Here is a 56,256-nt window from a genome sequence, read left to right as displayed (position 1 = left end):
CCAGCGCCATCCCGATCATGACAGTCGCCGGCATCAACCAATCGGCGCCGCGCATCACCCCGACGGCGACTGCGATCGGAACATGGAGCCAAAGCACGACGAGCAAGGTCTTGCTGGTGGTCTCACGCAAGGTTGCGAGATCATCGCCCTTGATGCTCATTCCCGTATCCCCCAATGTCAGCAAAAAACTAGTTCGATTTCGAAATGCAGGCAGCGACCGCCTGCGGGTCCATGATCAGCCAAACGCCCGCCTGGCGCAGTCGTCGCAACCCGTCCTTCTCGCTTGGGCGCACGACAAGAAGCGACGGAATTGCCGTGATCCTGACGATCAAGGCCTCAGCCGAAGTGGCGGCGGCGAGGGCCTGTTGCGTGCCCCACCATGGCGGGAAGGCGGCTGCGACCACGTCTCCCCCCGGCCGGACCTGGAGTGACAGCGCCGCAACAGCAATCCAGCTGGCCACCAGCAGCGCAATTGCCTTCAGCCAAGCGCTGCGATGCTGGGAGGCATTTCCCTGTTCCATGCCTTGTCCACAAAAGTAGGCTAGCCAGCGCCGGTCAACCGCTTCAACCAACCCTTTTCGCGAGCACCTACTTCCACGGAAGACGTTGCCGGACCACCAACTACCGTCGCGAACGACGCAAAGAACTCGCCGGCGAGCTTCTTTGCGGTGGAATCGATCAGGCGCGCACCGAGCTGGGCGAGCTTGCCGCCGATCTGGGCGTCGACCTCGTAGTGCAGCACCGTGACATCGGTGCTCTCGGATTCCAGCCGTACCACGGCGCCGCCCTTGGCAAAGCCGGCGACGCCGCCGGAGCCCTCGCCCGAGATGCGATAGGAATTGGGCGGATCGAGATCGGACAGGGTCACCTTGCCGCTGAATGTCGCCTTCACCGGGCCGACCTTGAACACCACTGTGGCGGTCATCTCGTTCGGCGCCGTGACGTCGAGCGACTGGCAGCCGGGGATGCATTGCTTCAACACAGCGGGATCGTTCAGCGCCGCCCACACCTGTTCGCGTGACGCGGGGATATGCTGGCTGTCGTTCATCTGCATGATCGGTCACTCTCTGCTGGCTGTTTGACTAACGGCGCGCTGGCCGCGGCGCCGTTCCCTGGTGATCTCGGCAAGGATCGACATCGCGATCTCCTCCGGCGTGATGGCGCCGAGATCGAGCCCCGCCGGCGCCTTGAAATCATCGATCGCAGCCGCGCTCGCGCCTTCTGCAAGGAACCTTGCGCGCAGCGAAGCCATCTTGCGGCGGCTGCCGACAAAGGCGCGATAGTCGGCCTTGGTTGCAATTGCTGCGCGCAGAGCGGCCTCGTCGCCCTTGCCTTGCGTCGAGACCACGACGAAGCGCTTGGCGTCGTGGAGCTCGCCGAGCTGATAGCCGTCGATGATCGTGTCGGCATCCGGCGGCGCCGCCAGCTCGGCCGCCGGGGCAGCGAGCGTGACGTGGTAGCCGAGCACGCGCGCCTGCGCCGCAAGTGACAGCGCGACCGGGCTCGAGCCGAGAATGACCAGCGAAGGGTGCGGCAGCACAGGCTCGACAAAAACGTCCATCGTGCCCTTGCTAGGGCACATGTTGCTGGCAAAGCGGATGCCGTCGCGGCTCTCGCCGGCGCTGACGCCAAGCTCGGCCAGCAGGTTCTCCGGCTGTACCGAGACCATGCGCGGCTCGCCGTCGGCAAGCGCCTCGCGCGCCGCCTTCAACACCGCGCCCTTGGCGCAGCCACCGCCGATCCAACCCGCGACGATGGTGCCGTCGGCCGCGATGATCGCCTTGGCGCCAGCCTTCGCCGCAGTCACCGATACCGTCCGCACCACCGTCGCGAGCACGAAGGCCCGCTCGGCGGCCTTCATTTGCGCCACCAGATCCAACACCTCGACATGAGTGGTCATCAGCGCCTCCCCTAAAGCTTCGCCAGATAGGGCTCGAGCGCGCGCAGGCTCTGCAGCGAATTCGCGGGCGCATAGAGATCGACATGCGGCAATGCGGCCTTGATGCCGCGCGCCTCGGGCGCATAGCCCTCCCACGCCATCATCGGGTTGAGCCAGACGATGCGGCGGCAGCGGCGATGCAGTGCCGCCATTTCGCGGCCGAGCAACGCGGCATCGCCGGTCTCGTAACCGTCAGACACGATCATCACACAGCTGCGCGAATGGATCACGCGCGCGGCGTGCCAGCGATTGAAGGTCTGAAGACTTTCGCCGATTTTCGTACCGCCGCCCGCACCTTGTGCCATGATCGAGAGCCGGTCGAGCGCGCGGCCGGCGTCCTTTTCCTTCATCGCATCGGAGACATACGCAAGACGCGTGTGGAACAGGAATGCTTCGGCCTCGCGGAACTGGTCGAGCACGCCGTGGATGAAGCGCAGGAAGACGCTGGTGTACATGCTCATCGAACCGGAGGCGTCGAGCAGCACGATCAGCCGCAGCGGCTTGTTCTTGCGCTGGCGCTTCACCAAGCTGATCGGCACGCCGCCATGGCTGATGTTGCGATGGATGGTCCGCCTGAGATCGAGCCGGTAGCCGCGCCGGCGCGCGAGATCGCGCCGCGTCAAGCGCGTACGCATCGCCTTGGCGAGCTGTGCCGCAGCCTCATGGGCCTGCGCGACCTGGTCGGGATCGCTGAGCTTTCGGAAATCGACCTCAGCGAGATTGTCCGCACGCGAGGCGCCTTCCATGCGGCCCTCGCCGGCGCGGCCTTCCGGCGCATCGTCGGATGACGGAAGCTGGTCGGTGACGGATTGGCCGCTACCCTGCTCCGCTGACTGTTCTTGCAAGCTCTTCAGTGACGGATTGCTGGGGCTTGGCGTCGACCCAATTGTGCGGGAGCGCGATCGCACACGCTTGCCGAGCCAAAACGCGTCGAATAGCCCGTCGAACTTGTCCCAGTCGGACTTGCGCGCTGAGAACAGGTGCTTGAACGCCGCGCGCAGCAGACCGGGCCGGGCCGCATAGCCCGCCGACATCAGCGTCGCCGCATCCTGTCCCTCAGCGAGCCCGACGCGAAAGCCGGCATCGCGCAAGGTGCGCAGGAAGGCGGCAAGCTTGGCGGACACGAAGCGGGAGACCTCGTTGAGATCGTCATATCCGGGGCTGGAGCCGCAGCAGCTCATGCGACCTTCCCCAGCAGGCGCTGCGTTACTTCAGAGGTAACGCGCGCGCGGTCCTCATGGGTTTTCAACAAGCAGATCAAAGTCTCATGCACCGTCTCGGGCGCATCGTGGAGGTCGCGGATGTCGAGGCCGACCAGCGCGGCCGCCCAGTCCAACGTCTCGGCGACGCCAGGCACCTTGCGCAGCTCCTCCTTCCGCACGCCCTCGACCATGCGCGCGATCTGGAGCGAGAGCGACGGGCTGGCGCCTGCGACGCGCGCCAGGATGATGCGGGTCTCGCGGTCGACATCGGGATAGTCGACATAGTGATAGAGGCAGCGCCGGCGCAGCGCGTCGGAGAGTTCGCGTGTGCCGTTCGAGGTCAGCACCACATGCGGGATGGTGACGGCGGGAATGGTGCCGAGCTCGGGGATCGAGACCTGGAAGTCGGACAGCAGCTCCAGCAGGAACGCCTCGAACTCGTCGTCGGCGCGGTCGATCTCGTCGATCAGCAACACCGGCGCCTGCGGCCGGCGGATCGCGGCGAGCAAAGGACGTTCCAGCAGGTACTTTTCCGAGAACACCTGGTCCTCGATACTGTCGGTGCCGCGATGAGCCTGGATCGCCAGCAGCTGGCGCTGGTAGTTCCACTCATAGAGTGCGGAGGACTGGTCGAGCCCTTCGTAACACTGCAGCCGGATCAGCTCGGTCGCGTGCACCTTTGCCAGCGCCTTCGCCACTTCGGTCTTGCCGACGCCCGCCTCGCCTTCCAGCAACAGCGGACGCCGCAGCAATTGCATCAGCGAGATCGCGGTCGCGAGGTCCGCATCGGCGATGTAACCCGATGCAGCCAGCGCTTGCGCTATCTCGTCACGGTTCTTCATGCGCTCATTCTCTCCTCGTCATTGCGAGGAGCGAAGCGACGAAGCAATCCAGACTGCATCCGCGGTGGGATTCTGGATTGCTTCGCTTCGCTCGCAATGACGGCCAGACTACGCCACCGCTCCCAGTTCCTTCGCCGCTTTCCAATTGCGCCAGAAATCGTGCGGCATCTGGATGTGCGTGCTCCCTAAGAACGAGAACGCGTCGTTGACTGCGTTAGAGAAGGCCGGCACGCCGCCGACATTCGGGCTTTCGCCGACACCCTTGGCACCGATCGGGTGATGCGGCGACGGGGTGACGGTGAAGTCGGTCTCCCAATGCGGCGTCTCCACCGCAGTCGGCATGAAGAAGTCCATGAACGAGCCGGTGACGACGTTGCCGACGTCGTCGTAGCGGATCTCCTGGCCCATCGCGATGGCGAAGGCCTCGGTCAGGCCGCCATGCACCTGACCCTCGATGATCATCGGATTGATGCGGGTGCCGCAATCGTCGAGCGCGTAGAAGCGCCGGACCTTGTACACGCCCGTATCGACGTCGATGTCCATCACGCAGAGATAGGCACCGAACGGATAGGTCATGTTGGGCGGATCGTAGTAGCTGACCGCTTCCAGCCCCGGCTCCATGCCAGGGGGCACCGAGTTGTAGGCCGCCCAGCAGATATCCTTCATCGACATGAATTTCTCCGGCAGCCCCTTCACCCGGAAGCCGTCGATGTCGAATTCGAGATCGTCCTCGTGAACCTCGAGCTTGTAGGCCGCGATCATCTGCGCCTTGGCCTTGATCTTTCGCGCGGCCATCGCGATCGCAGCACCCGCCACCGGCGTCGAGCGCGAACCGTAGGTGCCGAGGCCGTAAGGCGCGGTGTCGGTGTTGCCCTCCTCCACCATGATGTTGTCGGCGGGAATGCCGATCTCAGTCGCGATGATCTGGGCCCAGGTGGTCTCGTGGCCCTGGCCCTGGCTCTTGGTGCCCATGCGCGCGATGCCCGCACCGGTCGGATGCATGCGGATCTCGCAGGAATCGAACATCGCGATGCCCAAGATGTCGCAATTCTTCGACGGGCCGGCGCCGACGATCTCGGTGAAGAAGGAGACGCCGAGGCCCATGATCTCGCGGGTCTCCCCGCGTTTGAAGGCTGCACGCTTCTCTTCCTGCTCCTTGCGAAGCGCGGCGTAACCCGTCGTCTCCATCATCTTGCGCATGGCGGTGTGGTAGTCGCCGGAATCGTATTCCCAGCCCAGCGCCGAGTGATACGGGAACTGCTCCGGCTTGATGAAATTCTTCAGGCGCAGCTCGGCGGGATCCATCTTGAGCTTCTGCGCCAAAATATCCATGCCGCGCTCGATGCAGTAGGCGGCCTCCGTGACGCGGAACGAGCAGCGATAGGCGACGCCGCCGGGCGCCTTGTTGGTGTAGACCCCGTCGACAGCCAGGTGCGCGGTCGGGAAGTCGTAGGACCCCGTGACGATATTGAAGAAGCCAGCCGGCCATTTCGACGGGTCGGCGCAGGCGTCGAACGCACCGTGATCGGCGAGCACGTGGACGCGAAGCCCGGTGACCTTGCCGTCCTTCGTCGCCGCGATCTCAGTGGTCATGTGATAGTCGCGCGCAAACGAGGTCGCGGTCAGGTTCTCGATGCGGTCCTCGACCCATTTCACCGGCTTGCCGGTGACGATGGAGGCCACCGCCGCACAGATGTAGCCGGGATAGGCACCGACCTTGTTGCCGAAACCGCCACCGATATCGGGCGCGATCACATGGATCTTCTGCTCGGGCAGCTTCGCGATCAGCGCCACCACGGTGCGGATCACATGCGGAGCCTGGAACGTGCCGTAGATCGTCAGCTCGCCCTTGATCTTGTCGAAGGAGCAGACGCACTGGCAGGTCTCCAGCGGCGACGGATGGGTGCGGTGATAGGAGATCATCTCCTTGATCGTGACTTCGGCCTTATTGAAGGCCGCGTCGGTCAGCTCCTTGTCGCCGACGGTCCACTCGAAAATGTGGTTGTCATGCTTGCGCGGGCCATGCGCGCCGGACATCTTGCCGACGAGGTCCTCGCGCAGCACCGGCGCATCCTTGTCCATCGACTTGAAGGGATCGACCAGCGGCGGCAACGGTTCGTACTCGACGATCACCTTGTTGATGCCGTCATCGGCCGCATAGCGATCGGTCGCGACGACGAAGGCAACCTCCTGGTTCTGGAACAGCACCTTGCCGTCGGCCAGAACCATCTGCACGTCGCCGGCGAGCGTCGGCATCCAGGCGAGGTTGACGGTCTTCAGCGTCTCGGCGGTGATGACCGCGAGCACGCCCGGCACCTTCAATGCCTCGCTGTCGTCGATCTTTTGGACGCGTGCATGCGGATGCGGCGAGCGGACGAAGTCGCCGTGCAGCATGCCCGGCAGCTTGACGTCGTCGACGTAATTGCCCTTGCCTTGCGTGAAGCGGATGTCCTCGACGCGCTTGCGCTTGCAGCCCATGCCTTCGAGTGCGGCTTCGCGTTGTTCCCGCGTGGGAGTCATGTCGTTCATTCTGCGGCCTCCCGGAATTCCACGCCGTTGATCTTGGCGCTCGCGTATTGAATGGCTTTGACGATGTTCTGGTAACCGGTGCAGCGGCAGATGTTGCCGGAGATGCCCATCCGGATCTCCTGCTCGCTCGGCGACGGATTCTCCTGCAACAGCCGATGCGCGCGCATGATCATGCCGGGCGTGCAGAAGCCGCATTGCAGGCCGTGCATCATGCGGAAACCTTCCTGCAGCGCGGAGAGCGTGCCGTCGGCATTGGCCATGCCTTCGACGGTCGTAATGTCGCTGCCTTGCGCCTGCACCGCGAACATCGTGCAGGACTTCACCGACATGCCGTCGATGTCGACGGTGCAGGCGCCGCAATGCGTGGTCTCGCAGCCGATATGGGTGCCGGTCATCTGCAGATTTTCGCGGATGAAATGCACCAGCAGCGTGCGCGGCTCGACGAGGCCTTCGACCTCGGCGCCGTTCACCTTCATGGTGACGTGTGTTTTGGTCATCAGTCCCTCCCTTACTTCGCTCGGCTGGCTGCGCGCTGCAGCGCCCGCGTCACCATGATGCCGCCGACATGTTTTCGGTATTCGACGGGCCCGCGGGCATCCGCGGCCGGCGCCATGATCGCTTCGGCCGCCGCGGCCGCTTTCTTCAGCGTCGCCGCATCGAGGCCGGTCCCGATCACGGCCTTGGCGGCATCAGCGGCGAGCAGCGGCGTCTCGTGAACATTGGTCAGGCCGATCGTACAGGTCGCGACCTTGCCCCCGGACATCGTCAGCACGACGGCGGCAGCCGCCGTCGCGTAGTCGCCGACCTTGCGCTTGAGCTTTTCATAGGCGTAGCCATGGCCGGCCGCCGGCACCGGGACCGAGACGGACGTGAGAATCTCGCCCGGCTCGAGCGCGGTGAAATAGGCGCCCTGATAGAAGTCGGCGGCCGGAACGTCACGGGCGCCACTGGCGCCTTCGAGGCGGTAGGTCGCGCCCAGCGTCATCATCAGCGCCGGCATGTCGTTGCCGGGATCACCATTGGCGACATTGCCGCCGATCGTGCCGCGGTAGCGCACCTGCGGATCGGCTATCAGCAGCGCCGCCTCGTGCAGGATCGGCATCGATTTGGCGACGTCGTCGGAGGCCAGCAGCTCGTGCTGGGTGGTCATGGCGCCGATGACGAGATTGTTGCCATTGCGGCTGATGCCCTTCAACGCGGCGATGCCGTGCAGATCGATCAGATGGGCGGGGGTGGCGAGCCGAAGCTTCATCATCGGCACCAGGCTGTGCCCGCCGGCCAGCGGCCGCGCATCCTCGCCGAGGTCGGATAAAAGCTTGACGGCGTCAGCGACACTCGCCGGCCGGTGATAGCTGAATGGTCCCGGGATCATCGTCTCCTCCCACAATCGTCCTTGGCGCTTGAGGGCGCGGACGTTGGAGGGGACGGTCTCTCCGGACCGGGCAAGTCGCAATCGTTCGGGCACAAAGATGGGCTTTTTGCACGAATTGCGGGTGGAGACGCACGAATTGCGTCAGGGGCGGAGACCATTCACCTCGCCCCGCTTGCGGGGAGAGGTCGGATTGCATCGCGAGATGCAATCCGGATGAGGGGGTACAGGTGTCTCGACAGTCGTATGCGAGGAGAGAGGCCCCTCACCCCACCCTCTCCCGGCGAAGATGTTCAGACCGGGGCGAGGGAGTGAAAGAGCGGAGTTCTGTAACTAAGCCTGCCGCCGGCTCGCCAGCCCCAGCCGGGCCTTCACCTCGGCGATCTTGGCGCGGCTCACCGGCACCCGGTGCGGCGACGGGCCGTCGAGCTCAAGCACAGCGCCGTCGCCCTCTTTCCGGACCAGCGCGACATGGGGGATCGCGACGATGTGGCTGCGGTGCACCCGGAGGAACAGCGAGGGATCGAGCTGCGCCTCGGCCTCCGAGATCGACCACGGACACATCCGCTCGCGGGTGCCGTCGTGGACGCGGGTGTAGTGCGCATCGGCCCGGACGCTGCGGACATTGGCGGTGTCGATGAAATGCGTCCCGTCGGCGCTTTCGACCGGCAATCGGGGGACCGGCGCACGGGGCGGCTGGCCGAGGCCCCCGAGCGGCGCAACCGGGCGCGGCGATATGGCAGGCGCGGCAATCGGTTCAGCCGGCGCGACGGACGGGGCAACCGGATCGGCGGCCACGCTGGCCGGAGCCTGCCGGCGTTGATCCGGGACGAGCGACAGCAAGAATCCGGCGGCAATGACGAAGCACAGCACTGCCACGACGATCGACAGGATTTGTTGCGACGCGGCGAGGCCGCCGCCGGCATGGTGATGCGCCTCGCCCGTCAGTGGCTCGAAATGCATGCCGAGCATCGCGGTGTAATGCATGCCGGAGACGGCCATGCCGAAAACAATCGAACTGACGATCAGCCGAACGCCTTCCTGCTGCGCCAGGAAGGCGCGCAGGCCGCCATAGGCCGTGACGATCGCAACGAGAACCGACAGCAGCACCATCGTCTTGTCATGCGTGATGGCAAAGGACCCGGCGAGCCCGTGGATCCCGACATAATGCATGCTGGCGATACCGACGCCGAGCAGCACGGCCGACGACGCCACCCGCTTCAAACTGGGCTCGCCGATCGAGACAAAGAACAACGAGATGCCGACCACCAGTGCGCAGATCAGGAACGAGATGATGGTGGGCAGCACCAGATAGACGGTGTCGGGCGGCAGCGGCGCGGCCAGCATGCCGACGAAATGCATGGTCCAGATACCGACGGCGAGAAACGCAGCCGCACCCGCGAGCAGCAGCCGGTTACTGACGCCGGGCGTGTTGCGGATGCGAGCCGCAAGCGCAAAGCCGGTATAGCCACCCAGGCTCGCGACCGCCACAGAGAGCGCGACGAGATAGGGATCGTGTCCTTCGAACATGATCTTGCCGACCGCCCGTCTCCACGGCACGGCCTCCTCCCGCCGCCGACTTTATAGGGACGGCGGCGGGATTGACAATCAGCGGCGTGTGAAGAGCTGTTTCATCCGTCATCCTGATCAGGATGAGGAGTGAGAGCCCTACTTCCTCACACAATTCCCGCCGCGACCTGGCCGCGCAGGCGCTCCAGGCCGAGCAATGTCTCTGCACAGGCTGCCGCGACCTCGACGCCCTTGATCGCAAAGTGCCTGCGGAAGAAATCGTAGTGCACCTCGGTCTCGTGGAATTGCTGCGGCGTCAGCACCGCCGAGAACACCGGCACCTCGGTGCGGAGCTGCACGTCCATCAACGCCTTGATCACGGTGTCGGCGACGAACTCGTGGCGATAGATGCCACCGTCAACGACAAGTCCGGCCGCGACGATCGCCGTGTAGCGCCGCGTCTTGGCGAGAACCTGCGCATGCAGCGGGATCTCGAACGAGCCCGGCACCTCGAACACGTCGACATGGGTGAGGTGGCGCGCCTCGGCCTCCTTCATGAAGGCGATGCGGGCCTCCGCGACGACGTCGCGGTGCCAGCTGGCCTGCACGAAGGCCACCCGCTGCGGCTTTGCGAAGCGCGGATGCTCCTTCACCGGATCCTGTGGAACCGGTGGCTGGCTTTGGGGCGTTTCGGCTTTGGAAGTTTGAACTTGGGGATCTTGCAACATCTGATTCATGGCTTTCCTTCAAAGGACCAGAATCAGGGCACACGGAACGACCAACAGCCGCACCTTGCGATGCGTCTGCCACCGACCGTTCTCTTTCATCCGGACTTTAACCGTCGGCTTCGGAGTCGCACCGAATCTGCTGACCCTTTCCCGTCAGGAAAAATCCTTGGGGAAGGCGCTCGCGGGCTTAGGCCTTTCGGCCCTTACCGCCGGTGGGGACTTTCACCCCGCCCTGAGAACATCGGCCGCCCGGGATGAGCGACCTGCCGTAAATATGACGCCGGTCCGGGGTCGCAAGCAAGCGTGTTCCGCAGCAAAAGCCGCATGGACCCATGCCGCCATGGCGATGCAGCCCCGGGCGACGGAATTAACGATTGAACCCGGCGACTCAATCCGATTCCGATTTGTTCTCAAATTAATAATTGTGTCCGAGATGAGCTGTGGACGAACGAGTCCTGGCTTGTGGACGGACTCGGGACCCAGTTGCGCAGATTCCGCAAATCACATCAGTTGATCCGCGACAGGCCGCGCCGGTTCCGGGGAGATCGCGAAAGCAAATCCCGAGATCGACGACGTTAGGGAGCGCGCGCCGGACCCAACCGCGTGCGTATCAAAGACAACAAGAAGGCAAGAGGTCGAGACGGCATGTCCCTGCTCGAAGGCGCTATCGATTCCAGAAGCCATCCGCTCGCGGTGGTCGAGGATATCGCTGCCAGCAACAACTGGCCGTTCGAACGCTCCGGCGAAGACGAACTGACCATTGTCTCGAAGGGACAATGGACGGACTACCAGATCTCCTTCACCTGGATGGGCGAGATCGAGGCGCTGCATCTGGCCTGCGCGTTCGACATGAAGATTCCGGTCGCGCGCCGCGGCGAAGTGCAGCGGCTGGTTGCCGCAATCAACGAGCAGTTGTGGGTCGGCCATTTCGACCTGTGGACCAACACCGGCATGATCATGCATCGTCAGGCGCTGGTGCTGCCGGGCGGCCTCACCGCCTCGACCGCACAATGCGAAGCCATGCTCGCCGGCGCCATCCACGCCTGCGAGCGTTACTTCCCGGCCTTCCAGTTCGTGGTGTGGGCAGGCAAGACTACCGCGCAGGCCATGGACGCCGCGATGTTCGATACGGTGGGCGAGGCGTAGGGTCCGCTGTGTGAGGAGTGCAAAGCTAGTTCCGCATCGTCGTCCTGGCGAAAGCCAGGACCCATACCGCGAGCTCTCTCACTCACCCGCGATGCTTGTTGCTCTGCCCTCCATCCACTAGAACCAGTCGGGGTAATGGGTCCTGGCTTTCGCCAGGACGACGGGATTTGGTGACCACAGTGGCAAGCAGCACTCTCCAAGACATCACCGGCACCATCCTGCTCGCCGGCGCCGGCAAGATGGGCGGTGCGATGTTGACCGGATGGCTTGCGAGTGGGCTCGATCCGCGCCGCCTCGCGGTGGTCGATCCGCATCTCTCGCCCGAGATCACCGCATTGGCCGCCAAGGGCGTCGCGCTCAATCCCGACGTGAAAGCGGCAGGCCCTGTCGAGACGATGGTCGTCGCGGTGAAGCCGCAGATGTTCCGCGAGGCTGGCGGCAGGCTGAAGTCGTTCGTGTCGGAGAAGACGTCCGTGGTCTCGATCATGGCGGGGACCACGATCGCATCGCTCGAGGAGATCTGTGGCGGCGCCGTGGTGCGCGCGATGCCGAACACACCGGCCGCGATCGGCCGCGGCATCACCGTCGCAGTCGCGGCAAAGAACGTGAGTGCCGCGCAGCGCGCGGTGGCCGATGCTTTGCTGCGCGCCACCGGCTCGGTCGAATGGGTGGACGATGAACACCTGATGGACGCGGTCACCGCCGTCTCCGGCTCCGGCCCGGCCTATGTGTTCCTGCTGGCCGAAGAGCTCGCGCGGGCCGGTGTCGAAGCCGGATTGCCCGAAGCGCTGGCGACGAAGCTTGCGCGCGAGACGGTCGCGGGCTCCGGTGAGTTGCTGCACCAGTCGGATCTTCCCTCCAGCACGTTGCGCCAGAACGTCACCTCGCCTGGCGGCACCACGGCGGCGGCGCTCGGCGTGCTGATGGGCGAGCCGGGCTTGCACGACCTGATGGTCCGCGCGATTGCCGCGGCGACGAAGCGGTCGAAGGAATTGGCGAAGTAGCGGCTACGCGCCCAACCGCTTGTTGAACATCGCGACATTCACGAGCCCGCGCGCATGGCGGCCTTCGCCAAGCTTGCGCGTACCCTCGAAGGCCTCGACCTCGAAGCGGATCACGCGGCGCTCGACCGCGATCACCTTCGCGGTGGTCCGCACCATCGCGCCGACGAGCGCTGCGGCGAGATGGCGGATGTCGACCTCGGTGCCGACGGTGACCCAGCCCGGCTGCAGCACTGAGCGGATCGCATCGCCCGACGTCATCTCCATCTCGAGGATCATCATCGGCGTCGCATAGACCATCGGCATGCCGGGCACGAAATGCCCGACCGTGCGCTCGGCCGGTACCACCAGCGTGCGCTCGGCGCTCATGCCGATTTTGATGAAGTCGCGTGCGTCCATGGTTCTTGCTCGTCGTTCCGGGGCGCGCCAAGCGCGAACCCGGAATCCAGAGATTGTCGATCGGGATTCCCCAATGCGCACTCGCGCATTGGGGTTCAGCCCCGTCGGGCTGCCCCGGAATGACGCTAACGCGTCACTTCTTCGCCGCCGCTGCGCGCTCCACGAACGTCTTGCCGCCCTTCATCTTGTGGCGGAGCGGGGCTTCGTTGATCTGGATGACGACGGCATCGGCGTCGACGCCGAGATTCTTCACCAGTGCCTGCGTGATGTCGCGCATCATGCCGGCCTTCTGCTCGTCGGTGCGGCCTTCGGCCATGCTGACGGTGATCTCAGGCATATTATTTCTCCCTGTCGCCTCTCCGTCATGGCCGAGCTTGTCCCGGCCATCCACGGTCATCGGTATCAAACAAGACGTGGATGCCCGGGACAAGCCCGGGCATGGCGGCCTGCCGGAATGGCTATCCCCACTTTACGTCATGGCGCGCCAGCACCTCGCGCACCTTGGCGACGAGATCTGCTTCGCTGCACGAGAACTGCGCCGGCCGCGTCTCGCGCCATTCCTGGTTGGAGGCGATCGCGGCGGCCGCTTTCGCGCCCTCGACGAGATCCTTGATCTGCAGTTCGCCACGCGCCTTTTCATCCGAGCCCTGGATGATCACGCAAGGCGAGTTGCGGCGATCGGCGTATTTGAGCTGGTTACCCATGTTCTTGGGATTGCCGAGATAGAGCTCGGCACGGATGCCGGCGGTGCGCAACGACGCGACCATCTTCTGATAGTCGGCGACGCGGTCGCGATCGAACACGGTGACGACGACGGGGCCGACTTCGGGCCGCGTGTCGAGCTTGCCGAGCAGCGTGAGCGCGGCCTGGAGCCGCGACACGCCGATCGAGAAACCGGTCGCGGGCACCGGCTCGCCGCGAAAGCGCGAGACGAGGCCGTCGTAGCGTCCACCGCCGCCGACCGAACCGAAGCGCACGGGACGGCCCTTCTCGTCCTTGGTGTCCAGCAGCAATTCGACCTCGTAGACGGGACCGGTGTAATATTCGAGGCCGCGCACGACAGACGGGTCGATCTTGATGCGGTCTGCACCGTAACCCGACGCCGCCACCAGCTTGGCAATCTCTTCCAGCTCGCTCACTCCGGCCTGCCCGACTTCGCTCTTGGCGAGGTAGGTCTCGGCGGCAGCAATTGCGTCTTTCCAATTGTCGCGCGGCCTGGTGATGGCGAGGACGACGTCGGCTTCAGCTTCGCTCAGATTAGCGCCCTTCGTGAAGTCGCCCTTGCCTTCCTCGCCGCCGTCCCATCGTCCGGGACCGAGCAATTTGCGCACTTCGTCGGCAGAGAACTTGTCGAGCTTGTCGATCGCGCGCAGGACGGTCAGCCGGCGCCCTGCGTTCTCCTCACCCGCGAGCCCGATGGCTTCCAGAACGCCGTCGAGCACTTTGCGATTGTTCACCTTCACGACGTATTGGCCGCGCGCAACGCCCAGCGCTTCCATCGTGTCAGCGGCCATCATGCAGATCTCGGCATCCGCAGCCGGCGTCGCCGAGCCGACTGTATCGGCATCGAATTGCATGAACTGGCGGAAGCGGCCGGGGCCGGGTTTCTCGTTGCGGAAGACGTAGCCGACGCGATAGCTGCGATAGGGCAGCACCAGACCATCGGTGCCGTAGCGCTCGCCGACATAGCGCGCGAGCGGCGCGGTCAGGTCGTAGCGCAGCGAAATCCATTGCTCGTCGTCGTCCTGGAACGAGAACACGCCCTCGTTCGGGCGGTCCTGATCGGGCAGGAACTTGCCGAGCGCGTCGGTGTATTCCATCGCCGGCGTCTCCACCGGCTCGAACCCGTAGAGCTCGTAGACGGCGCGGATCTTCTCGACCATCTCGCGCGTCGCCCGGATCGCGGAGGGGTCGCGATCCTCGAGCCCGCGCGGCAGGCGCGCCTTCAGTTTCTGGGGTTTTTTGGCCTTGTCTTTCATGGGACGTTGCTATCAACCGATGAACAGTGCCGCAACCCGGATGGTGCACCTCTCCCCTTGTGGGAGAGGTGGCTTCGCGGCACGCGATGCCGGGTGAGGGGTTCTCTCCGCGGCACGCAACTCTAATTCGTAGGCGCGGATAGAACCCCTCATCCGGCGCTTCGCGCCACCTTCTCCCACAGGAGGAGAAGGGAAGAAAGCGCCTCTTCCCGAAACGACGGGAAGATGAGCACTTACAGCACCTTGCGGATCCAGTTGTGCGGATCGTTGGTGCGGCCGTACTGGATATCGACGAGCTGCTTGCGCAGACCCATGGCGACGGGACCGGCGGCGCCGCCGCTGATCTCGAAATCGCCGCTCACCGAGCGCACCTTGCCGATCGGCGAGATCACGGCGGCGGTGCCGCAGGCGAACGCTTCTTTCAGCCTGCCGGAGCCTGCATCCTTGCGCCACTGGTCCAGCGAATACGGCTCCTCGCGCACGGTCTTTCCGGCGTCGCGGGCGAGCGCGATGATGGAGTCGCGGGTGATGCCGGGCAGGATGGTGCCGAGCGGCGGCGTCGACAGCGAGCCGTCGTCGAACACGAAGAACACGTTCATGCCGCCGAGCTCCTCGATGTAGCGGCGCTCGACCGCATCGAGGAAGACGACCTGATCGCAGCCATGCTGGATCGCTTCGGCCTGCGCGCGCAGGCTCGCCGCGTAATTGCCACCGCATTTGACGGCGCCGGTGCCGCCGACGGCGGCGCGCGTGTAATTCTCCGACACCCAGATCGAAACCGGGGCGGGTCCGCCCTTGAAATAGGAGCCGACCGGCGAAGCGATCACCGCGAAGATGTATTCGGCGGACGGCTTCACGCCGAGGAAGGTCTCGCTCGCGATCATGAAGGGGCGCAGGTAAAGGCTGCCCTCGCCGCCCGGCATCCAGGCGCGATCGATGCGCACGACCTGCTCGACCGCCTCGATGAAGACGTCCTCGGGCAGTTGCGCCATCGCCATGCGGTCGGCGGAGTCCCTGAAACGGCGCGCATTGGCGTCGGGGCGGAACAGATTCACGCCGCCGTCGTCGCGCTTGTAGGCCTTGAGGCCTTCGAAAATTTCCTGGGCGTAGTGCAGGACGGCGCCGGCCGGATCGAGCTGGAAGTTGGCGCGCGCCTCGATCTTCGCCTCGTACCAGCCGCCCTTGGCCTGGTTGTAGCGGACGATCGCCATGTGATCGGTGAAGACGCGTCCGAAGCCGGGATCCACCAGCTTGGCGACGCGGTCCTTTTCGGGTGTCGGATTGGTTGCGGGCTGGATGTCGAATTTCATGCTCATGTCCTTGCCTCCCGCTGCCGGTGGCGGCGCTGTTCTGGCGCCCGCCTGCCCGTTTTCGGGCTCGGCTGGCTTGATGTGGTTTCTGGCCGGACCACCGCCAGCCTTGTTACGGCCGGTTTCCGTGGCCAGCATGTCTTCCGAGGACATGCTTTTGCGGAAGGCGGAAGTCCAGTATGTTTTGCCGAAATGCCGCTCGACAATCGCACGGTAGATCTGATCCGGCCGTTGCCGCCTGTCCGGCTCACTCCGGCCGCTCCTGGAAATGCCACCCGACGCGAAGCGATCTAAAATTTCGTGCGGGCTGATCGTTTTGTAACATTGAAACCAAGATACGTCAATATGCCTGACATAAATTTCGCGACTTCCTCTCAAGACGCTGCCGAGCCACGGCCGGCGGCAGGCGATGGAGGCAATTTGCGCTGGGATATCATCGAGCTGCTGTTCTTCGCCTACCGCGATTTCGTCGGCGATCCCGACCAGGAGCTGGAGGCGTTCGGCTTCGGCCGGGCTCACCACCGGGTCATGCATTTCGTCTATCGCTATCCCGGGCTGAAGGTCGCGGACCTGCTCGACGTCCTGCGCATCACCAAGCAGTCGCTCGGCCGCGTGCTCAAGCAGCTGCTGGACGAGGGCTATATCGTGCAGAAGACCGGCGACAATGACCGCCGCCAGCGCCTGCTCTACGCGACGCCGAAGGGCGAAGCGCTGGTGCAAAAGCTCGCCGGCCTCCAAACCACGCGTATCACCAAGGCGCTCGCCGAGATGGCGCCGCAGGATGCCGAGACGGTCAAGCGCTTCCTGCGCGCAATGATCGACCGCGACGATCCGGACAAGGTGCTGGAGACGATCTTCGCCACCGTCCATCAAGACTCAAAGGAGTGACCGTGCCGCTCGCTGCCACGCTCGCCCGCCCGCCGGTGCAACCGGCTGACGACGCCCCGCATCTCTTGCTGGTCGACGATGATCGCCGCATCCGCGATCTCTTGTCGCGCTTTCTCGCGGCCGAAGGCTATCGCGTCACCACCGCCGCCAGCGCCGGCGATGCCCGCGCGAAATTACTTGGCTTGCATTTCGATTTGCTGATCCTCGACGTCATGATGCCCGGCGAGACCGGCTTCGATCTCGCCCGGTTCATCCGCACATCCTCCTCGGTGCCGATCGTGATGCTGACGGCGCGCCACGAGGCCGAGGCCCGCATCGAGGGCCTTCAGATCGGTGCCGACGATTACGTCGCAAAGCCGTTCGAGCCGCGCGAGCTGGCGCTGCGCATCAACAACATCCTCAAGCGCGCCGCGCCGCCGATCCAGGCCCCGGCGGTGGAGAAGATCGCATTCGGTCCCTACGTCTACCATCTCGATCGCGGCGAGCTCCGCCAGGGCGAGGAGGTCATCCACCTTACCGACCGCGAGCGCGAGATGCTGCGGATTCTCTCGGAGTCGCCGGGCGAGACCGTGCCGCGCAGCGCACTGACCGGCAATGGCAGCGTCAACGAGCGCGCCGTCGACGTGCAGATCAACCGCCTGCGACGCAAGATCGAGACCGATCCCGCCAATCCGCTATTCCTGCAGGCGGTGCGCGGCATCGGCTACCGGCTCGTGGCCTCGCCGTAAGAACAGTGAAGCGCGACCGATGAGCACGATCGATACCGGCTTGACGCTTTTGAAGAGCGCCGCCGGGCGCGTCTCTGCCGTCAATGGCTGGATGGGCAATGCGTTCAAGGGCTGGATGCCGACCGGCCTCTATGCCCGCGCGCTGCTGATCATGATCGTGCCGATGGTGATCCTGCAGACCGTGGTCGCCTTCGTGTTCATGGAGCGGCACTGGAACACGGTGACGCGGCGGCTGTCGCAAGCAGTGGCGCAGGACGTCGGCAGTCTCGTTGATGTCTACAAGGGATATCCGCAGGACAAGGATCGCACGGAACTACGCCGCATCGCCGTACGCATGCAGTTCGTGGTCGATTTCCTTCCTCCCGGCGACATGCCGCCGCCCGGACCAAAGCCGTTCTTCTCGCTGCTCGACCAGACGCTCTCAGTACAATTGAGACGACAGCTCAATCGTCCGTTCTGGATCGACACTGTCGGCAATTCCAATCAGGTCGAGATCCGCGTTCAGGTCGACGATGCCGTGATGCGCATTTTCGCGCCGCGCAGTGCCGCCTACGCTTCGAATTCGGAGATCTTCCTGTTCTGGATGGTCGGCACGTCCTCGATCCTGCTGATCGTGTCGGTGCTGTTCCTACGCAACCAGATCAAGCCGATCCTGCGGCTTGCGGATGCCGCCGAAAGTTTCGGCAAGGGCCGCGAGGCGCCGAACTTCCGCCCCCGCGGCGCGCGCGAGGTGCGGCGCGCGGCGGGCGCCTTCCTCGAGATGAAGTCGCGCATCGAGCGCACCATGGAGCAGCGCACGGCGATGCTCGCCGGCGTCAGCCACGATCTGCGCACCATCCTGACCCGCTTCAAGCTCGAGTTGGCGCTGATCGGCGACAGCCCCGAGCTCGAGGGGATGCGCAAGGACGTCGACGAGATGTCGATGATGCTGGAGGATTACCTCGCCTTTGCCCGCGGCGATTCCGGCGAGCAATCGCAGCCGACCGACATGGCGCAGGCGCTCGAGGAACTGCGCAACGACGCCGAGCGCCACGGCCACACCGCGACGGTGACCTTCAGCGGCCTGCCTGTGGTGACGGTGAAGCCGGCCTCGTTCAAGCGCTGCCTCGCCAACCTCGTCACCAACGCCGCGCGCTACGGCAAGGCCATCGCCATCTCCGGCCAGCGCGATCACCGCTATCTGACCGTGACGGTCGACGACGACGGTCCCGGCATTCCCGCGCATTTGCGCGAAGAGGTGTTCAAGCCGTTCCTGCGGCTGGACAACGCCCGCAACCAGGATGAAGGCGGCACGGGCTTGGGGCTCGCCATCGCCCGCGACATCGCCCGCTCGCATGGCGGCGACATCACGCTCGGCGACAGCCCGATGGGCGGACTGAGGGCGAGCGTGCGGATTCCGGTCTAGCTTTCCTTACCTCGCCCCGCTCGCGGGGAGAGATCGAATTCGGGTGACGGGGTACAGGTCTCGCGACAATCTCATGCGCGGAGAGATGCCCCTCACCCCAGCCCTTTCAGCGCGAGCGAAGCTCGCGGCCCGTAAGAACGGGGCGAGGGGGCGCACCGATTTCCCCGCAACGACGGCGCCTACTTCGGCAGCAGCGCCTTCAGCTTGTCGACGTCGCGCACGTTCATCTTGAAGCCGCCGGGCATCACGATATCGCCGGGCTTCTGCTCCGGCTTGCAGGCGCCGAGCCATTTCGCTTCCAGCGTCATGGTGGTGTCGCGCCCCGCGGCGCCGGCGACGCCGCCTTGCGCATGCGAGGTGGTCTTCACCGTGTAGGCCGAATTGAAGTCGCCGGTGATCTCGGCATGCGAGGTGGTGGACATGCCGGCGACGTTGCACTCGGAATCGCTGACATAGCCGGTCGCCGTCTTCTTGACGTCCTGCTTGGAGCAGACTTGCTTGGCCATCGGCGAGACGTTGTTGTTCATCTCCTTGTCGACGGCCTCGTCAGTGCAATGCTGCATGGTCATTTCCGGCATCGCCGAGCCGGTCCTGACCATCTTCAATTCCCAGAGACCAGCCTTACGCACCGGCAGATCGTCAGCGACGGCATATCCCGTCGACAACGCGAGGCAAACGGCCGATCCGAGCAAAGCAAGCTTGCGCGTCATAGGAGAGACTCCCCGCTGAGATGTCGTGGCCTTGATCTTGGCGTTCCGAAACGCCTCAGTAGAGCGTGCGGATCGGCCGGTCGGCCGCACCGTAGGGCACCCAGCGGCAGGCAAACGAAATGTAGCCGCCCTCATAGGCCTGCACCGCGAGGAATTTCACCACCTTGCCGTAGCGCGCGCAGTGATCGACCGCGACCTGGCGCGCATCGGTCTGTGTTGCCATGGAATAGGCGATGATGCCGCCGGTGTCGTTGCCCTTGAAAGGCGGCACCGGCAGGATGTCGGCGCGCGCTGATTGGCTCGCCATCATCCCCGAGACAACCAGGCTGGCAAGAAGGCCCGCGGCCGCAATGATTCGCATTCCCGTCACTCCGATTGGTTGGCATCAGTTTACGGTGCCGGCGCGGCGGTGAAAAGAACGGAAGACCGGCTGACTGCGACGTTGTGATCAACTCCTGGCCAAGTGTTGCCGCGCTGCACTTGACCTCCCCCGCCCTTCGCGGCACCGTCCGAACCTCGCAGATCATTCTGTCTGGATTGCCCATGCGCGCCTCGACCTCCCTGAAATCGCTCGGTTTTGCCGCCGGTCTCGGCCTCATGTTCGGGGCGCTGTCGCTCGGTGAGGCCAGGGCCGCCAATCCGCTCGAGATGAACTTCTGGCTGAGCGGGCCGCGCTATGACGGCAGGGTCGCCGATTGCGACAAGGCGCTGCCGACGATCGCCTACCAGTTCGGCGAGAAGGAAAGCTCGTTCTGGAATTCGCCGTTGAAGATCACGGGCTTCGCGGCCGTTCGCGAGACCGCCTTCCGGCCCTGGGCGTCCGACAATATTCCGCGCCGTTACTGCACCGGCGAGGCCATGCTCAATGACGGCAAGGTGCGCAAGGTGCACTTCTCGATCATCGAGGATGGCGGCTTCGCGGGTTACGATCAGGGCGTGGAATGGTGCGTGGTCGGTCTCGACCGCAACTGGGCCTACAATCCGGCCTGCCGCGCCGCCAAGCCTTGATCTGACAAGCCTTGATCTGAAGAGCCCCGATTCGGATCGATCAAGCGGTCAACCGGCATCGCCCGAATTTTGTTCTTGAAATGTTCTTATTGCCTGCTAGGCTCTTTGCACAGTCTAGTTGAGAGGCGTTGCCATGTTTCATTTTAGATTGCATTCGTTCGCCCGTCTCGTGATCTCGCTGACTCTTGCCGCAGGTCTGATCTCCCTGGCCGGCGGCGCGAAGGCGCAGGACAAGCGACAGAACGCACCTGGGGAATTCGATTTCTACGTGCTGTCGCTGTCGTGGTCGCCATCCTTCTGCGAGGAAGCGGCCGAGCGCGGTCGTAGCAGCAAGAGCTCGAACATCCAGTGCGAGGGACGGCCCTATTCCTTCGTGGTGCACGGGCTGTGGCCGCAATATGAGAGCGGCTTTCCGGAATATTGCCAGCGGCCGTCGCCGCGGCTGAACCGCAACATCGTCTCCTCGATGCTCGATTTGATGCCGGCGCCGGGGCTGATCTTCAACGAATGGGACAAGCACGGCACCTGTTCCGGGCTCGACGGCCGCAATTACTTCGAAACGATCCGCAAGGCGCGCGCCGCAATCAAGATACCGGCCGAATATCTCGACCTGTCGCAGGCCAAGACCGTGGCGCCGGGTGAGGTGGAAGAAGCCTTCATCAAGGCCAATCCCGGCCTGAGCAACGCGGCCGTCTCGGTCACCTGCAACCGGACACGCCTGTCGGAAGTCCGCATCTGCCTGAGCAAGGACCTGCAATTCCGCGCTTGCGACGAGATCGAACGCCGCGCCTGCCGCCGCGACCAGGTGACGATGCCGCCGATCAGGGGTGGTTAGTACGCCCTCGAGGTCGTCATTCCGGGGCGCGCAAAGTGCGAGCCCGGAATCCATCGCTCGGCATTCTCGGTGGCGAAATGGATTCCAGGTTCGGTGCTAGCGCACCGGCCCGGAATGATGACAGTTACTTTTCATGCGCGATGTCGTAACTCTCCGCCATGAATTATCGCCACGCCTTTCACGCCGGCAACTTCGCCGATGTCATCAAGCACATCGTGCTGGCGCGCATCCTCACTTATTTGCAGGACAAGCCAGCCGCCTTCCGCGTCATCGACACCCATGCCGGCGCCGGCCTCTATGATCTCGATAGCGACGAGGCGCGCCGCAGCGGCGAGTGGCTGACCGGGATCGCGCGGCTGATGCAGGCGCGCCTTTCCAATGAGAGCGTCGCGCTGACCAAGCCCTATCTCGACATCGTCCGCGCCTTCAATCCCAAGGGTGAACTCAAGGCTTATCCGGGCTCGCCGCTGATCGCGCGCGGCTTGATGCGGCCGCAGGACCGGCTCGTGGCCTGCGAGCTCGAGCCGAAGGCGCGCAAGGCACTGATCGACGTGCTGCGGCGCGACGAACAGGCCCGCGTGGTCGATCTCGACGGTTGGATGGCGCTGCCGGCTTTCGTGCCGCCGAAGGAGCGGCGCGGGCTGGTGCTGATCGATCCGCCGTTCGAGGCGAAAGACGAGTTCGAACGACTGGGCGAGGCCTTCTCCACGGCCTTCGCAAAATGGCCGACCGGTATCTATGTAATCTGGTACCCAGCCAAGAGCCGACGCGCCACGGACGCGCTGGCGCAACTTGTGGCGCGGGCCGCAGCTGCAGCAAAACCGCAGGGCAAATGCCTGCGGCTTGAATTCAGCGTCGCGCCGCAAGTCGACGGTGCAGCACTCACCTCGACTGGACTGCTGATCGTCAATCCGCCGTACACGCTGCAAAGCGAGCTCAAGACGATCCTGCCGGAGCTGGAAATGCCGCTCGGCCAGGGTGGTGCTGCCAGATTCCGATTAGAGGTGCCGAGGCCGTAACACTCCGGCATTCTTGGGAAAAATATGCAGGAGCGGTAGTCAATCTGCAGAGAACCGTATTATGCTGTTTCTGTGACTGGCTTTGCGTTCCGCTTCCGCGAATGGTTGCGGCGGAGTGAAGGCCTAATAAAGATCCGGTCGGACCGAATGGTCTGCCCAAGGATGGCCAGCTCCCGGGCTTCGTGATGCCCGGTCATGTCGTGACGTGCGTCTGCGTCGCGACGGAGGAGCAATGAGGGGGAGTTTCCCGATGGCCATGACGGGAACGGTTAAGTTCTTCAACGGCGAGCGCGGCTACGGCTTCATCAAGCCGGATGACGGCGGTCGCGATGTCTTCGTTCACATCACCGCTGTGGAGCGGGCAGGACTGAAGGACCTTGCCGAAGGACAGCGTATCACATTCGAAGTCGAACCGGACAAGAAGGGGAAGGGGCCGAAGGCGGTCAATTTAGTGATCCTTTCGTAGCTGACCTGACCCGACAACCTGCCGCAAAAAAAATCCCGGCCGCAGGCGGCCGGGAGGCTCTAGTCCGGTATTTTCTTATTTGGCTATCAGAAGTGATAGTTCACGCCTGCGCGAACAACGCTGGCGCTATAGCCGTTTGACACGCCTGTAATTGCGAACTGGCTCGACGACAGATCGATGTAGAGATATTCGAGCTTCGCGCTCCAGTTCGGCGCGAAGCCGACTTCGGCGCCGACGCCGGCGGTCCAGCCGGCCGTGGTGTGCGACTCCGTCCAGCCGAATGTCTGCGCACGCAACTCACCGAAGGCGAGGCCGGCGGTGCCGTAAAACAGGACGTTGCTGAAGGCATAGCCGGCGCGGCCGCGCAGCGTGCCGAACCAGGGATTGGAGAACTTCCACGGCGCGAAGGTATCGTCGGCGCCGGCAGCCTGGATGTCGCCCTCGACGCCGAACACCCATGGGCCGTTCTGGAAATTGTAGCCGGCCTGCACGCCACCGACGAAGCCGGAGGGCTTCACAGAGGTGTTGCTCACCGAGCCCCATTCATAGCCGAGATTGGCGCCGAGATACGGGCCGGCCCAGCTATAGGCATTGAGCGGCTGATTGACGGTATAGGGCGCACGCTGGCCGTAATTGAGATCGGCGGCCTCTGCCGAAGCTGTCCAGCCGGCTGCGACCAGCGCAGCCGCGCCCACAACGAACCCCCTCATCGGTACTCTCCAACGCAACTTGCCGTAACCCGGGTGCCATGGCTGCGCCGCCGCGCCAGGCCGGACCGCATGGTTAGGAACCACCACTTTTTCGCGTAAGATTTATCGAGAGTTTTAAGTTAAAGGCCTGTTAAGACCCGTTACCGCGCTGTTAACAGACTTAAGGAAGCGTTACCGGGAACTGCGGGCGCCAGCCTGGGCGCGCAGTACCGCCGGAACTTCAAATCGGTCCCCCCAGCGCCTAAATTCGCTCCATGGTTCACGATTCCCCCGACAATCCGGACGACGCACGCGCGCGCAAATCGCCGCCGGCCGCGACCGCCACGGCCTCGTCCGAGGGGCCGACACCGCCGGACCTCGATCCCGCGGCCGCCGGCGGCGATGACGAGGACGATGCGCGGCTGCCGGATATTCTGGAAGAGAGCGGCGCGATCGGCGAGGAGCCGCTGGCGAGCGGCCATGAGGCGATCGAGCGCGCGGTCCGACTCGCGCCCACCTCACCCGGCGTCTATCGCATGCTCAGCGCGAATGCCGACGTGCTCTATGTCGGCAAGGCCAAGAACGTCAAAAAACGCCTGTCCAACTACGCCCGCCAGAGCGCGCCGCTGCCGGCGCGCATCCTGCGCATGATCGCGGCCACCGTCACCGTGGAGATCGTCTCGACCACGACCGAGACCGAGGCGCTGCTGCTGGAAGCCAACCTGATCAAGCAGCTGCGGCCGCGCTTCAATGTGCAGCTGCGCGACGACAAATCGTTTCCCTACATCCTGATCACCGGCGACCATTGGGCACCGCAGATCCTGAAGCATCGCGGCGCACAGACCAGGCCCGGACGCTATTTCGGCCCGTTCGCCTCCGCCGGCGCCGTCAACCGCACCATCACGGCGCTGCAGCGCGCGTTCCTGATCCGCTCCTGCACGGACTCCTTCTTCGAGAGCCGCACCCGACCCTGCCTGCTCTACCAGATCCGCCGCTGCGCCGGCCCCTGCACCCGCGAGATCGACTTCGGCGGCTATGCAACCCTGGTGCGCGAGGCGGGCGACTTCCTGTCGGGCAAAAGCCAGGCGGTGAAGCAGGAGCTCGCCGGCGAGATGGAGAAGGCCTCCGGCGAGCTCGAATTCGAGCGCGCCGCGCTCTACCGCGACCGCCTCGCAGCGCTGTCGGCCATCCAGTCGCAGCAGGGCATCAATCCGCGCACCGTGGAAGAAGCCGATGTGTTCGCCATCCACCAGGAGGGCGGGTTTTCCTGTGTCGAAGTGTTCTTCTTCCGCACCGGGCAGAACTGGGGCAACCGCGCCTATTTCCCGCGCGCGGAGAAGACCTTTACGCCGGAGGAAGTGCTGGGGTCCTTCCTCGCCCAGTTCTACGACGACAAGCCGCCGCCAAAGACCATCCTACTCTCGCACGAGATCGAGGAGAGCGAGCTGCTCGCCAATGCCCTGTCGATCAAGGCCGGCCACAAGGTCGAGGTCATCGCGCCCAAGCGCGGCGAGAAGAAGGAGCTCGTCACCCACGCGCTGACCAATGCGCGCGAGGCGCTCGGACGCAAGCTCGCGGATACAGCAACCCAGAGCCGGCTGCTCGACGCCATGGCTACGACGCTGAGCCTGCCGCATGCACCGAAGCGCATCGAGGTCTACGACAACAGCCACATCCAGGGCACCAATGCGGTCGGCGCCATGATCGTCGCCGGCCCCGATGGTTTCGTCAAAAACCAGTACCGCAAGTTCAACATCAAGTCGGAAGGGATCACACCGGGCGACGACTTCGCCATGATGCGCGAGGTGCTCGAGCGCCGCTTCAAGCGCCTGATCAATCCGCCCGAAGAGAGTACGGCCAAGGAAAACAACAAAGCCAAGGACGACGATTTCCCGCAATGGCCCGACCTTGTCATCATCGACGGCGGCCGCGGTCAGCTCAATGCCGTCCGGGAGATCTTTGCCAATCTCGGCTTGACCCAGGTGTCGCTGATGTCGGTCGCCAAAGGGCCGGACCGGGATGCCGGCCGCGAGACCCTGTTCATGCCGGAGCGCGAGGCGATCAAGCTGGAGCCGCGCGACCCCGTGCTCTATTTCATCCAGCGCCTGCGCGACGAGGCCCACCGCTTCGTCATCGGCTCGCACCGCAAGCTGCGCAAGAAAGACATCCGCGAGGCCGGTTTGCAGGAGATTCCGGGCATCGGCCCGTCACGCAAACGTGCCTTGCTGCATCATTTCGGAACCCTGAAGGAGATCGAGCGGGCCTCGATCGCCGATCTCGGCAAGGTTCCTGGGGTGAGCGCCGAAAGCGCTCGCAGGATATTCGACTATTTCCATCCCCAGCCGGGGTGAACTAAAGGGGCTGTAGTCATATGGTCGTCGTATCCCGTACGCCATTTGGGACCGGACGGTTGACCTTCAGGCTCGAGCGGTATTGGTAGGACGGATGAACATCGCCACGACACGAGGGACGACCAGCCGCGCGATGTCCCTCCCGAATATCCTGACCTATGGCCGGATCGCCGCGATCCCGGTCGTGGTCGGATGCATCTATGCGCAGTCGATCATGGACTATCCGCTGTGGCTGCGCTGGGTCGCGGTCGCGATCTTCATCGGCGCGGCGGTAACGGACTATCTCGACGGCTATTACGCGCGGATCTGGAATCAGCAATCGGCATTCGGCCGGATGCTCGACCCGATCGCCGACAAGCTGCTGGTCGCCTCGTGCCTGCTGATGCTGGCCGCCGACGGCATCATCCACGGCTGGTCGCTTTGGGCCGCCATCGTGATCCTGTGCCGCGAGATCCTGGTCTCAGGCCTGCGCGAATACCTCGCGGCGCTCCGCGTCAGCGTGCCCGTCACCAAGCTCGCCAAATGGAAGACCACGGTGCAGCTCGTCGCCATCGGCTTCCTGCTTGCAGGTCCCGCCGGCGACGAGGTCGTTCCTATGGTTTCGCTGATCGGCCTCGTCCTGTTGTGGGCCTCGGCAATCCTGACCATGTACACCGGCTACGACTATTTCCGCGCCGGCATCCATCACCTCATCAAGGAGGACGAGGGATGAAGGTGAAGTATTTCGCCTGGGTGCGCGAGCGCGTCGGCAAGGCCGAGGAAATCATCGAGCCGCCCGCGAGCGTGCGCACCGTCGAGGAGCTGATCGCCTGGCTGTCCGGCCAGGGCGAGGCCTATGCCTATGCCTTCGAGAAGCCGAAGGTGATCCGCACCGCGATCGACCACGCCCATGTCAAGGCGGATGCCGCGATCGCGGGCGCCCGCGAGATCGCATTTTTCCCGCCGATGACCGGCGGCTAGTACCTCAATGTTAACATGCAGACCAGCATACGGTGTCGCCTCACCTCTCCCCAACGGGGAGAGGTCGATTTGCGCAGCAAATCGGGTAAGGGGGCACAGGTCTCACGAGAGAGCGAATCTCCTCACCCGCGCCTTCGGCGCGACTTCTCCCTATGGGAGAGGTGTGGGAGCGGCTAGGCCATGACCTGCCCCGTCGCCATCCGTATCCAGGAAGACGATTTCGACATTGCGCGCGAAATCGCGGTCCTGACCAGGAGCCGCACCGATATCGGCGCGGTCGTCAGCTTCTCCGGCATCTGCCGCGCCGATGACGACAGTTCGAAGATCGCGGCGCTTACGCTCGAACATTATCCCGGCATGGCCGAGGAAGAGATCAAGCGGCATGTCGACGAAGCCATGTCGCGCTGGCCGCTCAATGGCGTGACGGTCATCCATCGTGTCGGGCGGTTCATGCCCGGCCAGAACATCGTGCTGGTGCTCACCGCCTCGCAGCACCGCCGGGCGGCGTTCGAGGCGGCCGAGTTCCTGATGGACTATCTCAAGACCAGCGCGCCGTTCTGGAAGAAGGAAGAGAGCGCCGCCGGCGCCGGCTGGGTCGAAGCCCATGCCCGCGACGACGAGGCCGCCGCACGCTGGACCAAATCCTGATGGCAAGAGTTTCGAAAAAGACCACGCGCGGCCCTGCCGCGCCAAAACTTGCGAAGGTCGGCCGCGGCGAGCTCCTCACGCTGATCGATTTCGTCCGCTATGCGGTCAGCCGTTTCGTCGAAGCCAAGCTTGCGTTCGCGCACGGCACGACCGATCCGGTCGCCGAAGCCGTCTTCCTGGTCTGCGAGGCCCTGCATCTGCATCCCGACCAGTTCGAGAGCTTTGCTCACGCTCGCCTCACCGCGGCGGAGGGCAAGACCCTGCTCGATCTCGTCCATCAGCGCGTGACGACGCGCAAACCGACGGCCTATCTCGTCAACAAGATCTACATGCGCGGCCTGCCCTTCTATGTCGACGAGCGCGTCATCGTTCCACGCTCCTTCATCGGCGAGCTCCTGGATTCGCATTTCGGTGGCGACGGCGAGGTGGGCTCGCTGATCGACGATCCCACGGCCGTCGAGCGCGTGCTCGACCTGTGTACGGGATCCGGATGTCTTGCGATCCTCGCCGCGTATCACTTCCCGAATGCCACGGTCGATGCTGTCGACATCTCCAAGGGCGCACTCGAAGTCGCTGCGCGCAACGTCGGGGAACATGGGCTCGATGAGCGGATCACGCTGCATCGCGGCGATTTGTTCACCCCACTCGGCAACAAGAAATACGATCTGATCATCACCAACCCGCCTTACGTCGACGCCGAAGGCATGGCCGCACTGCCGCCGGAGTGCCGGGCCGAGCCGAAGCTTGCTTTCGACGGCGGCGCCGACGGTCTCGACGTGGTTCGCCGCATCCTGCGCGATGCGCCCAACCATCTTACGCCGGATGGTGGCCTGCTCTGCGAGATCGGTCGCGGCCGCGACCTGGTCGACGAAGCCTTTCCGGAACTGCCCCTGCTTTGGCTCGACACCGAGGAGTCCGAGGGCGAGGTGTTCTGGATCGCGGCCGCCGATCTCGGCTGATCAAGCGCGCCTCGGCGGAACAAGTCAAATTCCGCCACGTTCATTCTCCGACGAATCTCTCGCTCTCGGAGGATGTCCGCATGCTCGCGCCATCGGGCGAATTACTGCGCGCCGGCATGGCGCTGAAACTCAACCATCTCAAGCGCGCTGCACAGTCCTATCTGCGCGATCGCACCAACCAGGCCACAGGGCGCGCAACGTCCTACGCGGTCGCGGCGGGACTGTTCGCGGTGGCCGGGCTGTTCCTGATCGCGGCCTTCTTCGTCGGTTTGATCGCCCTCTACCGCTGGGTCGCAATCACCTACGGACAATTCTGGGGCTTTGGTGCCGTCGCAGCCGTGCTGCTTGTCCTGGCCGCAGCCTGCGCCGGGGTGGCGATGGCGCAAATGAAAAGCCGGACCAAGCCGGTCGTGCCGCTCGCCAGCCGCATGCGCGTTGCGATCGCTACGCCGCGGATCCCGCGCGGAACGGTCAAGCAGGCGGTGAAAGAGGTCGCGACGACGATCCCGCTGGTCCCGCTCGCGCCAGGCGAACAGGGGCATCGGGGCGACGCTCTCTCGGCCCGGGCCAGCCGCCCCGTGCAGCTTGGCCTGATGCTCGCCGCGATCGGATTGCTGGGCTTCACCGCGGCGCGCCGGCGGCGGCACGGATTGGACGCCTGACATGCGCATGCGGCAAACCGCGCAGTTCGACAGCTGGCTGCTGGTCGCCGCCACGGCCGTCTTCGTGCTGACCGCGGAACGCTACTTTCAGGACTCCGGCTTCACACGGCCGGGGCCTCCTCGAGAGCACCGCAACAGCGAAGGACATTCGCCGGAGACGAGCCCGGCAGGCGCGGCCATGCAGCCCTGCCACGGCCGCCGCTCCAAGAGCCCGTTCGCGATTCCCTGGGCCGGTTGGAAGGACGTCTTCTGGCGCACCTATCAGCGCATCGACGACGATCGCCTGCTGGCGACCGCCGGCGGCGTCGTATTCTTCGGGCTGCTCGCGATTTTTCCCGCCGTGACGGCACTGGTCTCATCCTATGGACTGTTCGCCGATCCCGCGACCATCAGCGACAATCTGCAGAAGCTGGCGATGATGCTGCCCGAAGGCACGTTCCAGATTGTCCAGGAGCAAGTCGGCCGCGTGGTGTCGAAGGGCAACACGGCACTCGGCGCCACCTTTCTGTTCGGCCTCGTGCTCGCGGTCTGGAGCGCCAATGCCGGGGTCAAATCCATCTTCGACGCGCTCAACGTCGCTTATGAGGAGCGCGAGAAACGCAGCTTCATCAAGCTGAACATGGTGTCCCTGGCCTTCACGGTCGGCGGCATCCTGGCCCTTCTGGTCATGGTCGGCACCGTAGTCGCCTTTCCGCTCGCGCTTGATCATCTCGGCATTGCTCCCGAGAGCAAGCTGATCGTCGCGCTGGCGAGGTGGCCGCTGCTGTTTTTCATCCTGCTGCTGGCGCTCGCCGTCCTCTACCGCTTCGCACCCAGCCGCGATGCACCGCGCTGGCAATGGCTGAGCCTTGGCGCGCTGACCGCCGCCATTCTCTGGATTGCCGGCTCGTCGCTGCTATCCTGGTATCTCTCGTCCTTCGCCAACTACAACGCCACCTACGGATCGCTTGGCGCTGCGATCGGCCTGATGATGTGGATGTGGATGTCGGCGATTGTGATCATGTTCGGCGCCGAGCTGAACTCGGAGATCGAACGGCAGACGCTGCGCGACACTACGACCGGTCCACCCAAGCCGCTCGGCAGCCGCGAGGCCGTCTCGGCCGACACGGTCGGCGCCGCCGCGCCGAACTGACCGCCTGCTCGCCAGTCCGCAGCCGCTATCCCCCCGAATCAACAATGATGTTAAGGTCATGTTGCTTTGGGGGGCATGAGGCGTGACGGGTGCGAAGTGCGGCCCGTGTTTTCCCGGGTGAGGCAGTCAGCTCTTGAGGCATAACGCGCGGCATGATTCGCATTTCGACGATCTTCATCGCCATCTGCATGGTTCTGGTCGCGGCCTCGCTCGGGCTCGTGCTCTACGCGGTCGCCGGCATCAGCGGAACCGAATCCGCGATCGTGGCGCTGACCGCGCTGACCTTCCTGATCCTCTACAACGCGGTCTCGATGCGGCTGCGCGATCGCAGCGACGTCGGCGGCCAGATCGCCGACCTCTCGCGCGGCACCGCCGACCTCGCCCGCCAGGTAGCCGAGTTCGGACGTCGGCTCGCTGCGATGGAAGGCCGCATCGCCTCGTCCAATTCGGCCAATTCCGATCGTGTCCAGTCGGTGATCGGCGAGATCAACGAGCTCGGCGGACTGGTCAGGCAGCTTGCCGCCACGGTGTCGACCCATGAGGATCTGCTGGCGGGCAGCGCGCCGGCGCCGTCTCCCGCGCCGGTCGCCCGGCTGGAGGTGGAAGCGCCAATCGACCTAACTGCGCCCTTCGAGGAGCGACCGGCTTCTCCTCCCCCACTTCCCGCACCGCCGCCGCGGCCGATGCCGCCCGCAGTGCAGACCCAGACTGCCAGCGCCGTTCCGACCGGCAACGGCCGCAACCAGACCCAGATGCTGGCGACGCTGCGCAGCGCCATCGACGAAAACCGCATCGACATCTTCCTTCAGCCGATGGTGACGCTGCCGCAGCGCAAGGTCCGCTTCTACGAGGCCGTGACGCGGGTCCGTGACGAGCGCGACCAGTTGATTGCCGCCGAGGAGTTCATCAGCATCGCCGAAGCCTCGGGGCTGATCGGCCGCATCGACAACATGGTGTTGCTGCGTTGTGTCCAGGTGCTGCGCCGGCTGATGGTGCGCAACAAGGATGTCGGCGTGTTCTGTAACATCGCGGCCTCGACGCTCGGCAATTCCACCACTTTCGCGCAATGTCTCGATTTCCTCGAGGCCAACCGGGCATTGGCGCCCTCGCTGGTGCTCGAGTTCAAGCAGTCGACCTTCCGCGCTCTGGGCCTGGCCGAGACCGAAAATCTCGCAGCGCTTGCGCAGCGCGGCTTCCGCTTCTCGATCGACCATGTCACGGACTTGCGGATCGAGCCGCGCGAGCTCGCCGACCGTGGCGTGCGCTTCATCAAGGTCCCCGCATCACTTCTGCTCGACCCGAAGCAGGCGTCGACCTCCGACATTCACCCCTCCGACCTGTCCGACCTGCTCGGTCGCTTCGGCATCGACCTGATCGCCGAGCGGATCGAGGGTGAGCGCGCGGTGGTTGACCTGCTCGACTATGACGTACGGTTCGGCCAGGGCTTTCTGTTTGCGCCGCCCCGGCCATTGCGGCCCGAAGGGGCATCTGCTACCGGCGGGGCCTCGCCGCATCAGGCGCAGGACATTCAGGGATCCAATGGTTCCGGTATACCCAGCCCAAGCGCAACATCAGGCACGACGCCTGCCACCCCGTCATCACGCCTCACCGGCAACGCAGCGCTCGCGCGCCGCATCTGATCGGCCGCGCGCGCCATGACCACGTTGCATTTCGCAGAAAGCCTGCACGAGCTGGTCGACGGGGTCGATGTCGTGCTCAGCGACATCTGGGGCGTGGTCCACAACGGGCTGGAATCGTTTCCCGAGGCCTGCGAGGCGCTGCACACCTATCGCAGCCGCGGCGGTACGGTGATCCTGATCACCAACGCGCCGCGCCCGGCCGACTCCGTGCAGCGGCAATTGCGCAAGCTCGGTGTCGCCGACGAAACCTACGACGCGATCGTCTCCTCCGGCGATTTGACGCGGCTCTATGTCGCCGAGCATCCCGGCCGCAAGATGTTCTGGCTTGGTCCCGAGCGCGACAACTCGATCTATCGCGGCCTCGATGCGACGACCGCGCCGCTGGAAGAGGCGGACTATATCGTCTGCACCGGCCTCTATGACGACGAGACCGAGACCGCGGAAGATTATCGCGGCATGATGCTGCAGGCGCGCGAGCGCAAGCTGACGCTGGTTTGCGCCAACCCCGACATCGTGGTCGAGCGCGGCGACCGGCTGATCTATTGCGCCGGCGCAATTGCCGAGCTCTACCGCGAGCTTGGCGGCGAGGTGATCTTCTACGGCAAGCCGCACCGGCCGATTTACGAGCGCGCGATGGCGCTCGCCGGCGAGCGCCAGGGCCACCCGATCGACCGGAAAAAGGTGCTCGCGATCGGCGATTCCGTCCGCACCGACCTCACCGGCGCACGCGAATTCGGCATCGATTGCCTGTTCGTCACCCGCGGCATCCATGCCGAGGAATTCGAGGGCCTCGACCAGCTCGATCCCAAGTCGGTGCTGGAATTGTTCGGCCACCCGCCGAAGGCGCTGATGCGCGAACTGAAGTGGTGAGCTGCGTCGTTCCGAAGAAGCCATGCACCAACGCAGAAAGCCCGGGACGAGCGCCCGGGCTTTCGAAATTCAGCTGATGGTTTCGGAGCGCGGCTTACGCGCTCGCCATGTCCGGGAAGACCGCCTCGATCTTGGTCTTCAACGTCGCCGCATTGAACGGCTTGACGATGTAGTTGTTCACGCCGGCCTTCTTGGCCGCGATCACGTTCTCGGTCTTCGATTCGGCCGTGATCATGATGAAGGGCGTGGTGGCGAGGTTGGGATCCGCCCGCACTTCGCGAAGCAGGTCGTAACCCGTCATCGGCTCCATGTTCCAGTCGGAAATCACGAGCCCGTACTTCTTGCCGCGCATCTTGTTCAGCGCTGCCGAACCGTCGCTGGCATCGTCGATATTCTCGAAGCCAAGCTGCTTCAGCAGATTCCTGATGATACGGATCATGGTGCTGTAGTCGTCCACCACCAGAACCGACATCGACAAATCAACCGCCATCTCGACTCCCCCAACGCATACCCAGGAATATTCAAAAACGGACCTGACAGGCCGGAGCCCTCAGTTCCACCTCTCAAGGACTAGCACCAATGCGTTAAACAGCGCGTTAACTGGGGCGGCCCGCGACTGATCGAAATCATGGTCTCTGAGGCCATATCCGCCCGCTTGACTTCATCGGCCGGGTCAAGCCACGGTCCCGGCCGATCCCGCCGGCTCGAGAATTCCCCTGATGGCCCCGCAATTTACCGTTATCCGCGATACCACGCCGGATTCTGCCATCCTGAAGGGCGCGGTGGTCGCCATGGGCAATTTCGACGGGGTCCATCTCGGCCACCGCGCCGTCATAGCCGCAGCGCTGGAAATGGGCCGGACGCATGGCCGCCCTGCGCTGGCGCTGACCTTCGAGCCGCATCCGCGCCGGTTCTTCAGCCCCAACACCCCGCAATTTCGCCTGACGGACGAGCGCGCCAAGCTGCGCCTTCTGGCCGGGACCGGGCTTGCCGGTGCCGTGGTCATGACCTTCGACAAGGCGCGCGCCGGCACCAGCGCGCAAGATTTCATTCACCATGACCTGATCGAGCGCCTCGGCGTCAGCGGGATTGCGGTCGGCTACGACTTCCATTTCGGCAAGGGCCGGGTTGGCTCGCCAAGCCTGCTGGTCAACGAGGCGCCGCGGCTCGGCATCGAGGTCGACGTGCAGCCGCATGTCGACATCGACGAGCGGCCGGTCTCCTCCAGCGCCATCCGGATCGCACTGGCCGAGGGACAACTCGACGAGGCCAGCACCATGCTGGGCGCGCCCTGGTTCATCAGCGGCGAGGTCATCCATGGCGAGAAGCGCGGCCGCGACCTCGGCTACCCCACCGCCAACATCCGGCTCGACGCCAATTGCGGGCTGAAGCATGGCATCTATGCGGTGCGGGTCGGCCTCGGGTCTGAGCGGCTGAACGGGGTGGCGAGCTTCGGCCGCCGCCCGACCTTTGATAATGGCGCACCGCTCCTCGAAATCTTCCTGTTCGACTTCAAGGGCGACCTTTACGGGCAGACGCTGGACTGCGCCTTTGTCGGCTTCATCCGCGAGGAGCTGAAATTCGATGGTATCGACGCCCTGATCCGCCAGATGGACGACGATTCCGCGCGCGCCCGCGCCATGCTGGCCGCCGCCCCGGACGCGTTTCCACGGCTTGGGACCGTCGATTGAGGGCCCGGAGCCGGCCCGGCGGACCTTTGCGCTTCTACCTTTTGCGCTTCCCTTGGCCCCCTGCTATGGAGAGCCCCATGTTTGCGCGGCGCATCATAGGGATTAGCGGCCCGGCTTCCGCCTGAGCCTCAAGGCTCGGCGCAAGACCGGGATTTTGTCGTTTTCACCCCCGCGATTCCGCATCGCCATCCGTTCCCGCGCCATTCCGAGCCAGTCAGCCTCATGTCCGAAAAGCCGCAAAAGTCCCAAAAGTCTGAAACCAAAGACTATTCGAAGACCCTGTTCCTGCCGCAGACCGAATTCCCCATGCGCGCCGGCCTGCCGCAGCGCGAGCCGGAGATCCTCAAGCGCTGGTACGAGATCGGCCTCTACGAGAAGCTGCGCGAGACCGCGAAGGGCCGCGACAAGTTCGTGCTGCATGACGGCCCGCCCTACGCCAACGGCAACATTCACATCGGCACGGCGCTGAACAAGATCCTCAAGGATCTCGTCACCAAGAGCCAGCAGATGCTCGGCTTCGATTCCAACTACGTGCCGGGCTGGGACTGCCACGGCCTGCCGATCGAGTGGAAGGTCGAGGAAGAGCACTATCGCAAGAAGGGCAAGCAGAAGCCCGACTTCCGCGACAGCGCCGCGATGATCGATTTCCGGAAAGAGTGCCGCGCCTACGCCACGCACTGGCTCAACGTCCAGCGCGAAGAGTTCAAGCGGCTCGGGGTGATCGGCGACTGGGCTCATCCCTACGCCACCATGAACTATCCGGCCGAAGCCCAGATCGCGCGCGAACTGATGAAGTTCGCCGCCAACGGCACGCTCTATCGCGGCTCCAAGCCGGTGATGTGGAGCGTGGTCGAGAAGACCGCGCTCGCCGAAGCCGAAGTCGAGTACGAGGACTACACCTCCGACATGGTCTGGGTGAAATTCCCGGTCACCTCGCCTGCGCACGGCGCGCTGGCATCGGCCAGTGTCGTGATCTGGACCACCACGCCGTGGACGCTGCCCGGCAACCGCGCCATCTCGTTCTCGCCGAAGATCGCCTATGGCCTCTACAAGGTGACGGACGCGCCCGCGGACAATTGGGCCAAGACCGGCGATCTCCTGATCCTGGCCGACGCGCTCGCTGCAGAGGTCTTCAAGCAGGCGCGTGTGACCGCTTTCGAGAAGGTCCGCGACATCCCCGGCGACACCATGGACGCGATCGAATGCGCCCATCCGCTCAGGGGTCTCGCCGGCGGCTACGAGTTCGTCGTGCCATTGCTGTCCGGCGACCACGTCACCGACGACACCGGCACCGGCTTCGTGCACACTGCGCCCAGCCACGGCCGCGAGGACTTCGACGTCTGGACGGCGAATACGCGGGAGCTGGATTCCCGCGGCATCAACAGCGCGATCCCCTACACCGTCGACGAGAACGGCGCCTATACCGACCAGGCGCCGGGCTTCACCGGCAAGCGCGTCATCAACGACAAGGGTGAGAAGGGCGACGCCAACGAGGCCGTGATCAAGGCGCTGATCGAGGGCGGCAAGCTGCTCGCGCGCGGCCGGCTCAAGCACCAATACCCGCATTCCTGGCGCTCGAAGAAGCCCGTGATCTTCCGCAACACGCCGCAATGGTTCATCGCAATGGACAAGAACATTGCGAGCGATGGCAAGACCAAGTCCGGCGACACGCTGCGCGCTCGCGCGCTGCATGCGATCTCCGTCACGCAATGGGTGCCGCCGTCGGGTGAGAACCGCATCAACGGCATGATCGAGGCCCGTCCCGACTGGGTGATCTCGCGCCAGCGCGCCTGGGGCGTGCCGATCGCCGTGTTCGTCCGCGAGAAAGGCGACGGCTCGGCCGAGATCCTGCAGGACGAGGCCGTCAACACCCGCATCGGCGACGCCTTCGCGAAGGAAGGCGCCGACGCCTGGTACGCAACAGGCGCGCGCGAGCGCTTCCTCGGACCGCGTGCCGTTGAGGACTGGCAGAAGGTCGACGACATTCTCGACGTCTGGTTCGATTCCGGATCGACCCACGCCTTCGTGCTGGAAGACTCCGTGCAATTTCCCGGTCTTGCCGGCATCAAACGCAAGGTCGACGGCGGCACCGATACCGTGATGTATCTCGAAGGCTCGGACCAGCACCGCGGCTGGTTCCACTCCTCGCTGCTGGAGAGCTGCGGCACGCGCAGCCGCGCGCCCTACGACATCGTGCTGACCCACGGCTTCACCCAGGCCGAGGACGGCCGCAAAATGTCGAAGTCGCTCGGCAACACGATCGAGCCGCAGGCCGTTATCAAGGAATCCGGTGCCGACATCCTCAGGCTTTGGGTTGCGTCCTGCGACTACACCGACGACCAGCGCATCGGCCCCGAGATCCTGAAAAACACCGTCGAGACCTATCGCAAGCTGCGCAACACCGTGCGCTGGATGCTCGGCACGCTGCATCACTATAAGCCGACTGAGGCGGTCGCGCCCGCCGAGATGCCCGAGCTCGAGCGGCTGATGCTGCACGAGCTCGCGATCCGCGCCGAACTGGTCCGCAAGGCCTATGAGACCTTCGACTTCAAGAGCGTGGTCGCAACGCTGTCGGCCTTCCTGAACAGCGAGCTCTCGGCATTCTACTTCGATATCCGCAAGGACACCCTCTATTGCGATCCGCCGTCCTCGGCGGTGCGGAAATCGGCGCTGACGACGATCGACCTGCTGTGCAATTCGATCCTGAAATGGCTGGCGCCGGTGCTGAGCTTCACTGCGGAAGAGGCTTGGCGGATGTACAGGCCGGATGCTGAACCGTCGGTCCATTTGACGCTGTTCCTGGAAGGCCTCGAGCAATTCCGCGACGAAAAGCTCGCTGCGAAATGGGAGACCATCCGCAACGTTCGCCGCGTCGTCACGGGCGCGCTGGAGCTCGAGCGCGCCGCCAAGAACATCGGCTCGTCGCTGGAGGCCTCGCCGGTGATCTATGTCGCCGACCGCAACATGCTGGCGACGTTGTTCGACACCGATCTCGCCGAGATCTGCATCACCTCGAATTACGAAGTGCGCGAGGGCGAGGCGCCGGCGTCCGCGTTCCGTCTCGATGCCGTGCCGGGCGTCGCGGTGGTCGTCGAGAAGGCGGTCGGCACCAAATGCGCCCGCTCCTGGAAGATCCTGCCGACGGTCGGCGAGGACGCCGAATATCCCGACGTCACCCCGCGCGATGCCAAGGCGCTGCGCGAATGGAAGGCGTTGGGCGTGAGCATCTGATCGGCCTGTCATGACCCCGCTCCGCGCCGGCATCCTCGCGGCCGTGGTCACGCTCGTGGCCGATCAGGCCTCAAAGCTCTGGCTGCTGAACGGCTTCGACCTCGCTCGCCGCGGCGTGGTCAAGGTGACGCCGTTCTTCGATCTGGTGCTGGCCTGGAACATCGGGATCAGCTTCGGCTGGCTCCAGAACGACGGTCAGGCCGCGCAGCTCGCGCTGATGGCGGTGAAGGTCGTCGCGGTGATTGCACTCGCGATCTGGATGGCGCGGTCGCAGACACGGCTCGCCACTGTCGCGCTGGGGTTGATCATCGGTGGCGCCATCGGCAACGGTATCGACCGCCTGGCCTATGGCGCGGTGGTCGATTTCGCCCTGTTCCACATCGAAATCGGCGGAAAAACCTACAATTGGTACGTCTTCAACCTGGCGGACGTGGCCATCGTTGCTGGGGTGGCGGCCCTATTGTATGATTCCTTCCTGGGGGCACCCGCCGCAAAAGCGCCCTGATCCCGGCCGATACGGACCGGAGGCGGAACCTTGCTTGGGCGAGGGGCGGTCGCGCGAGACGCGGCAAGACTGGTACATCAAGACCGGCACAATCAAGACTGCCACAATATGGAACAGGTATAGGTATGCGCAGCTCGGAGACCAGCGGTTCGATGGGTGGAGCCCCCCGGCGGGGACTTTGGCTGACGCTGAAATTGTCGGCTGTCGCCCTCGGCATCGGCCTCGTCATGTCGGCAGGCCCGGTCCGCGCCGGTGACGATGGCGATGATGATGACGACATGACCTTCGAAGAGAAGATCATCGACAATCTGATGTCGGGCATCGGCGGCAAGAGCATGGAGAAGAAGGGCATCGAGTACCGCGAGCGGTCGCCGCTGGTGGTGCCGCCCAAGCTCGACCTGCCGCCGCCCAGCTCTGAAGCCCAGAACGCACCGAACTGGCCGAAGGATCCCGACGAGAAGCGCCGCAAGGAGGCCATTGCCGCGCGGAAGAAGGCGGGTGGCAACAAGGCGTCGGAGTTCTGGAAGAATGGCCTGCCGCTGTCGCCGGCCGAGTTGAACGCCCACAAGACGGCGGCCGCCGAAAAGACCAGCAATGATTCGGTCCAGCCGGGTAGCAACACCAACAACCCGACACTTAGCCCGGCCCAGCTCGGTTACACCGGCGGTCTGTGGAACATGTTTTCGAACAACAAAGGCGAGTCCAAGCAATTCACGAGCGAGCCGCCGCGCCAGTCGCTGGTCGAGCCGCCGCCGGGATATCAGACGCCTTCGCCGAACTACGCCTATGGCGCCGGCGAAGATAAGACGCGCCGGACCTATTTCGACGTTCGGTCCGGCAAGGATAGGGAGCAATAGGCTCCTTGTCCGTCGCACGCAGGGCGGACCCGCCGCAATCGTCCGGTGTAGGCCGGATGCGGCAAATGACCTATTTTTAAGTACAACTCAGCGGCGTTCTCTGCTTCGTGACCCGAAGCTCAAGGCCGCGCGGTGTAGCATGCCGTGCTTTCACGTCCGGACATCAGGGTCCGGGCCTTCACAAGGATCGTGATGTCCTCACACCGATCGATTGCCTACCTCTTCGCCGCGCTGCTCTCGACATCTGCCCTCGACGTCGGCAGCGCATTCGCCCAGACGACGGTCACGTCCGCCCCGCCTGCGAGCTTCACGCTTAGCAACGGCCTCCAGGTCGTAGTCATTCCGGACCACCGCACGCCCGTGGTCACCGAGATGATCTGGTACAAGGTCGGCTCGGCCGACGAGACGCCGGGCAAATCCGGCCTCGCCCATTTCCTCGAACATCTGATGTTCAAGGGCACTGAGAAGCATCCCGTCGGCGAATTCTCCCAGACCGTGCTCCGTGTCGGCGGCAACGAGAACGCCTCGACCTCGGTCGACTACACCAATTACTACCAGCGCGTGCCGAAAGAGCAGCTACCGACCATGATGGAATTCGAGGCCGACCGCATGACCGGCCTGATCCTCAAGGACGAGAACGTGCTGCCCGAGCGCGATGTCGTGCTCGAAGAGTACAACATGCGCGTCGCCAACAATCCGGACGCGCGGCTCAACGAGCAGATCATGGCCGCGCTCTATCTCAATCATCCCTATGGCCGGCCGGTGATCGGCTGGCATCAGGAGATCGAGAAGCTCGATCGCGAGGATGCGCTCGCCTTCTACCGCCGCTTCTATGCGCCCAACAACGCGATCCTGGTGATCGCCGGCGACGTCGAGGCCGCCGACGTGCGCCCGCTGGTCGAACGTAACTTCGGCCCGATCCCAGCCCAGCCCGCGATCCCTGCGCGTCGCATCCGGCCGCAGGAGCCCGAGCCGGCGGCGCCGCGCACCGTCACGCTGTCCGACCCGCGCGTCGAGCAGCCGGGCCTGCGCCGCTATTATCTGGTCCCCTCGGCGACGACAGCTGCGGCCGGTGAGAGCGCCGCGCTCGACGTGCTGGCGCAGTTGATGGGCAGCGGCAGCAACTCCTACCTCTACCGCGCGCTCGTGGTCGACAAGCCGCTCGCGGTCTCCGCCAGCGCCAGCTATTCCAGCATCTCGCTCGACCCGACCCAGTTTGCGATCTCGGCCTCGCCGAAACCCGGTGTCAGCTTCGCAGACATAGAACAGGTCATCGACGGCGTGATCGCCGACGTCGCGCAGAATCCGATCCGCGCCGAGGATCTCGAGCGGGTCAAGACCCAGCTGATCGCCGAAGCGATCTACGCCCAGGACAATCAGGCGGTGCTGGCGCGCTGGTATGGCGGCGCACTGACCACGGGCCTGTCGATCGAGGACATCCGAAGCTGGCCCGATCGCATTCGCGCCGTTACCGCCGAGCAGGTCCGCGCCGTCGCACAGAAATGGCTCGAGAAGAAGCGCTCGGTGACCGGCTATCTGATCAAGGACACCGCTGCCGCCAAGCGCGAGGAGAAGCGTTCGTGACCCATTCCTTTCTTCACGCAAGACACTTCCTGCGCACAAGACATTTCGCATTGTCCATCGTCACCGGCGCGGCACTCGCGCTGGCGTCGGCAGTACCCTCGCAGGCCGCAGCAAAAATCCAGCACCTGGTTTCGCCGGGCGGCATCGAGGCCTGGTTCGTCCAGGACGCGACCGTACCTCTGATCGCCATGGAATATTCCTTTGCCGGCGGCTCGGCCCAGGATCCCAAGGACAAGCCCGGCGTCGCCAATCTCGTTGGCGACCTCCTCGACGAGGGCTCCGGCGATCTCGATTCCAAGACGTTCCATGAGCGGCTCGACCGCCGTGCCATCGAGCTCTCCTTCAGCGCCACCCGCGACACCTTCCGCGGTAGCCTGCGGATGCTGCGCGACAACAAGGACGAGGCCTTCGACCTGTTGCGCTCGGCACTGACCTCGCCGCATTTCGAAACGGCCGATGTCGAGCGCATCCGCTCGCAAGTCATCTCGAGCCTGCGCCGCGACACCACCAACCCGACCTCGCTCGCAAGCCGCAAATTCCTGGAGATCACGTTCGGCGATCATCCCTATGGACGGCAGACCAACGGCACGCTGGAGAGCGTGCCGACCATCACGGTCGCCGACATGAAGGATTACGTCGGCCGTGTGCTCGCCAAGGACACGCTGAAGATCGCCGTCGTCGGCGACGTCGATCCGGCCACCCTTGGCAAGCTGCTCGATCACACGTTTGGTAGCCTACCTGCCAAGGCCAATCTGGCGCCGGTGCCCGACGTCGAGGCCGCAAAGCCACCTCAGCGCGCTTTCGTGCCGCTCGATGTGCCGCAGACCGTGATCACCTTCGGCGGCCCCGGCGTCATGCGCAGCGATCCGAACTTCATGGCGGCCTATGTCGTCAATCACATCCTTGGCGGCGGCGGATTGTCCTCGCGGCTTTATCGCGAAGTCCGCGAGAAGCGTGGCCTCGCCTATTCGGTGTTCGAATCGCTGCTCTGGATGGAGCATTCGGCGATCTTCATCGGCAACACCGGCACCCGCGCCGACCGCGCCGGCGACACCATGGATGCCATCGAGAAGGAAGTGCGCCGCATCGCCGACGAGGGCCCGACCCAGAAGGAGCTCGACGAGGCCAAGTCCTACCTCAAGGGTTCGCAGATGCTCGCGCTCGACACCTCCTCCAAGCTCGCGCAGGCGCTGCTACAGTATCAGCAGGACAAGCTGCCGATCGACTATATCGAGAAGCGCAACGCCATCGTCGACGCGGTGACGCTGGACGACGCCAAGGCGGCCGCCAAGCGCCTGTGGGGCCAGGGGCTCCTGACCGTCGTCGTCGGCCGTGCGCCGCAGGCCGCCGCACAGCCGGCCGCGGCTCCGGCGACCAAGTCGAACTGACGTCTCCTGACGTTTCCTGAAATGGCCGGGCTCGCCCGGCCATTTGCGTCTCCATCATGCACCATTGCCGAACATGGACGTTCCGCGATATGTCGAGACATCACGAATGGTGCCATCATGCTGCGGATATCCCGCGATCTCGTCATCGACGAGGACGACATCGAGATCGGCTTTGTCCGCGCCTCCGGCCCGGGCGGCCAGAACGTCAACAAGGTCTCGACCTCCGCGCAATTGCGCTTCGACACCCGTAAGCTGACCATCCCGGAGGACGCGACGATCCGGCTCGCCCGCATCGCCGGCCAGCGCATGACCAAGGAAGGCGTCATCGTGATCCATGCCCAGCGCTTCCGCACCCAGGAACGTAACCGGCAGGACGCCATCGACCGGCTCGTCGAAATCCTGACTGAAGCGATGATCCGGCCGACGCCGCGACGCGCGACGCGACCGACCTTCGCCTCCAAGCAACGGCGGCTCGACGGCAAGAAGCGCCGCAGCGACGTCAAGGCCGGACGCGGCGGCCGCTTCAACGATTAGCAAGAACGATTAGCAAGACGGACGCAGCCAAAGGAAACTCCGGTCGCAGGGCGACCGGAGTTCTACCATCCTAGTAACGCTTGCCCGTGGCTGCGCCGCCGGTCGCGGCATCGTCGGCGGTCCCCTTGTGCACAGCGCTGCCTGTCGTGCCGACCGTACCTCTGGTACTCTTGGTCGACTTCATTCCGGTCTTCTCACCCGCGGCGCCAGGTTGAGCACTCATCTCCTCGTCGCCGCTGCCCATCGTACTGCCCTGCATGGGTTTGCTTTGCACGGTGCCGCCTGTCTTGGCGGGCGGCGCGCCTTGCGCAAATACGGGCGCGGCAACGAGAGCCGACAGAGCGCATGCGATCATCGAGGTCTTCACCAATTTCATCCATTTCTCCTGGATTTTTCACGACAAATGGCACGGCCGTTCCCTACGCCGCTCGTCTGCACCGGGCCATTGCATCGCGTCAAGAAATCAAGCGACGTGTTCGTCATGCAATCCGGATGGTGTGGTCATCGTTTAGGGATTTGACGGCGGTTTCGCGGAATTGTGCTCCGCATATAAGGCAGCGCGGAACACACCGCACACACCGAGCACCTTCTCTTCTTGTAAAATAGCCGGCGACGACCACCGCGTCTTTAGCGCCGCTAGAATCTGCGCACGCTGAATTTGACGTGGATGGGCCGTTTTCCTTTTCAGAACAGGTTGGACCGGGTCGGGTGCGGCTGTTCGGCCGCATCGATTACGCGATTTTCTTGAACATCCAATATCTTCAATGTGATAGGTGGCCTTCTTCCCCAGGCCGCCACGTGAATGTTGCCCAACACATGCTTTTGACGCAACACGGCCTAGAATAGCGTTGTCAGCGAATCCACATCGAAAGCCCCATGCCCGTCCGTCAGCTTCCAGAGCAGGTCGTCAATCGCATCGCCGCCGGCGAGGTGGTCGAACGCCCTGCGAGCGTGGTCAAGGAGCTCGTGGAAAACGCCATCGATGCCGGCGCGAGCCGAATCGACGTCTTCACCGATGGCGGCGGCCGGCGGCGGATCGGCATCACCGACGACGGCAGCGGCATGACCGCAAAAGACCTCGCGCTCGCGGTCGAACGCCATGCCACCTCCAAGCTCGACGACGAGGATTTGCTCCAGATCCGCACGCTCGGATTCCGTGGCGAGGCACTACCTTCGATCGGCTCGGTCGCGCGGCTCTCGATCACCACGCGGCATGCGAGCGAGCCGCATGCCTGGGCGCTCACTGTCGAGGGCGGTGAGAAGTCCGAGATCATGCCGGCGGCGCTCGCGCACGGAACGCGCGTCGAAGTCAACGATCTCTTCTATGCAACGCCGGCGCGGCTGAAGTTTTTGAAGACCGATCGCACCGAGGCGGAAGCGATCCGCGAAGTGGTGCGGCGCCTCGCCATGGCGCGGCCCGATGTCGCCTTCACGCTTGCGGGCGAGGAACGTGCACCGGTGACCTGGGCCGCCGCCCTGCCCGGCGCAGCCGGACGCCTGACGCGGCTTGGCGACATTCTCGGCTCGGAGTTCCGCACCCATGCCTTCGAGGTCCATGCCGAACGCGAGGGCGTTGTCGTGGCTGGCTACGCCGCGGCCCCAGCGCTGACCAAAGCCAATGCGCTCGGGCAATATCTCTTCGTCAACGGCCGTCCGGTGCGTGACAAGCTGATCCTGGGCGCGGTGCGCGGGGCCTATGCCGACTATCTGCCGCGCGACCGTCATCCGGTGCTGGCGTTGTTCGTCACGCTCGATCCGCGCGAGGTCGACGCCAACGTGCATCCGGCCAAGACCGAGGTCCGCTTCCGCAACGCCGGCCTCGTCCGTGCGCTGATCGTGCACGGATTGAAGGAAGGGCTCGCCCGAGAGGGCCGCCGCACCGCCGCCAATAGCGGCGAAGGCGCATTGTCCTCGTTCCGGCCCGCCTTCACGCCGCCGCGTCCGGCAAGCTGGGACTGGCGCGCCTCGCCATCGGCCCCGGTCGTGCCGATGTCGTCGTTCGAAAGCTCGGCCGCCCCCGCCTTCGCCGAGCGCGCGCAGGCCACCTTCGACGTCGGCGCCCCGAGCGCAGATGTGCGGTTCGAGACGCAGCCGGTCGGCGATCTCGTCGATCGTCCGCTTGGTGCTGCGCGCACGCAGCTGCACGAAACTTATATCGTCTCGCAGACCCGCGACGGGCTGATCATCGTCGATCAGCATGCTGCGCATGAGCGCATCGTCTATGAGCGGCTGAAAGCCTCGCTGGCCGCAAACGGCGTGCAGCGTCAAATCCTCTTGATCCCCGAGATCGTCGAGATGGACGAAGCCACGGTGGAGCGCCTGCTGGAGCGCAGCGAGGAGCTTTCATCGTTCGGCCTTGCGATCGAATCCTTTGGCCCCGGCGCGGTCGCTGTGCGGGAGACACCGTCGCTGCTCGGCAAGACCAATGCCGGCGGGCTGCTGCGCGATCTCTCCGAGCACATGGCGGAATGGGACGAAGCGCTGCCGCTGGAGCGCCGCCTGATGCATGTCGCCGCCACCATGGCCTGCCACGGCTCGGTGCGCGCCGGCCGCAGGCTGCGGCCGGAAGAGATGAACGCCCTGCTCCGCGAGATGGAGGAGACGCCGAACTCCGGCCAGTGCAATCACGGCCGGCCGACCTATGTCGAGCTGAAGCTCGCCGATGTGGAGAAACTATTCGGGAGACGGTGACGCGAGAATTTGTAAGTTGGCCTAGCTAACCCGCCCTGCGCAGCTTCGATCAATTTCGTCCGCAAGCCATTAACTCTTTGTTGCTACCTGAAGCTGTCCTGTAATGCCTGGGGTCCCAGCATGTCCTGGTGGCAAGTCCTGCTCGTATGCGCCGTGGCGTTTGTCGCTTGGGATTTTCGCCGCTTTCAGCGGGCGAGGGCCGCGACCTCGCCACCATGGCTGGGTCGGGCGGCTTTCGCCCCGGTGGGGCGCGATGCGCCGATTCCGCCGCCGCCTGGGATCAGCGAGAGCGTTTCGGTCGTCTTGCGGCGGCAGATTCCGCCGCGGGTCGAAGCACCCCGATCATGGCTGGGCGGGCTGCCTATGATGCCCGATCACATCGAATGGCCGCGGTCGATTTCGTCGGAATACCCTGATAGAGGCGAGCGGCCGCTGCACTTCGTGGCGCAGATTGCCTGCGCCGACCTGCCGGCCGAATTGTGGGGCGGGCTCGGGCCCCGCCAGGGCTGGCTGCTGCTGTTCATCGATCCCAATCAGGGCGTGCCCGAGGGACCTGATGCATTTCGCATTCTCCATGTCGATGCGCTCGGCTCCGAGCGGGAGCCCCCGGCCGATCTCGGGCCCGTGCATGACGGCGTCTATTCCGGATTCGACTATGACTATTGCCGCACCGCCGACGAAGTGCCGCGGCGCTGGCGGCGCTGGCCGGTCGATCTCGTCGTCGTGCCCAATGAGGCGCGGATCGAAGGCCAGAGCACGCGCGTGGCGCCAGAAAATTTTGCGAGCATCCTGTATCCGGGGCAGCCCGTCGCGTCGGACCGCCAGCGGCCGGACGAGCCCGAACCCTTCACCTGGCGCGGCGCCCTTCAGGCGCTCGACAGCGTCGCGCGCACTCGTGCGCCGTCAGTCACCCCGCCGGACAAGCTTAAGATACCCGATTGGCTGGTCGAGAGGCTGAGCCAGCCGGGTTATGTCGGCTCCATCCTCGCCGTGATCGAGGCCGACGACGCCAGCTGGACCGCGATGTCCCGTGCTGATCTCGAAGGCCCCGAGCCGGAAGACGAGGCGACGCGCCTGCGCCGGGCGCAAACGCGGCGTGCGGCAGAGAACCGCAGAGCACGACGCGAAGCGCTGGCGGCTTTCCTGGCCAGCCATCCCACGCTGGAGTCCATCGTGGACTATCTGCACCGGTCTGAGCGCGAGCTCGGCGAGTGGGGCACCGCGATGCGCGCACGCGTGGCCGTCGAGCGATCAGCCGTTCTGACGCACGACCTCGACAGCTCGATTCCGGACGATGCCTGGCAAGCGCTCAAGGCGCGCCTGCAGCAGGACGCATTCCGGTTCTGGAGATACTCCTCCGCCGATCGGGACGGCGAGCGAGGCCACGTTGCCTTTCACGAACACGAAATTTCCGCCTGGTCCTTCCAGCGCGGCCACATTCGCGAGCTGGTGGCTGACTATTACGTCGATGAAGCGAAGCGGCCACTGATCCCGCCCGCCGTGCTTTCCGAATTCGAGCCGCATTGGCGCAGCCTCTATCACAACCGTCCCCATCGCATCGGCGGGTACCACGACGGCCTGCAGTCAGATGCGCAGATCGGCCCGACCCACGACCTCCTGCTGCTTCAGATCGCAACCGACGATGCCATGCACTGGTGCTGGGGCGACGCCGGCGCCTACTATGTCTTCATCGGCATGGACGCGCTGAAGGAGATGAATTTCTCGCAGGCAACGATCACGCTGGAATGTTACTGACGATGCACAGCAGTTCGGCACGCGTGGTTGCCACTCCGCTCGCACACGCCGATCTCATGCGAAGTGGTCAGCCTTCGCTGTTTGCCGCGATGCGGATGTCGAGTGAACACAGCCATCTGTTCAAGGAGATGGCCGTCGGAACACACGGATTCGTCAATGAGGTAGGCTTCGCTACAGGCTGGGCTGCCCCATTGTCCCAGCTGCCGCGCAACATGGCGTTTTACCAGGAGTTCATGCGCGACCGCTTCTTCTGGGTGACGACAGCCGATTGCAGCAGCCATCTGGGACGGGTGGATATCAACGAAGCGCTGGTGGAAGATACCTACATGCGCGGGGCGATCGACTACACCGGCTTTATACTGATCCTCACCCTCAGCAAAGACGCCTACAGCATCTTCGCCAATCGGGTGGAAATTGGAAAACCGAGGCCGGATTACGATGATCGCAACGTCATCCTCGGGATACCAACGCCGCCGTTTGCCTTTCCTGCGCAGCGCGGCAATCCCAAGCCCGGCGATGCCAGAATAAAATGCGCGACTGACCTTCAGCCAATCAAGCGGCTTGAGCTGGACGACATGATCGTCGCCCTCGTGAACCGCCGCGCGGGCGAGCCACCCGACGGCGCCTCGATGCATGACCGCTTCGAGCTAATTTCCGCTGCAAGATTAACGCTGGCAACTGAAGGAGCCCGAGTGCTTCACGCTCCTGAGCATGAGGGTTTATGAAGCAGAAGTGTTAGGCTACGGCTTCCTCAAAAACACGAATTCCGTGTCGTCATACGCGCGCCGCTCCAACTCCTCATACCCTTCCGGCGTAGCGAACTGCGCGGCCTTCGCCTCTTCCACCACGAGCAGCGCGCCCGGCGTCAGCCAGCCACCATCGCGCAAAGAAGCCAGCGCCTTCTCCCCAAAACCCTTGCCATAGGGCGGATCGAGGAACACCAGCGAGAACGGCTCGACCGGATGCGCGGGCCCGAGATCGGTCGCATCGCGACGATAGACTTTTGTGACGCCGCCGAGGCCGAGCGATTCGACATTGTTACGCAGCAGTGCCCGCGCCTCGGCGCCATTGTCGACGAACAGCACGAATTTCGCGCCGCGTGACGACGCCTCGATCCCGAGCGCGCCGGTGCCGGCGAAGAGATCGAGCACGCGCGCGTCCTCGATCGGATCGTCATAGGCGTGCACGAGGATGTTGAACACGGACTCGCGCAGCCGATCCGCCGTGGGACGGATGTCACGCGAAGACGGTGAGGCTAAATTGCGCCCCTTCAAACGACCGCCGACGACGCGCAACCTAGTCCTCCTTCGGCGTCAGGTCGCGTTTGCCGTGATAACCGCGCTTGGGACGACGCGGTGGGCCGTAACCGTTGGCCTCTTCCTCGTTGCGCTCGCGCGCTTCGTCGCTGCCGGTGCGCTGCACCAGCACGCGGCGGCCCTTGCGGTCGGCAATCACGGCGCGCTTCGACGTCTTGTTCTCGCCCTCAGCGGACTTCTTAGGCACGTCGAACTGCGCGCCCGATTTCTCGATCACCTTGTCGCCGAGTTGCTCGCGCAGCACGCGCGCGCGAATCTCCTCGACCTGCCCCTCGGGAACCTCGCCGAGTTGGAACGGACCGTAGGAGACGCGGATCAGCCGGTTCACCTCGAGCCCGAGATGGGCGCAGACGTTGCGCACCTCGCGGTTCTTGCCTTCGCGGATCGCAAACACCAACCAGACATTGGCGCCCTGGTCGCGCTCCAGCGTCGCTTCGATCGGACCGTATTTCACCCCCTCGACCTCGATGCCTTCCTTCAATTGATCGAGCTGCGCTTGGGTGACATCGCCATGAGCACGAACGCGATAGCGGCGCAGCCAGCCGGTGTCCGGCAGCTCCAGCGTGCGCGCGAGGCCACCGTCATTGGTGAGCAACAGCAAGCCTTCGGTGTTGAAGTCGAGCCGGCCGACCGAGATCAGGCGCGGCAGGCCTTCGGGCAGATTGTCGAACACGGTCGGACGCCCTTCGGGGTCGTCATGCGTCGTCATCAGCCCGCGCGGCTTGTGGTAGAGGAACAGCCGCGTGCGCTCGCGCTCCGGCAAAGGCTTGCCGTCGACCAGAACGACGTCATTCTTCGTGATGTCGAGCGCCGGCGAGTTGATGACGCGACCGTTGACGGTGACGCGGCCCTGCGTGACCATCTCCTCGGCATCGCGGCGCGAGGCAAGGCCCGCACGCGCCAGCGCCTTGGCGATACGTTCGCCCGCCTTCTTCGGCTTCGGCGCCTCTTCGCGGCGCGGTCGTCCCTCGAAATCACGCTCGCGCGCGCGATAAGCACCGCGGCCGCCGAAGGCGGGGCGCTTCTCAAAAATCCTGCTGTCGTCCTCGTTGTCGCGGCGCGGACGATCGCGGAAGCCACCTTCGCTGCGCGGATGCTCCTGCCAGTCCATGCGGCCTTCGGGCCGCTCGCGCGGACGATCGAATTTCGGGCGCTCGCGGAACGGACGGTCGCCCGACGCACGGTCGTCGCGCGAGCGCGAAAAACGCGGACGGTCATCACCGCGACCGCCTTCGCGACGGTCGTCACGCTTTTGCCAAGGCTTTTCTTCGCTGCGATCGCGGCCGCCGAAATCCTTGCGCGGCCCGCGATCTCCTCCAGCCCGCGAAAACTTCCTGTCCTCGAATTTGCGTTCGGGGCGCTCGCCACGCGGCGCGCGATCACCGCGGTCGAAATTCGGACGGTCGCCTCTCGGCTTGAAGCTGCGCTCGCCACGGTCCTCGCGATCGCCGCGCGGCGCATAGGGCCGTTTGTCGCCGAACTTCTTGTCACCGAAGCGACCGGCGGGACGGGCGTCGTCGCGATCCCGGCTGCGCGGCGGACGATCGTCGCGGCCATAGGACGGGCGATCACCACGCGGCTTGAAGGAGCGCTTCTCGCCGTCGCGCGATCCGCGATCGGAGAAGGGGCGGTCGCCACGCGGCTTGAAGCTGCGCTCGCCGCGGCCTTCGCCACCGCGATCGTCGCGCTTGAAGCGGGGACGGTCGGAGAAATCGCGGCGCGGCGCATCGCCCTCCTCGCGGCGGCGGAACGACGGACGGCTGTCACGGTCGCCACGGGGCGGACGGCTGTCGCGATCGCCACGGGGGGGGCGCTTGTCGCCGTCGCCCTTGCCCTCAAAACCGCGCTTGGCGAATTTCTTGTCGGGGCCGCGGGGCTTGCCGCTACGGCCGCCTTTGGGCGGGCCTCGCCGGCCGCGGGAATCGTTGTCTTTGTCGCTGTCGCGAGGCATGAATAATCTCACTCAGGGGGTGGCGCGATGAGCATTATGCGCGCTCATTCCGAGCCGCATGCTCAGGCAAAAACCGGTAAGCACTTCTGCTGAAGGCGCAGCTACTAGCAGGTTTCTTCGGATGATACGAGGCTTGAAAGCCCCCTCTTTCATGGATTTGGCGCTCAAAACGGCCGAAAATGCCGGAAAGGCGGGCGAAGTTCCGATCGGATGCGTGGTGGTCCGCAATTACGAGGTCATCGCCACCGCCGCCAACCGGACGCTGACCGATTACGACCCCACCGGCCACGCCGAGATCGTGGCGCTGCGTGAGGCCGCGAAGAAGATCGGCAGCGAGCGCCTGGTCGACTGCGACCTCTACGTGACGCTGGAGCCCTGCACCATGTGTGCGGGCGCGATCTCCTTTGCAAGGGTCCGCCGGCTCTATTACGGCGCCGCCGACCCCAAGGGCGGCGCGGTGGAGTCCGGCGTCCGGTTCTTTGCCTCGCCAACCTGCCACCACGCCCCTGACGTCTATTCCGGGGTCGGCGAGAGCGAGGCGGCGCGGCTGCTCAAGGAGTTCTTTCGCGAGCGGCGTTAACTGCCCGCGAAGAACGCGCGCAGCGCCTGCGCGGTGACATCAGGGTTCTCCTCAGTGAGGAAGTGGCCGGAGTCCACCGGCTGTCCCTCGACATTGGTCGCCCATTGCTTCCAGATGTCGAGCGGGGTCGCGGCGGCCTGGGCGATGCCGGCGCCGCCCCACAGCGCCAGCATCGGCACCGTGATCTTCTTGCCGGCGTCGAAATCGGCCTTGTCGAGGTCGTAGTCGATATAGGCGCCGGCGCGGTAATCCTCGCACATCGCGTGGATGCGGGCGGGATCGCGGAACGGGGCGATGTAGTGCTCGAGCGCGCGCTTGTCGATCGCGTCCAGCGTCCTCGACTTGGTCTGGCTCGCCATCTTGAAGCGCAGGAAGAATTCGCCCTGGCCTGCGATCAGCGTCTCCGGCAGCGGCGCGGGCTGGGCGAGGAACGTCCAGTGATAGATCTTCAGCGCATAGGCGCGGTTCATCCGCTCCCAGTAATTATAGGTCGGCAGGATATCGAGCACGGCGAGCTTCGACAGCCGGCCGGGATGATCGAGCGCCAGCCGATACGACACGCGGCCGCCGCGGTCGTGGCCGGCGAGCGCGAAGTGGACGTGGCCGAGGCGCTCCATCACCTCGACCATGGCCTTGGCCATCGCGCGCTTGCTGTAGGGCATGTGCAGCGCGTCGCTCTCGGGCATGTCGGACCAGCCATAGCCGGGCAGGTCGGCGATGATCAGCGTGAACCGGTCGGCCAGCTCAGGCGCGACGCGGTGCCACATCACATGGGTCTCGGAGAAGCCGTGCAGCAAGAGCAGCGGCGGGCCGTTGCCGCCGACGCGGGCGAAGATGCGGCCGAACGAGGTGTTGATCCATTCGGAGGCGAAGCCGGGATAGAGGTCGGCCAGATCGGACATCTTGTTGCATCCTTGTTGGGTCAGTCGGCATGGGGGGCCGACCAAAAAGTCGAAAACAACCCCATGCACAGTAGCGGTATTATCAGCGGGGTAGCTAACCCCAACAGCTGATTGCGCATTTCTGATGTCGATGTGGCGCGTGGTGGCGGACCAAAACCTCGAGGTTCCGGATCGGCGCGTTTTACGCGCCGTCCGGAACGACGACCTAATTCCGGGCCTTCTCGGCGTCCACCGCCTGCCAGCCGATGTCGCGGCGGCAAAAACCTTCCGGCCAGTTGATGCGGTCGACGGCCCGGTAGGCGCGCGCCTGCGCCTCGGTCACGGTCGCCCCGAGCGCGCAGACATTGAGCACGCGGCCGCCATTGGCGAGGATGGCGCCGTCCTTCGCGACCGTGCCGGCGTGGAAGATCTCGACGGTATCGACCTTGGCGGCGTCATCGAGCCCTTCGATGCGGGTGCCCTTCTGATAGTCACCGGGATAACCCTTCGCGGCCATCACCACCGTCAGTGCAGACTCTGGATACCAGCGAAGGTCAAAATTCCTGAGCTGGCCATCGCATGACGCGAGGAACGCCGGCACGATGTCCGACATCATGCGCAGCATCAGCACCTGGCACTCGGGATCGCCGAAGCGGACGTTGAACTCGAACAGCTTTGGGCCCTGCGTCGTCAGCATGATCCCCGCATAGAGCACGCCGCGGAACGGCGTGCCGCGCTGCTTCATGCCTGATACCGTCGGCAGGATGATCTTGGCCATGATCGCGTCGTGGATCGCCGGCGTCACCAGCGGTGTCGGCGAATAGGCGCCCATGCCGCCGGTGTTCGGGCCGACGTCGTGGTCGAACACACGCTTGTGGTCCTGGGCGGAGGCCAGCGGAATGGCGGTCTCGCCGTCGCAGAGCGCAAAGAAGGAGATCTCGCGGCCCGGCAGAAACTCCTCGATCACGACTTCAGTGCCGGCCTCGCCAAACGCGCCCTCGAACATCATGGCGATGGCGTCCTCCGCCTCGCGCACGGTTTTCGCGACGACGACGCCCTTGCCGGCGGCAAGCCCATCGGCCTTCACGACGATCGGCGCGCCCTGGCTCTGGACATAGGCGCGCGCGTCATTGGCGTTGGTGAATCGCTTGTAGGCGCCGGTCGGAATGCCGAACTCGGTGCAGAGCGCCTTGGTAAAGCCCTTGGAGCTTTCGAGTTGGGCGGGGATCCTGTTCGGCCCGAACGCCTTGATGCCGGCGGCGGTGAGGTCATCGACGATGCCGGCCGCCAGCGGCGTCTCCGGGCCGACCACGACCAGCTCGACCGCGTTCTTCTTGCAGAAGTCGATCACGGCGGCATGGTCGGCGACATCGAGCGCCACGCATTCCGCCTCGCGCGCGATGCCGGCATTGCCGGGCGCGCACCAGAATTTGGTCACCAGGGGGGAAGCTGCGATCTTCCACGCCAGGGCATGTTCGCGGCCGCCGGAACCAAGCAGGAGAATGTGCATCGAGGGCTCGAAATGAGGGGTTTTGCTGGGGGCGGAGGTCGCACGAATCGGGGCGGGTGTGAAGGGGGCTGGTCCTAAACTCCCCGGTCATTCCGAGGCCCGTCCGGCCACCGTGTCCGTCCACTCTCCCCTTGTGTCCTCTTATGGAAGGTCCGTAGCCGCGATAAAAAACTCGGAAAAACAGACGACAAATGCTGGAAGGCATAAGGTGTTTCAGGTCGTCCCATGCCCGCGTCCTACTCTCGGTAGACTTCCCCCGCCGTGCTATCGGAGCTCTACTCGGTCCCGCCGTCAGACTGCTTAAAGGGGCCGTAGTGGCACGACGCGAACGTTTGCAGCGTCATTGCCGCCGGCCAGGAAGACTTTGTCCTCAAAGAGGTGCGCGCCGCTGCCCACCGCTTCCTCTGGGCCACGCTTATAGCTGAACAGGGCGTCCCGCCCGTACACCTGATTATGGCAATTGCTGATGAGCAGGCTATTAATCCCGGCGACGGTCTCTTTGTCAGCTTGAACCACGTTCTCTTCCCCATCGAACCGTCCACGAATTGCGAGCTTCGGTGACAACGGAAAAATTACTTCAGTCCCGGCCACGCCAAACCCTGGTGACAGGAAGCCGTGATCCTTGCCGTCGCACCACCGGAGGCAAACAGGGTGGTCGCTTGTAACGAACCCGCCCGAGTCGTCGGTTGCCGCCAAAATCTGCCACTTCCGACCCTCGTACATCTGCACGAGCGGATCGTGGAATTTCGCTTCGATCACGATGTTGAAGTCTCTTGGCGGAGGAGACGGCTTAAACATTTCCCGGTTCTTCGCGAACTCGGCTTTCATTTCATCGTAGGAGAGATTGATCTTGAGTCCCTGCGCATTCGCACCGGCAACGATCTGCTCATAGCGCTCTTTCGTTTCCAGCCCGGCCGCTGCGCTGAGCTGCCCGAGCTCCTGGGCGATCCCGCTGATCGCCGCTCGCTGTTTGGGATTTCGTAGCGTAACTGCCGCCATCAAATTCATGATCGCGTTGCGATCATTTTCATCCTTCAGAGGCTGGGCCGCTTTGACCCTTTCAAGAGCCGGGGCTACCTTATTCTCCAGCTCTTGCAGAGCCTCCTCCGCGGCGAACGGATTGACCCGATTTTCAGTCAACAAGTTGAAATACTTCTCACCGCCAGCGGCTACAGTCGGGACGCGGAAGAACTTCTCTTTCGGCCGATCGACCACGTAGATGTGCCTCTTCTCGTTTACGAAGCCGCGCAGATAATATTGCGGCACGTAATGCTGCTGCTTCGCCGCCCCTTCCTTGGCCAATCCGCAGTCCCCTCACCTCCGCTTCGGGCGGGATGATACGATATTCCTGTGGCCCATGAGACAATAGCGTGGAATTGGAAGTAGGATTACAGTGGTTCCGGACAACTTCGGCCTATTTCGCCTGTGATGGCGACCGAGCGGGACGCTTGCCGGGGTTACCCTTGAGCAGGCGGAGGTTAGTGGACCCCGCATCAGAGGCTCACCAACAGCTTGTTAGTAACTTGACAAAGCGACCTCAGGTTGTCTTTTCACCAGCAAAGCCCTTGCGTAGAATACTACTGCTATGGACAGGCGCGCCTTCTTCAAACTCCCGTTATTTGGAGCCATTGCAGCCGCTGGCATCGCGCCTACGCGCGCCGCGCTGGTGCCACCATTCTTCACCTACTGCGTCGTGGCAATCGGCGGACAAGTTAGCGAAATCCGCGACGGGAGGTTAGTCAATACGAGATGGGTCGCGACTGGCACTGGGTTCTTTTACGGTCGCCTTTCTAGACCAGACCCCGACTTAGCAAAGCGTCAATACGACGTGTATTTGGTCACCGCCAAGCATGTTCTAGATGAGTGGAAGGCGCAGCAGGCGGCGGGCATCACCAAGGGACAGCTACTCAGCGAATTAATGGTTCGGGTAAATCCGATTGATGTAACTGCTCGAGCAACCGATGTCGCGATCACTGAATTTAAGGATAAGGACGCGAGCTGGACGAACAATCCCGATGGAAAAGACGTCTCCGTCATCCCGGTCGATATTGATGCGCTCCGGAAGAAAGCGTTCGGAGTGACATTTTTCGCCGACGACGAAATGGCGGCCGATGTTTCTAAACTGAACAACCTAAAAGTATCCGCAGGGGATGGCATATTTGTTCTCGGTTTCCCGATGGGCATCGTTGGCGATTGGCGCAACGCAGTGATCATAAAGAGCGGAGTAATCGCCAGAATTGAAGATATGTTGCTCTCTAGGTCGGATGCCTTTTTGATCGACGCTCTAGTGTTCCCCGGAAACAGCGGCGGCCCCGTGGTGCTTCGACCGGAGATTACCTCGATAGGCGGCACACCTTCGCAAAACAGGAGCTACTTGATCGGTATGGTCGTTGCCTATCAGCCCTACATAGATGTAGCTGTAAGCCAGCAGACGCAACACCCACGAGTGACCTTTGAGGAAAATTCAGGCCTCGCCAGCGTTTTGCCGACCGACTACATCGCCGCCGCGATCGCCGCTGATCAAAAGAAGCATCCGCCAATGCTGACACCAGCTCCGGCTCCGCCGCGAGTTGAGGGAACATCGCCACAGCCAGCTCCTACGCCCTCTGAGAAATAGTTTTCTGCTAAAGAGACCCAACCTGCGCCCACCAACACTGGAGCGCAAATTGCGGTGACAGTGCACTAAGTTCCAAAGCAAAGCCACGGTTACACGGCCAGTACACTGCACTGTCACCGCAATCGGGGCTAAAAAAGTCGTCGATTTGGAATTACGGTGACAGTGCTGGACTGCACCCCTGAAGTGAGACACGATAATTTCAGTGACAGTGGGGTTGTCACGATGCGCTACCGCGCTTTGTT

Annotated in this window: 55 protein-coding genes and 1 riboswitch (1 of these 56 only partly in view); of the genes, 30 read left to right on the top strand and 25 right to left on the bottom strand. The window is 64.2% G+C overall.

The genetic code is table 11. From position 1 onward, the window contains the following. The 11 genes from JQ587_RS26720 to JQ587_RS26670 form a co-directional block, all read right to left on the bottom strand. Positions 1-160, bottom strand: partial view of a methyl-accepting chemotaxis protein gene (locus JQ587_RS26720; protein WP_212297056.1) — the 5' portion only. The gene continues 1,310 nt to the left of window position 1, outside the view; only the first 160 of its 1,470 coding nucleotides appear in the window; its start codon is at positions 158-160; its stop codon lies off the left edge, out of view. A gap of 28 nt (positions 161-188) precedes the next feature. Beyond that, a complete protein-coding gene (locus tag JQ587_RS26715) occupies positions 189-521 on the bottom strand; it encodes a hypothetical protein (protein WP_212297057.1) in 333 nt (110 codons plus the stop codon). Positions 522-541: 20 nt separating this feature from the next. Further along, positions 542-1,054 (bottom strand): SRPBCC family protein, encoded by a 513-nt coding sequence (locus JQ587_RS26710; protein ID WP_212427302.1) that lies wholly within the window; start codon positions 1,052-1,054, stop codon positions 542-544. Between the two features lie 6 nt (positions 1,055-1,060). Further along, entirely contained in the window at positions 1,061-1,900 is an 840-nt protein-coding gene (locus JQ587_RS26705; RefSeq protein ID WP_212427301.1) for an XdhC family protein, read from the bottom strand. An 11-nt stretch (positions 1,901-1,911) separates the two neighbouring features. Further along, positions 1,912-3,120 carry a vWA domain-containing protein gene (locus tag JQ587_RS26700; RefSeq protein WP_212427300.1) on the bottom strand — a complete coding sequence of 403 codons (1,209 nt, stop codon included), beginning with the start codon at positions 3,118-3,120 and terminating at the stop codon, positions 1,912-1,914. Beyond that, positions 3,117-3,983: an AAA family ATPase gene (locus JQ587_RS26695; RefSeq protein ID WP_212297061.1), complete on the bottom strand. Its 867-nt coding sequence runs from the start codon at positions 3,981-3,983 to the stop codon at positions 3,117-3,119. The genes JQ587_RS26700 and JQ587_RS26695 overlap by 4 nt, the downstream gene beginning before the upstream one ends. 108 nt (positions 3,984-4,091) lie before the next feature. Further along, positions 4,092-6,512 carry an aerobic carbon-monoxide dehydrogenase large subunit gene (locus JQ587_RS26690; protein WP_212427299.1) on the bottom strand — a complete coding sequence of 807 codons (2,421 nt, stop codon included), beginning with the start codon at positions 6,510-6,512 and terminating at the stop codon, positions 4,092-4,094. Further along, a complete protein-coding gene (locus JQ587_RS26685; protein ID WP_212297063.1) occupies positions 6,509-7,009 on the bottom strand; it encodes a (2Fe-2S)-binding protein in 501 nt (166 codons plus the stop codon). Before JQ587_RS26685 ends, JQ587_RS26690 begins: the two co-directional genes overlap by 4 nt. A gap of 11 nt (positions 7,010-7,020) precedes the next feature. After that, positions 7,021-7,884, bottom strand: coding sequence for an FAD binding domain-containing protein (locus JQ587_RS26680; protein ID WP_212427298.1), 864 nt, complete (start codon positions 7,882-7,884; stop codon positions 7,021-7,023). Between the two features lie 330 nt (positions 7,885-8,214). Next, on the bottom strand, positions 8,215-9,411 hold the full coding sequence (locus tag JQ587_RS26675) for an MHYT domain-containing protein (RefSeq protein WP_212427368.1): 1,197 nt from the start codon (positions 9,409-9,411) through the stop codon (positions 8,215-8,217). A 146-nt stretch (positions 9,412-9,557) separates the two neighbouring features. After that, complete coding sequence (locus JQ587_RS26670) at positions 9,558-10,127, bottom strand: 6,7-dimethyl-8-ribityllumazine synthase (RefSeq protein ID WP_212427297.1); 570 nt, start codon at positions 10,125-10,127, stop codon at positions 9,558-9,560. Between the two features lie 74 nt (positions 10,128-10,201). Further along, a riboswitch (FMN riboswitch) is annotated at positions 10,202-10,362 on the bottom strand. A 401-nt stretch (positions 10,363-10,763) separates the two neighbouring features. On the opposite strand from JQ587_RS26670, the gene JQ587_RS26665 reads away from it, so the two are divergent. Both JQ587_RS26665 and proC read left to right on the top strand, forming a co-directional pair. Then, positions 10,764-11,264, top strand: coding sequence for a type III secretion system chaperone family protein (locus JQ587_RS26665; RefSeq protein WP_212297066.1), 501 nt, complete (start codon positions 10,764-10,766; stop codon positions 11,262-11,264). Between the two features lie 179 nt (positions 11,265-11,443). Then, entirely contained in the window at positions 11,444-12,268 is an 825-nt protein-coding gene (proC, locus tag JQ587_RS26660) for a pyrroline-5-carboxylate reductase (protein WP_212427296.1), read from the top strand. A gap of 3 nt (positions 12,269-12,271) precedes the next feature. Here proC and JQ587_RS26655 read toward each other — a convergent pair whose 3' ends face one another. The 4 genes from JQ587_RS26655 to JQ587_RS26640 form a co-directional block, all read right to left on the bottom strand. Then, on the bottom strand, positions 12,272-12,664 hold the full coding sequence (locus JQ587_RS26655) for a thioesterase family protein (RefSeq protein WP_212427295.1): 393 nt from the start codon (positions 12,662-12,664) through the stop codon (positions 12,272-12,274). Between the two features lie 133 nt (positions 12,665-12,797). After that, positions 12,798-13,001, bottom strand: a complete 204-nt coding sequence (locus tag JQ587_RS26650; RefSeq protein ID WP_008144861.1) for a tautomerase family protein — start codon at positions 12,999-13,001, stop codon at positions 12,798-12,800. Positions 13,002-13,122: 121 nt separating this feature from the next. After that, entirely contained in the window at positions 13,123-14,643 is a 1,521-nt protein-coding gene (gene hisS, locus JQ587_RS26645; RefSeq protein WP_212297069.1) for a histidine--tRNA ligase, read from the bottom strand. 233 nt (positions 14,644-14,876) lie between these two features. Beyond that, positions 14,877-15,959, bottom strand: a complete 1,083-nt coding sequence (locus JQ587_RS26640; RefSeq protein WP_212297070.1) for a branched-chain amino acid aminotransferase — start codon at positions 15,957-15,959, stop codon at positions 14,877-14,879. A gap of 339 nt (positions 15,960-16,298) precedes the next feature. Here JQ587_RS26640 and JQ587_RS26635 point away from each other — a divergent pair, with 339 nt between their 5' ends. The 3 genes from JQ587_RS26635 to JQ587_RS26625 are packed head-to-tail and all read left to right on the top strand — an operon-like array spanning position 16,299 to position 18,974. Then, positions 16,299-16,841, top strand: a complete 543-nt coding sequence (locus JQ587_RS26635; protein WP_212297072.1) for a MarR family winged helix-turn-helix transcriptional regulator — start codon at positions 16,299-16,301, stop codon at positions 16,839-16,841. After that, positions 16,838-17,569 (top strand): response regulator, encoded by a 732-nt coding sequence (locus JQ587_RS26630; protein ID WP_212297073.1) that lies wholly within the window; start codon positions 16,838-16,840, stop codon positions 17,567-17,569. Before JQ587_RS26635 ends, JQ587_RS26630 begins: the two co-directional genes overlap by 4 nt. 19 nt (positions 17,570-17,588) lie before the next feature. After that, complete coding sequence (locus JQ587_RS26625; protein WP_212427294.1) at positions 17,589-18,974, top strand: ATP-binding protein; 1,386 nt, start codon at positions 17,589-17,591, stop codon at positions 18,972-18,974. 179 nt (positions 18,975-19,153) lie between these two features. On the opposite strand, the gene JQ587_RS26620 is transcribed toward JQ587_RS26625, so the two are convergent. Both JQ587_RS26620 and JQ587_RS26615 read right to left on the bottom strand, forming a co-directional pair. Next, entirely contained in the window at positions 19,154-19,684 is a 531-nt protein-coding gene (locus JQ587_RS26620; RefSeq protein WP_212427293.1) for a DUF3617 domain-containing protein, read from the bottom strand. 55 nt (positions 19,685-19,739) lie between these two features. Further along, positions 19,740-20,045, bottom strand: coding sequence for a hypothetical protein (locus JQ587_RS26615; RefSeq protein ID WP_200513004.1), 306 nt, complete (start codon positions 20,043-20,045; stop codon positions 19,740-19,742). 182 nt (positions 20,046-20,227) lie between these two features. Between JQ587_RS26615 and JQ587_RS26610 the strand changes: the two genes are divergently transcribed. From JQ587_RS26610 to JQ587_RS26595, 4 genes are all read left to right on the top strand, one after another. Further along, positions 20,228-20,692, top strand: coding sequence for a hypothetical protein (locus tag JQ587_RS26610; RefSeq protein WP_212297077.1), 465 nt, complete (start codon positions 20,228-20,230; stop codon positions 20,690-20,692). 133 nt (positions 20,693-20,825) lie between these two features. Beyond that, positions 20,826-21,527 (top strand): ribonuclease T2 family protein, encoded by a 702-nt coding sequence (locus JQ587_RS26605; RefSeq protein ID WP_212427292.1) that lies wholly within the window; start codon positions 20,826-20,828, stop codon positions 21,525-21,527. 158 nt (positions 21,528-21,685) lie between these two features. Continuing rightward, on the top strand, positions 21,686-22,546 hold the full coding sequence (locus JQ587_RS26600) for a 23S rRNA (adenine(2030)-N(6))-methyltransferase RlmJ (RefSeq protein WP_212427291.1): 861 nt from the start codon (positions 21,686-21,688) through the stop codon (positions 22,544-22,546). Between the two features lie 250 nt (positions 22,547-22,796). After that, positions 22,797-23,012, top strand: a complete 216-nt coding sequence (locus JQ587_RS26595; protein WP_008544396.1) for a cold-shock protein — start codon at positions 22,797-22,799, stop codon at positions 23,010-23,012. 86 nt (positions 23,013-23,098) lie between these two features. On the opposite strand, the gene JQ587_RS26590 is transcribed toward JQ587_RS26595, so the two are convergent. After that, a complete protein-coding gene (locus JQ587_RS26590) occupies positions 23,099-23,722 on the bottom strand; it encodes an outer membrane protein (RefSeq protein ID WP_212297080.1) in 624 nt (207 codons plus the stop codon). A 254-nt stretch (positions 23,723-23,976) separates the two neighbouring features. Between JQ587_RS26590 and uvrC the strand changes: the two genes are divergently transcribed. The 9 genes from uvrC to JQ587_RS26545 all read left to right on the top strand — a co-directional run bounded on the left by uvrC (position 23,977) and on the right by JQ587_RS26545 (position 32,923). Further along, a complete protein-coding gene (gene uvrC, locus JQ587_RS26585; protein ID WP_212427290.1) occupies positions 23,977-26,052 on the top strand; it encodes an excinuclease ABC subunit UvrC in 2,076 nt (691 codons plus the stop codon). Between the two features lie 94 nt (positions 26,053-26,146). Continuing rightward, on the top strand, positions 26,147-26,764 hold the full coding sequence (gene pgsA / locus JQ587_RS26580; RefSeq protein WP_148751106.1) for a CDP-diacylglycerol--glycerol-3-phosphate 3-phosphatidyltransferase: 618 nt from the start codon (positions 26,147-26,149) through the stop codon (positions 26,762-26,764). Beyond that, on the top strand, positions 26,761-27,012 hold the full coding sequence (gene moaD, locus JQ587_RS26575) for a molybdopterin converting factor subunit 1 (protein WP_212427289.1): 252 nt from the start codon (positions 26,761-26,763) through the stop codon (positions 27,010-27,012). The genes pgsA and moaD overlap by 4 nt, the downstream gene beginning before the upstream one ends. 180 nt (positions 27,013-27,192) lie before the next feature. Beyond that, positions 27,193-27,660 (top strand): molybdenum cofactor biosynthesis protein MoaE, encoded by a 468-nt coding sequence (locus JQ587_RS26570; RefSeq protein WP_212427288.1) that lies wholly within the window; start codon positions 27,193-27,195, stop codon positions 27,658-27,660. Beyond that, positions 27,660-28,619, top strand: coding sequence for a 50S ribosomal protein L3 N(5)-glutamine methyltransferase (prmB, locus tag JQ587_RS26565; protein WP_212427287.1), 960 nt, complete (start codon positions 27,660-27,662; stop codon positions 28,617-28,619). Before JQ587_RS26570 ends, prmB begins: the two co-directional genes overlap by 1 nt. Positions 28,620-28,699: 80 nt before the next feature. Then, on the top strand, positions 28,700-29,281 hold the full coding sequence (locus tag JQ587_RS26560; RefSeq protein ID WP_212427286.1) for a phage holin family protein: 582 nt from the start codon (positions 28,700-28,702) through the stop codon (positions 29,279-29,281). Position 29,282: 1 nt separating this feature from the next. Next, entirely contained in the window at positions 29,283-30,413 is a 1,131-nt protein-coding gene (locus JQ587_RS26555; RefSeq protein ID WP_212427285.1) for a YihY/virulence factor BrkB family protein, read from the top strand. 152 nt (positions 30,414-30,565) lie between these two features. Further along, on the top strand, positions 30,566-32,053 hold the full coding sequence (locus tag JQ587_RS26550; RefSeq protein ID WP_212427284.1) for an EAL domain-containing protein: 1,488 nt from the start codon (positions 30,566-30,568) through the stop codon (positions 32,051-32,053). A gap of 15 nt (positions 32,054-32,068) precedes the next feature. Next, positions 32,069-32,923: a TIGR01459 family HAD-type hydrolase gene (locus tag JQ587_RS26545; protein ID WP_212297088.1), complete on the top strand. Its 855-nt coding sequence runs from the start codon at positions 32,069-32,071 to the stop codon at positions 32,921-32,923. Between the two features lie 94 nt (positions 32,924-33,017). Here the strand turns inward: JQ587_RS26545 and JQ587_RS26540 are convergent, their stop codons facing one another. Continuing rightward, positions 33,018-33,413, bottom strand: a complete 396-nt coding sequence (locus tag JQ587_RS26540) for a response regulator (RefSeq protein ID WP_007596883.1) — start codon at positions 33,411-33,413, stop codon at positions 33,018-33,020. A 229-nt stretch (positions 33,414-33,642) separates the two neighbouring features. Between JQ587_RS26540 and JQ587_RS26535 the strand changes: the two genes are divergently transcribed. From JQ587_RS26535 to arfB, 7 genes are all read left to right on the top strand, one after another. Beyond that, positions 33,643-34,614, top strand: coding sequence for a bifunctional riboflavin kinase/FAD synthetase (locus tag JQ587_RS26535; RefSeq protein ID WP_212297089.1), 972 nt, complete (start codon positions 33,643-33,645; stop codon positions 34,612-34,614). A gap of 222 nt (positions 34,615-34,836) precedes the next feature. After that, positions 34,837-37,845 carry an isoleucine--tRNA ligase gene (gene ileS / locus JQ587_RS26530; protein ID WP_212427283.1) on the top strand — a complete coding sequence of 1,003 codons (3,009 nt, stop codon included), beginning with the start codon at positions 34,837-34,839 and terminating at the stop codon, positions 37,843-37,845. A 10-nt stretch (positions 37,846-37,855) separates the two neighbouring features. Then, positions 37,856-38,350, top strand: coding sequence for a signal peptidase II (lspA, locus tag JQ587_RS26525; protein ID WP_212297091.1), 495 nt, complete (start codon positions 37,856-37,858; stop codon positions 38,348-38,350). Between the two features lie 125 nt (positions 38,351-38,475). Next, complete coding sequence (locus JQ587_RS26520; RefSeq protein WP_212297092.1) at positions 38,476-39,207, top strand: hypothetical protein; 732 nt, start codon at positions 38,476-38,478, stop codon at positions 39,205-39,207. Positions 39,208-39,399: 192 nt separating this feature from the next. Further along, positions 39,400-40,791, top strand: a complete 1,392-nt coding sequence (locus JQ587_RS26515; RefSeq protein ID WP_212427282.1) for a M16 family metallopeptidase — start codon at positions 39,400-39,402, stop codon at positions 40,789-40,791. Continuing rightward, positions 40,788-42,179, top strand: coding sequence for a M16 family metallopeptidase (locus JQ587_RS26510; protein ID WP_433995310.1), 1,392 nt, complete (start codon positions 40,788-40,790; stop codon positions 42,177-42,179). The genes JQ587_RS26515 and JQ587_RS26510 overlap by 4 nt, the downstream gene beginning before the upstream one ends. A gap of 117 nt (positions 42,180-42,296) precedes the next feature. Then, positions 42,297-42,713: an alternative ribosome rescue aminoacyl-tRNA hydrolase ArfB gene (gene arfB / locus JQ587_RS26505; RefSeq protein ID WP_212297094.1), complete on the top strand. Its 417-nt coding sequence runs from the start codon at positions 42,297-42,299 to the stop codon at positions 42,711-42,713. Between the two features lie 70 nt (positions 42,714-42,783). Here the strand turns inward: arfB and JQ587_RS26500 are convergent, their stop codons facing one another. After that, on the bottom strand, positions 42,784-43,089 hold the full coding sequence (locus JQ587_RS26500; RefSeq protein ID WP_212297095.1) for a hypothetical protein: 306 nt from the start codon (positions 43,087-43,089) through the stop codon (positions 42,784-42,786). 500 nt (positions 43,090-43,589) lie between these two features. On the opposite strand from JQ587_RS26500, the gene mutL reads away from it, so the two are divergent. The 3 genes from mutL to JQ587_RS26485 all read left to right on the top strand — a co-directional run bounded on the left by mutL (position 43,590) and on the right by JQ587_RS26485 (position 47,884). Further along, positions 43,590-45,404, top strand: coding sequence for a DNA mismatch repair endonuclease MutL (gene mutL, locus JQ587_RS26495; protein ID WP_212427281.1), 1,815 nt, complete (start codon positions 43,590-43,592; stop codon positions 45,402-45,404). A 120-nt stretch (positions 45,405-45,524) separates the two neighbouring features. Then, positions 45,525-47,159: a DUF1963 domain-containing protein gene (locus JQ587_RS26490; protein ID WP_283815694.1), complete on the top strand. Its 1,635-nt coding sequence runs from the start codon at positions 45,525-45,527 to the stop codon at positions 47,157-47,159. Continuing rightward, a complete protein-coding gene (locus JQ587_RS26485) occupies positions 47,150-47,884 on the top strand; it encodes a hypothetical protein (protein ID WP_212427279.1) in 735 nt (244 codons plus the stop codon). The genes JQ587_RS26490 and JQ587_RS26485 overlap by 10 nt, the downstream gene beginning before the upstream one ends. A 15-nt stretch (positions 47,885-47,899) precedes the next feature. Here JQ587_RS26485 and rsmD read toward each other — a convergent pair whose 3' ends face one another. Both rsmD and JQ587_RS26475 read right to left on the bottom strand, forming a co-directional pair. Then, on the bottom strand, positions 47,900-48,454 hold the full coding sequence (gene rsmD / locus JQ587_RS26480) for a 16S rRNA (guanine(966)-N(2))-methyltransferase RsmD (protein ID WP_212297099.1): 555 nt from the start codon (positions 48,452-48,454) through the stop codon (positions 47,900-47,902). Between the two features lies 1 nt (position 48,455). Beyond that, positions 48,456-50,426: a pseudouridine synthase gene (locus JQ587_RS26475; RefSeq protein ID WP_212297100.1), complete on the bottom strand. Its 1,971-nt coding sequence runs from the start codon at positions 50,424-50,426 to the stop codon at positions 48,456-48,458. Between the two features lie 121 nt (positions 50,427-50,547). Between JQ587_RS26475 and JQ587_RS26470 the strand changes: the two genes are divergently transcribed. After that, positions 50,548-51,006, top strand: coding sequence for a nucleoside deaminase (locus tag JQ587_RS26470; RefSeq protein ID WP_212297101.1), 459 nt, complete (start codon positions 50,548-50,550; stop codon positions 51,004-51,006). Here the strand turns inward: JQ587_RS26470 and JQ587_RS26465 are convergent. The 3 genes from JQ587_RS26465 to JQ587_RS26455 form a co-directional block, all read right to left on the bottom strand. Next, positions 51,003-51,908, bottom strand: coding sequence for an alpha/beta fold hydrolase (locus JQ587_RS26465; RefSeq protein ID WP_212427278.1), 906 nt, complete (start codon positions 51,906-51,908; stop codon positions 51,003-51,005). The two genes, JQ587_RS26470 and JQ587_RS26465, sit on opposite strands and share 4 nt — an antisense overlap. A 205-nt stretch (positions 51,909-52,113) precedes the next feature. Next, positions 52,114-53,397 (bottom strand): phosphoribosylamine--glycine ligase, encoded by a 1,284-nt coding sequence (purD, locus tag JQ587_RS26460; RefSeq protein WP_212427277.1) that lies wholly within the window; start codon positions 53,395-53,397, stop codon positions 52,114-52,116. A 300-nt stretch (positions 53,398-53,697) separates the two neighbouring features. Further along, entirely contained in the window at positions 53,698-54,699 is a 1,002-nt protein-coding gene (locus JQ587_RS26455; RefSeq protein ID WP_212427276.1) for a DUF4238 domain-containing protein, read from the bottom strand. Positions 54,700-54,982: 283 nt separating this feature from the next. Here JQ587_RS26455 and JQ587_RS26450 point away from each other — a divergent pair, with 283 nt between their 5' ends. After that, positions 54,983-56,014 carry a trypsin-like peptidase domain-containing protein gene (locus JQ587_RS26450; protein ID WP_212427275.1) on the top strand — a complete coding sequence of 344 codons (1,032 nt, stop codon included), beginning with the start codon at positions 54,983-54,985 and terminating at the stop codon, positions 56,012-56,014. Positions 56,015-56,256 lie beyond the last annotated feature (242 nt).

It is taken from the genome of Bradyrhizobium manausense (assembly GCF_018130615.1).
GTDB classification, from domain to species: Bacteria; Pseudomonadota; Alphaproteobacteria; order Rhizobiales; family Xanthobacteraceae; genus Bradyrhizobium; species Bradyrhizobium manausense_A.
The sequence above is the reverse complement of the archived record's forward strand: the minus strand, read 5'-3'. Positions and strand labels throughout refer to the sequence as shown.

What these genes read in the sequence shown, in the direction of transcription:
- JQ587_RS26610 (WP_212297077.1), top strand. Translation starts at nt 20,228, where the DNA reads ATGCGCGCCTCGACCTCCCTGAAATCGCTCGGTTTTGCCGCCGGTCTC.
- JQ587_RS26535 (WP_212297089.1), top strand. Translation starts at nt 33,643, where the DNA reads ATGGCCCCGCAATTTACCGTTATCCGCGATACCACGCCGGATTCTGCC.
- JQ587_RS26555 (WP_212427285.1), top strand. Translation starts at nt 29,283, where the DNA reads ATGCGCATGCGGCAAACCGCGCAGTTCGACAGCTGGCTGCTGGTCGCC.
- JQ587_RS26500 (WP_212297095.1), bottom strand. Translation starts at nt 43,089, where the DNA reads ATGAAATTGGTGAAGACCTCGATGATCGCATGCGCTCTGTCGGCTCTC.
- JQ587_RS26515 (WP_212427282.1), top strand. Translation starts at nt 39,400, where the DNA reads ATGTCCTCACACCGATCGATTGCCTACCTCTTCGCCGCGCTGCTCTCG.
- JQ587_RS26605 (WP_212427292.1), top strand. Translation starts at nt 20,826, where the DNA reads ATGTTTCATTTTAGATTGCATTCGTTCGCCCGTCTCGTGATCTCGCTG.
- JQ587_RS26470 (WP_212297101.1), top strand. Translation starts at nt 50,548, where the DNA reads ATGATACGAGGCTTGAAAGCCCCCTCTTTCATGGATTTGGCGCTCAAA.
- JQ587_RS26685 (WP_212297063.1), bottom strand. Translation starts at nt 7,009, where the DNA reads ATGACCAAAACACACGTCACCATGAAGGTGAACGGCGCCGAGGTCGAA.
- JQ587_RS26710 (WP_212427302.1), bottom strand. Translation starts at nt 1,054, where the DNA reads ATGCAGATGAACGACAGCCAGCATATCCCCGCGTCACGCGAACAGGTG.
- JQ587_RS26540 (WP_007596883.1), bottom strand. Translation starts at nt 33,413, where the DNA reads ATGGCGGTTGATTTGTCGATGTCGGTTCTGGTGGTGGACGACTACAGC.
- JQ587_RS26715 (WP_212297057.1), bottom strand. Translation starts at nt 521, where the DNA reads ATGGAACAGGGAAATGCCTCCCAGCATCGCAGCGCTTGGCTGAAGGCA.
- JQ587_RS26590 (WP_212297080.1), bottom strand. Translation starts at nt 23,722, where the DNA reads ATGAGGGGGTTCGTTGTGGGCGCGGCTGCGCTGGTCGCAGCCGGCTGG.
- JQ587_RS26670 (WP_212427297.1), bottom strand. Translation starts at nt 10,127, where the DNA reads ATGAATCAGATGTTGCAAGATCCCCAAGTTCAAACTTCCAAAGCCGAA.
- JQ587_RS26680 (WP_212427298.1), bottom strand. Translation starts at nt 7,884, where the DNA reads ATGATCCCGGGACCATTCAGCTATCACCGGCCGGCGAGTGTCGCTGAC.
- JQ587_RS26490 (WP_283815694.1), top strand. Translation starts at nt 45,525, where the DNA reads ATGTCCTGGTGGCAAGTCCTGCTCGTATGCGCCGTGGCGTTTGTCGCT.
- JQ587_RS26520 (WP_212297092.1), top strand. Translation starts at nt 38,476, where the DNA reads ATGCGCAGCTCGGAGACCAGCGGTTCGATGGGTGGAGCCCCCCGGCGG.
- JQ587_RS26695 (WP_212297061.1), bottom strand. Translation starts at nt 3,983, where the DNA reads ATGAAGAACCGTGACGAGATAGCGCAAGCGCTGGCTGCATCGGGTTAC.
- JQ587_RS26600 (WP_212427291.1), top strand. Translation starts at nt 21,686, where the DNA reads ATGAATTATCGCCACGCCTTTCACGCCGGCAACTTCGCCGATGTCATC.
- JQ587_RS26615 (WP_200513004.1), bottom strand. Translation starts at nt 20,045, where the DNA reads ATGCGAATCATTGCGGCCGCGGGCCTTCTTGCCAGCCTGGTTGTCTCG.
- prmB (WP_212427287.1), top strand. Translation starts at nt 27,660, where the DNA reads ATGGCAAGAGTTTCGAAAAAGACCACGCGCGGCCCTGCCGCGCCAAAA.
- JQ587_RS26690 (WP_212427299.1), bottom strand. Translation starts at nt 6,512, where the DNA reads ATGAACGACATGACTCCCACGCGGGAACAACGCGAAGCCGCACTCGAA.
- JQ587_RS26665 (WP_212297066.1), top strand. Translation starts at nt 10,764, where the DNA reads ATGTCCCTGCTCGAAGGCGCTATCGATTCCAGAAGCCATCCGCTCGCG.
- JQ587_RS26700 (WP_212427300.1), bottom strand. Translation starts at nt 3,120, where the DNA reads ATGAGCTGCTGCGGCTCCAGCCCCGGATATGACGATCTCAACGAGGTC.
- JQ587_RS26595 (WP_008544396.1), top strand. Translation starts at nt 22,797, where the DNA reads ATGGCCATGACGGGAACGGTTAAGTTCTTCAACGGCGAGCGCGGCTAC.
- JQ587_RS26550 (WP_212427284.1), top strand. Translation starts at nt 30,566, where the DNA reads ATGATTCGCATTTCGACGATCTTCATCGCCATCTGCATGGTTCTGGTC.
- mutL (WP_212427281.1), top strand. Translation starts at nt 43,590, where the DNA reads ATGCCCGTCCGTCAGCTTCCAGAGCAGGTCGTCAATCGCATCGCCGCC.
- JQ587_RS26620 (WP_212427293.1), bottom strand. Translation starts at nt 19,684, where the DNA reads ATGACGCGCAAGCTTGCTTTGCTCGGATCGGCCGTTTGCCTCGCGTTG.
- JQ587_RS26465 (WP_212427278.1), bottom strand. Translation starts at nt 51,908, where the DNA reads ATGTCCGATCTGGCCGACCTCTATCCCGGCTTCGCCTCCGAATGGATC.
- lspA (WP_212297091.1), top strand. Translation starts at nt 37,856, where the DNA reads ATGACCCCGCTCCGCGCCGGCATCCTCGCGGCCGTGGTCACGCTCGTG.
- JQ587_RS26450 (WP_212427275.1), top strand. Translation starts at nt 54,983, where the DNA reads ATGGACAGGCGCGCCTTCTTCAAACTCCCGTTATTTGGAGCCATTGCA.
- pgsA (WP_148751106.1), top strand. Translation starts at nt 26,147, where the DNA reads ATGAACATCGCCACGACACGAGGGACGACCAGCCGCGCGATGTCCCTC.
- ileS (WP_212427283.1), top strand. Translation starts at nt 34,837, where the DNA reads ATGTCCGAAAAGCCGCAAAAGTCCCAAAAGTCTGAAACCAAAGACTAT.
- moaD (WP_212427289.1), top strand. Translation starts at nt 26,761, where the DNA reads ATGAAGGTGAAGTATTTCGCCTGGGTGCGCGAGCGCGTCGGCAAGGCC.
- arfB (WP_212297094.1), top strand. Translation starts at nt 42,297, where the DNA reads ATGCTGCGGATATCCCGCGATCTCGTCATCGACGAGGACGACATCGAG.
- hisS (WP_212297069.1), bottom strand. Translation starts at nt 14,643, where the DNA reads ATGAAAGACAAGGCCAAAAAACCCCAGAAACTGAAGGCGCGCCTGCCG.
- JQ587_RS26650 (WP_008144861.1), bottom strand. Translation starts at nt 13,001, where the DNA reads ATGCCTGAGATCACCGTCAGCATGGCCGAAGGCCGCACCGACGAGCAG.
- JQ587_RS26485 (WP_212427279.1), top strand. Translation starts at nt 47,150, where the DNA reads ATGTTACTGACGATGCACAGCAGTTCGGCACGCGTGGTTGCCACTCCG.
- JQ587_RS26635 (WP_212297072.1), top strand. Translation starts at nt 16,299, where the DNA reads ATGCCTGACATAAATTTCGCGACTTCCTCTCAAGACGCTGCCGAGCCA.
- JQ587_RS26475 (WP_212297100.1), bottom strand. Translation starts at nt 50,426, where the DNA reads ATGCCTCGCGACAGCGACAAAGACAACGATTCCCGCGGCCGGCGAGGC.
- JQ587_RS26560 (WP_212427286.1), top strand. Translation starts at nt 28,700, where the DNA reads ATGCTCGCGCCATCGGGCGAATTACTGCGCGCCGGCATGGCGCTGAAA.
- JQ587_RS26705 (WP_212427301.1), bottom strand. Translation starts at nt 1,900, where the DNA reads ATGACCACTCATGTCGAGGTGTTGGATCTGGTGGCGCAAATGAAGGCC.
- JQ587_RS26570 (WP_212427288.1), top strand. Translation starts at nt 27,193, where the DNA reads ATGACCTGCCCCGTCGCCATCCGTATCCAGGAAGACGATTTCGACATT.
- JQ587_RS26675 (WP_212427368.1), bottom strand. Translation starts at nt 9,411, where the DNA reads ATGTTCGAAGGACACGATCCCTATCTCGTCGCGCTCTCTGTGGCGGTC.
- JQ587_RS26545 (WP_212297088.1), top strand. Translation starts at nt 32,069, where the DNA reads ATGACCACGTTGCATTTCGCAGAAAGCCTGCACGAGCTGGTCGACGGG.
- JQ587_RS26640 (WP_212297070.1), bottom strand. Translation starts at nt 15,959, where the DNA reads ATGAGCATGAAATTCGACATCCAGCCCGCAACCAATCCGACACCCGAA.
- purD (WP_212427277.1), bottom strand. Translation starts at nt 53,397, where the DNA reads ATGCACATTCTCCTGCTTGGTTCCGGCGGCCGCGAACATGCCCTGGCG.
- JQ587_RS26655 (WP_212427295.1), bottom strand. Translation starts at nt 12,664, where the DNA reads ATGGACGCACGCGACTTCATCAAAATCGGCATGAGCGCCGAGCGCACG.
- JQ587_RS26625 (WP_212427294.1), top strand. Translation starts at nt 17,589, where the DNA reads ATGAGCACGATCGATACCGGCTTGACGCTTTTGAAGAGCGCCGCCGGG.
- uvrC (WP_212427290.1), top strand. Translation starts at nt 23,977, where the DNA reads ATGGTTCACGATTCCCCCGACAATCCGGACGACGCACGCGCGCGCAAA.